The sequence below is a fragment of the Aminobacterium sp. genome, assembly GCF_034926885.1.
GTDB lineage: Bacteria > Synergistota > Synergistia > Synergistales > Aminobacteriaceae > Aminobacterium.
Genome location: NZ_JAYFQR010000012.1, coordinates 1 through 57,671, shown reverse-complemented (window position 1 = coordinate 57,671; position 57,671 = coordinate 1). Strand labels below are relative to the sequence as shown.

The following is a 57,671-nucleotide window of genomic DNA, read 5'->3' as shown; positions in this document are numbered from 1 at the left end:
AGCAGAAGAAATCCTGACGAAAATTACAAACTTTGATGTTGCAAGCCTGGGTTTCTTTAGATTTGTAGAGAATGTCAATGTAGCTGGTGTAAATGCACTTGTTTCACGAACTGGATACACAGGAGAAGATGGATTCGAAATCTATATTCCTTGGGATGAAGGCGCGAAGGTTTGGGATGCCATTATGGAAGCAGGCCAAGATTTTGGAATTTTACCTGCTGGTTTGGGATGCAGAGACAGTCTTAGATTCGAAGCGGGGCTTCCCCTCTACGGTCATGAATTAGCCGCCCATATTACCCCACTTGAAGCGGGGCTGGGATTCTTTGTAAAGCTGGATAAACAATTTATCGGTCGAAATGCTCTTGCCGCTCTTAAGGAAAATGGCGTACCTCGAAAAATTATTGGCCTTGAAATGATTGATAAAGGAATCCCGAGAGAGCAATACGAAGTGAAAGCTCAGGGTAGAACTGTGGGAAGAGTAACAACTGGAGGCTTCTCTCCAAGTCTTGATAAGAGCATTGCATCCGCTCTTGTAGAGGCTCCATTCGTCAACGAAGAGGAAATGATTATTGTTATTCACGGGAAAGAAAAGAAAGCTAAAAAAGTAAAAAGACCCTTCTATCAAAAACATTACAAACGTTAAAAAGAGAAAAGGAGGTAATTAATTATGGCAAAGGTATTGAAAGATATTAAGTACACAGAAAGTCACGAATGGGTGAAAGTAGAAAACGGAAAAGCTCGTATTGGTATAACCGACTATGCCCAGCATGCTATGGGCGATATTGTTTACGTTGAGCTTCCAGAAGAAGGCTCTGATTATTCTGCAGGTAGCGATCTTTGCGTTGTCGAGTCAGTAAAAGGAGCCAATGATGTCTACGCTCCCATAAGTGGTACTGTAACCGAAAACAATACAGAGCTGGAAGATTCTCCTGAACTCCTTAATGAAGATGCATACACCAACTGGATTACCATTATTGAAATGTCCGATACATCAGAACTTGATAATTTACTTGACTGGGAGGCTTATGAGAAGCTGTGTGACAGCCTCGAAACAAAAGAGGGGGCATAAACTCATGGCACGTTATATTCCGAACACTGAGAAACAGCAAAAGGAAATGCTCCAGACTATCGGTCTATCTTCAATTAAAGATCTTTTTGCCGATATTCCGGAGTCTATACTGTTGTCACGAGATTTGCACATTCCTGCTGCTCTTTCCGAGATGGAACTAAGCAAAGAAATTTCTTCCATGGCTGCCAGAAATGCCAGTGCTGATAAATATACCTTCTTCTTAGGGGCAGGCATATACGACCATTTTATTCCTACTGTCGTTAATCATCTTGCAAGCCGGCAGGAATTTGTAACAAGTTACACACCCTACCAGCCTGAAGTAAGCCAGGGAACCCTTCAGACTATTTTCGAATACCAGACAATGATATGTGAACTAACTGGTATGGACGTATCGAATGCTTCTATGTACGATGGGGCATCTGCTATGGCAGAAGCTGCATTCATGGCTGGCACTGCCACCAAAAGAAATGAAATTCTCGTTGCCCGTTCTGTTCACCCTGAAAGCAGAATCGTTCTCGAAAGCTATGCACCCTATCAACATTTAACTGTTAAAGAAATAGGTTTTAAAGACGGACGCCTCGACATAGACGAATTGAAACAAGAACTCTCATCAGAAACAGCGGCTGTCATCGTTCAAAATCCAAACTTCTTTGGAACACTAGAAGATCTTGAAACAATAGGAGAAATTACAAAAAATGCCGGAGCTCTTTTTGTTGTTGCTACAGACCTCATGGCTCTGGCCATTTTGGAACCTCCAGTAAAATATGGTGCAGATATAGTTATTGGTGACGGGCAACCTATGGGTAATACTATGAATTTTGGCGGCCCTGGATTTGGATTCTTCGCCGTAACCAAAAAATACATGCGAAAAATGCCGGGAAGAATTGTGGGACAAACTGTAGACAGAAATGGCAATACTGGTTACGTCCTCACACTTCAGGCACGAGAACAACATATTCGACGTGAGAAAGCAACATCAAATATCTGTTCTAACCAAAACCTTAATCTTGTTATGGCGACAATTTATATGACTCTCATGGGAAAAGAAGGATTGCGAGAGGTTGCCGAAACATCTCTTCAGAAAGCGTTCTACACGAAAAAACTTCTTACTGAGACGAGTAAATTCAAAGCTACCTTTGATACCCCCTTCTTCAGAGAATTTGTTGTCACATCAGAAGAAGACCCCACGTTATTAAATAAACGACTTTTCAAAGAGGGGATCATCGGCGGTTTCGATCTCTCCTGTCACTATCCAGATCTGAAAAATGGCTGGCTCGTTGCTGTTACAGAGAAACGTACGCAGGAAGAGATTCAACGTTTTGTCAAAATAGCAAGGGGGGATCAGGCATGATTCGACTTGTGCCTCCTATTTTTGAAACAAGCGTACCAGGAAGAAAAGGATACTCTCTTCCTGAAATAGATGTGCCTTGCGAGAAGCTGGAGAGTCTGATTCCTGAAGGCATGCTCAGAAAAGATAAAGCTGAATTGCCAGAAGTAAGTGAAGTAGATGTTGTTCGTCACTTTACTCGTCTCTCTCAACTGAACTTCGCTGTAGATGAAGGCCTCTATCCTCTCGGTTCATGCACGATGAAATATAACCCGAAATTAAACGAGGATATGGCAAAGCTGGCTGGATTTACAGGAATCCATCCATTGCAAGATCCGACAACAGTTCAAGGAGCTTTGGCTCTCATGTATGAACTCTCTGAAATGCTGGCGGAAATAACCGGAATGAAAGCAGTATCGCTTCAACCGGCAGCAGGAGCTCATGGAGAGCTCACCGGAATAATGATCATTAAGGCATATCATGAGAACAGAAGCGATACGAAACGAACTAAAATGATCGTGCCTGACACAGCCCACGGTACAAACCCAGCATCTTCATCTGTTGCTGGCTTTGAAGTTGTAGAAGTAAAATCCAATGAACGAGGCAATGTGGATCTTGAAGCTTTGAAGGCTCTCATGTCAGACGAAATTGCTGGCATTATGCTCACAAATCCAAACACCCTTGGCCTATTTGAGGAAGAGATTCTTGAAATAGCCAATGTCATTCATAACGCCGGCGGACTTTTGTACTACGATGGGGCTAACGCTAATGCCATTCTCGGAAAAACACGTCCCGGTGATATGGGATTTGATGTAATTCACCTTAATCTGCATAAATCCTTCAGTACTCCCCATGGAGGTGGCGGCCCTGGTGCAGGCCCTGTAGGAGTGTGCGAAAAACTCGTCCCCTTCCTGCCCGCTCCACTTATTATCAAGAAAGATGATACATACGAATTCGATTATGATCGTCCGCTATCTATCGGTAAAGTACGCTCTTTCTACGGAAACTTTGGCGTTCTCGTACGGGCATATACGTACATTCGCACCATGGGACCGGAAGGTCTTCGATCTGCGGCAGAAAATGCAGTTCTTAACGCAAACTATGTGCAGGCCCTGTTGAAAAAGCACTACATACTTGATTTTGATCGTATTTGCAAACACGAATTCGTACTCTCAGGCAAAAAACAGCATAACCAATACGGAGTCTCTACTTTAGATATAGCTAAACGTCTTATCGACTACGGATTCCATCCACCCACAGTCTACTTCCCTCTCATTGTCGAAGAAGCTCTTATGATAGAGCCTCCAGAGAGTGAAAGCAAAGAGGAGCTAGACGCTTTTACACAGGCTATGATTTCCGTAGCAAATGAAGCTGAAGAACATCCGGAAACCTTTAAAGATGCTCCTTATAAAACGGTGGTTTCTCGACTTGACGAAACACTAGCTGCTCGAAAACCCGTCTTACGTTGGACTCCAGAAGAGGAGTAACATTGGAGGTGGATGCATGTACGATGTTATCGTTTTAGGTGGAGGGCCCGGAGGAAACAAAGCCGCAGAATTAGCTGCTAAAAGTGGTCTGAAAGTTGTAATGATTGAAAAAAGCCGTCTTGGCGGTACCTGTCTGAATCGTGGTTGTATTCCTACGAAAACCTACTTTGCCAGAATAGTGGGCGGTCATGGTTCCATTGAAGAGATGTGGGATTACAAGGAACGTATTGTAGAAAAATTACACGATGGCATATCGACTCTCATGAAAATGTCAGGAGTCGAAATTATACGCGGAACAGGTGAAATCACCAGCACTGGCGAAACTAAAATTATTTCTATAGAAACTAAGGATGGCCTGCGGCAAATCGAAGGGAAAAATCTTATTATAGCAACAGGAGCACGTTCCCTTTCTATGGACTTTGAAGGATCGGCGCTTCCCGGCATCATTACCGGAGATTACGCTGTTACTTATCCCGAGCTGTGGAAATATCCCGAATGCAATGAAGTAGAATCCGTAGCCGTTGTAGGAGCCGGCGTCATAGCTGTTGAGCTTGCAGTTCTTCTGAAACGTATGGGGAAAAACGTTACGATTCTCAAACATTCCGACCAGGTTCTTCGTCGATCTGATAAGGACATAAAAAAGAAACTTATCCAATCTCTTAAAAAAATGAAGATTACGATGATCGACTATTTTACGCCGGAAAAGGCAACTCAGGAAGAAACATCCATTAAGCTTCATGGCTCTACACCTAAAGGTCCTGTTGATATCCAGTGTGATCGTCTTATTCTGGCGTCAAGCATGATTCCTATTCTCGATGGTTTCGGGCTAGAAAAAACCGCTATAGAATACTCTAGGAAAGGCATCAGGGTAGATAAAAATATGCAAACTAATATTCCTGGAATATACGCCATAGGAGATGTCACTGGTGGAATGATGCTTGCTCATCTTGCTGAATACCACGCGTTGAGCGCAGTGGAACATATTCTGGGTCGAGAGTATGTTATCAACCCCGATCATATTCCATGGTGTGTTTTTTGCGATCCCGAAATTGCTGTGGCCGGCATAACCGAAGATGAGGCTGAAGCTCGAAATATTCCCATAAAAGTCGCCAGAGCCTATTTCTTGGGTAACGGTATGGCACAAGCTCTGAATCATACTGACGGTTTTGTCAAGGTAATAGCATCTAAAGATGATGATCGCTTACTTGGAGTTCATATTATGGGCCCAGAAGCATCTTCTCTCATAGGTGAAGCAGCCCTTGCTGTAGCTCAAGGGATGAAGGCGAAAGAAGTCGCTAGAACAATTCACCCCCATCCCACTTTAACAGAATGCTTTAAAGATGCTCTCTTCCGCCTGGAAGAAGAATAAAAATTAGAGCAAAACACAATAAAAAGAGCCGGAGAATGTATCTTTACCTCCGGCTCTTTTCTTTCTTTTCTGCTATTTTTTAGCAGGAAGATGAAGAGCCCTGTTAAGAGCTGCTAAAGCTCCTTCTCCCAAAGCTTCTCCTACTGTGGGATGAGCATGAATCGTTGAAATAATTTCTTCTGCTGTTGCTTCCAGTCGAAGAGCTAATGCGCCTTCCACAATAAGATCCGTCGCTCTCGGACCTATAATATGAACCCCGAGTATTTCATTGTATTTTTCATCTATAACATACTTCACCAAGCCATCGATATCATTCATTATGACGCACTTTCCATTATTCACCAATGGGAAACGTCCTACTTTTATCTTGTACCCTTTCTCGATAGCTTGTTTTTCTGTAAGCCCAACAGATGCAATCTCAGGAGATGTGTAAATAGCACTTGGAACTGTTTTGTAGTTCATGATAACTGTTTCGCCCATTATATTTTCGGCGGCGACTAGACCTTCATGAGTTGCAACATGAGCAAGCATAATCGGAGAAGCACAATCTCCGATTGCATAAATGTGACTTACACTTGTGCAAAGGTGGCTATCTACTAAAATTCTACCTCGCTCAGTCTTTACCCCCGCTTTTTCAAGCTCAAGACTTCCCGTTACGGGGCGGCGACCCACAGAAACGAGGACTTTGGCTGCTTCAATCGTTAACGAGCCATCAATATTTTCTACACTAACAGAAAGGCTATCACTGCTTGACCATACTTTCGTTACCTTGGAAGATGTATAGAATTCCACACCTAAACGCCCTAAAACCCCTTTTATTATCGGAGCCAGCTCTTCATCAATATTTGGAAGAACGTCAGGTAACATTTCCACAACAGTCACTTTTGTACCTAAAGAGGCAAAAATAGAAGCGAATTCCATGCCAATAACTCCGCCCCCCACAATGACCATAGATGTTGGAATCTCATCGAGACTCAGCGCTTCATTGCTTGTAATAACACCAGGAAGATCAAAACCTGGTATTGGCGGAATAACAGGTTCGGAACCAGTCGCCACTATAAAATTATCACCCTCCACAACCATTTCCCCACCTGCATTTAACTGTACACGGACTGCACTTGGAGAAACAAAAGCAGCCTCGCCTTCCACTACATCTACTCCATTGGATTTCAGAAGTATGCCAACTCCGCCTGTCAATTGCTTCACTACATCTTCTTTTCGTTTCATCAAAGTATTCCAATCAACAGATACATTGTCAGCTATAAGTCCCAACGAAGCTCCTGCCTTAATGGCCGTATATAGCTCAACGGTGTGCAACAAAACTTTGGTGGGAATACACCCAATATTTAGGCATACTCCGCCAAGGCGTTTTTTTTCAATAACAGTAACATGAGCTCCCAATTGCGCAGCTCGTATAGCGGCTACATAGCCCCCCGGGCCACCCCCTATAACAACTATACGTTTTTTCCCGTCAGAAATTGTTCCTTCATTCATCGTTAAGCCCAGTTTCGGCATTGTTATTGTATGTGCCATAATCTGCTGCAAACCTCCTCTTGGTACCTACAAAAGCAGCAGGTAGGGATTTTCTATAAGTTCTTTAACTCTGACCAAAAATTTAGCTGCATCTGCACCATCTACGAGACGATGATCAGCTGTAAGACATAACATAGAAATAGGACGAACCTGAATTTCTCCGTCTATCACCATTGGTCGATCAACAATAGCATTCACAGCCAAAATGCATGCCTCTGGAGGATTTACAATTGGCGTAAAGCTATGCATTCCGAACATTCCCAAATTCGAAATAGTAAAGGTTCCACCTTGCATCTCTTCAAGTTCCAGCTGATTTTCTCGAGTTCGAGCTACCATATCATCTGTTTCGGAAGCAATTTGCAACAGAGACTTTGCCTGAACAGCCTTCACGTTGGGAACGACAAGACCGCCCTCTACAGCAACTGCCAAACCTATATTGACATTGCCATGTAGAATAATTTCCTGGCCATCAAGACTCGCATTCGCCATAGGATATTCGGTGAGGACCTGGGCACATATTTTCATTAAAATATGATTGTAGGAAATTTTTACATCTTGTTTTAAAGCTGCTTCTTTTATATTCTTTCTTAAAGAAATAAGAGCAGAAAAATCCACTTCCATGTTGTAGGTCACTGTAGGTATGGTTGTAGTAGAAAGAAGCATTCTCTCTCCAATAACCTTCCTCATATTTGTTAAAGGAATACGGCGATCTTCAGCGGGAAAAACATAGCGAGCAGGAGTAGAAGCTGCGGTTTTGCCTTGAGAAGCAAAAATAACATCTTCTTTCATAATACGTCCCTGCTTCTCTATGTCGATAAGGTTGACTCCCAAATCGGCAGCCATACGCTCTGCAACAGGAGATGCCTTTACTTTTGAAGAAACAGACACACTTTGAACAAAGGCAATAACGTCTTTTTTAACGATACGACCTTCCGGACCGGTTCCTTCTACAAGAGAAATATCCACTCCAAAATCTTTTGCCGTTTTTTTCGCCAGAGGAGATGCTTTGATAAAACCTTTTGTCTCGCTCTTTTTTTCCTGCTCAGCATGTACATCAAAAGAGGAAGAATTTTCTTGCCGAGTCTCCTGAGGCTTTTGTGACTCTACTTCACCGAGAAGAGACATATAATCTTCTCCCTCTTCGCCAATCACAGCCAAGGGCGCTCCCACTTTTACATCTTCATTTAGTGCCACAAGAGTTGCCAATAAAACGCCTTCTTCTGGAGCTTCTACATCAAATGTCAGTTTATCTGTTGCTGCTACAAACAGAATCTCACCTTTACCAACAGCGTCTCCTTCCTTCTTCTTCCATTCTGATACAGAGCCACTGTTCATAGTGAGTCCCAATTTAGGCATTGTAACCAATGTAGCCATAATAAACCTCCTTCCAACTTATTTAATAAAGATTAAAAGCCTTAGGTAAGAACGTAGAAAGTGACGGGAAAAGCATAATGACGATAAGGGCCAATATAGAGGCGAAGACAAGGGGCATAGCCGGCTTGCTTATTTCTTCTATAGTGAGATTACTTATATTAGCTCCCACGTACAGGTTAACGGCAACAGGAGGAGTAACCTGTCCAATAGCCAGATTGACAGTCATAACAACACCAAACCATATAGGGTCCCAGCCGAAGTGGCTCATAATAGGAATAAGTATGGGCAAAAAAACGTAGTAAATAGAAATAGCGTCAAGTACCATTCCGGCTAAAAGCAAAATAACGTTGATGAGAAGTAATATAACCAGTGGATTATCAGAAAGGGTCAAGAGAAAATTGGCAGCTTTATCTATAAGACCAACAGTGGCGCCAACCCATGAAAATAACCCTGCACATGTTACAACAATCATAACAACAGCTGTTGAAATTACACTTGAGACAAGAATATCGTACATAACCCGACGAGTTATGGTTTTATAAATGAACACTCCCACAAAAAGACCGTAAAAGACAGCCACTGCAGCAGCTTCTGTAGGAGTAAAGATACCCCCATAAATACCGCCGAGAATAATTACAGGAGTCAACAATCCCCATAGTGATTCTTTAAATGCTCTCACAAGAGCTTTTCTGCCTCCTCTTGCCTCACCACGATAGCCATGTTTTTTACTGATTAAGTAGACAAAAAGCATCATAAACAGAGCAACGACAATTCCCGGGAAAACTCCTGCGGCAAAAAGAGCACTTACAGATGTCTCTGTAACAACGCCATATACAATAAATGCTATGCTCGGTGGAATAACTATAGCTAAACCAGAAGAAACTGACACAACAGCAGCTGAAAATGCTTTATCATATCCGGCTGCAGCCATACCTGGGATAAGAATCAGACCAAGAGCTGCCACTGTTGCCGGACCAGAACCGCTTACCGCCCCCCAGAAAGTAGCAACGCCAACCGTTGCAATGGCGAGTCCGCCTGTAACAGAACCGACCAATTCCTTAATGAGATTAATTATTCGTCCGGCAATCCCTGCTTTCTCCATAATGACGCCTGCCAATATAAAGAAGGGAATAGCCAAAAGAGGGAACTTTGCAATACCTGCATAAAAATTGTAGGAAATCATTTGATGCCCTAATCCCCAGAACCATGAAACGAAGAGAGCTGCCCCTCCAAGAGCAACAGCTATAGGGAATCTCAATAAAAGAGGTATTATAAAAATGATAAGTGCCCATAATGCGGGGTCTTTAAATATTTCAGACATGATAAGCCCCCCTTAAACCTGATGATTTCTGAATGTTTGAATGGAATGCTGTAAAAGACGTACAATAATAAGCACAGAAAAAATTGGTGTAGCTATGGTATATATCCAGACTGGTATATCCAGTGATTCTGTGGTTACGTCCAGTGCAATCTCATCCAAAACTTCAATATATCCGTAATAAGCCAGAACTGCGAAAAACATAATGGTTGCTGCTGTGGAGCATATAAAACAAACTTTTCGCGCTTTTGGAGCCAACCTTTCGTATATGAAGGTCATGCTTAAATTGGCTCCTTGTTTAAAGGCCATAGACGTTCCCAACATAACAAGCCATACAAAGAGGTTGACTTCAATTTCCTCAGTAAAAGAGAGGGGGTATTTTATAAAATAGCGAGTGACAACATTGATAAAAGCTATGCTGACCATAATCATCAACATTGCCGCTCCAACGAGCTCTTCAAAGTGATTCCATACTTTTTTCAGCATAAGGCCAACAATCCCTTCCTTTTTCGAAAAAGAGGAGGAAAAGGGTCTTCCTCCTCCGCCATTTTCACTCTGAAACCGTAGCAGTTACTTTACAGTTGCCATATCCTGTTCAGCGGCTTCTACCAAATCTTTACCAATCTTATCTTTCCATGTATCGAAAACAGATTTTGTCTTCTCAACAAAGACATTAACCTGATCGGCACTTAACTTCGTTATGGTCATACCTTGCTCTTCAAGGTATTTATATGGTTCGGTAACCTCTGGAAGTTCACCCGTTTCTTTGAGATAAGCTATTGAAGAGCCATCGTCAAGACCAACCCGAGCAAGGGCCTTTTGATATTTGGAAGCCTCTTCAACACACTCCATAAGCATTTTCTGATCTTCGGGGCTAAAAGATGACCATATCTTATTGTTTACAGCGTACATAAGTGGGTCGACAACATAGTGCCAATCTGTAAGGTATTTATGAAATTCAAATACTTTATAAGGAAGGATAACTGAGTTAACGGGGTTCTCCTGACCATCGACAACGCCCTGCTGGAATGCTGTTACTGCTTCTCCCCAGTTCATATTGATGGGGTTAGCACCCAGAGCCTTGAAAATATCGAGATAGAGAGGGCTTCCTACTACGCGTATTTTCATTCCAGCCATATCATCAGGGGTTACGATAGGTTTAATGCCATTTGTAAGCTCCCGGAAACCATTTTCTCCCCATCCAAGAACAGTAACTCCTTTTTTCTGAAGAGCATCAGAAATTATCTTACCTGCTTTTCCCGCCTCTATTGCATCAAGAGCTTTATAGGGATCGGGCTGACTTGAAATAAAGAAAGGAAGAGCAAACAAGTTTAACTCTGTTGCCTGAGGCGACCAGTTAATTGTAGAAGAGAGAGCAAAATCAGCTGCTCCATTTCGAACAATCATAAACTCAGAAGTCTGTTTCCCAGCCATAAGCTGTGCAGAATAGTAAACCTTAACATTGATCTTTCCACCTGATTTCTCAGCAACGAGATCGGCAAATTTTCCTGCGCCCTTTCCCCAGGCACTCTGTGCTGCTACGTTAACACTCATTTTGTATTCGTCTTTATAAGCTGCAAGAGCAGGAATGGAAAGCCCACAAATCAAAACCACCAAGGTTACAACAGCAATCAGTTTACGCATTCTTTTCCCTCCTGTTAGAGATGTAATGGGTATTCCTCAATTCTGTAACCTGTACCGCTACCACATTTTTCCCCTTTTTCGGTTATTTCACCCCCTGCTAATATCTAGTTAGCCTTATTGTTTCTAGTACAACAATCACTTATTGTTCTTTGAAGTAACTTTAAAAAGAGTAAATCTCGTTTCCTCATCGAAAGAACGCAACATCTGTACATCGGAAAAAACATTGATCACAACTTCAACTGTAGCTAAAACCTTATTATGTCCAGAATCAACAATATGCCCCGCCAGGGGGTGCATATCTTCACCCGCCACTACTCCATGTAGATGAATAGACAATTCTCCCTCTTCGTTTTTCCCAATAATTCCCTGTGCACCTACAAATTCAAGAGGACCAATAATTTCTACCGGATCAAGGTAATGAGCCTGTCCCCCTGGGGAATCTTCTGTTACACAAACTAATGTGGCACTCTCAAGACTGCCAATCATGGTGCAAATACTTCCTGATTCGATATTCTTTTCACGGCAAAGGGCTTCCAAAGATTCAAAGATATCTTCCTCCGGACCAAAACGAGCCACTATCATTTGAGATAAACCTGTAGAAAGAGCTTGCACAATACTTCTCCTTACATCATTCTCTTAACAGCTTCGCATATTTTGTCTGCTGTAATTCGGTAAGCCTGTTCCAATGGACGAGCAAAAGCAATTGGCGTAAAGGGAGCACCAATACGAACTATTGGAGCATCAAGATAATCAATACCTTCCTCCGCGACAATAGCTGCAATTTCTCCCCCTACTCCTCCCTGCTTTACAGCCTCATGAGCTATGGCAAGACGACTGGTTTTTGCTACTGAATTCAAAATGGTATCTTTATCTATAGGTGAAATAGTTCTAAGATCAATCAACTCTACGCTTATTCCTTCCTTCTCAAGTTTCGAAGCCGCTTGAATAGCCAGATTCATTGTTAAGGAATATGAAACGAGAGTCACATCGGTCCCCTCTTTTACAACTTTAGCTTTCCCGATAGGAGTAAAATATTCCTCTTCAGGAACGTCTCCTTTCATACTGAAAAGAGCCTTATGCTCAAAATAAATAACAGGATTATCATCACGTATGGCAGACTTCAAAAGTCCCTTGGCGTCAGCTGGATTAGATGGAATAACAACCTTTAGTCCGGGAATATGCTGAAACCACGCCTCAACACTCTGCGAATGCTGAGCTGCCGCCTGGTTTATTAAGCCGTCTGGTGCACGAAGAACCATTGGAAGGGTCTTTTGGCCGCCAAACATATAGTGAACCTTGGCCATCTGATTAAAGACCTCATCCATACACACGCCAATAAAGTCTGCAAAGTGCATGTCTGCTATCGGTCTCATGCCGGCAAGAGCGGCTCCTACAGCAGCACCAACAATGGCTGTTTCGGTGATGGGAGTATCTCTTACACGATCCGCACCGAACTTGGCAGGGAGTCCTTTAAACTGACCAAAAATACCCCCTTGTCTGACAATATCTTCGCCCATGACAAAGACGGTTTCATCGCGGGTCATTTCCTCATCCATAGCTTCCAAAGTTGCTTGAGAAAAACTAATGTTTTTCATTGTCATCCACCGCCTTATACATATAGATCTTCGAAAAGTTCAGAAGCATCTGGCTCTGGGGATTTTCGAGCAAAATCAACTGCTTCCTCGATTGCCTGTTTAACAGCTTCTTCAAGAGAAATAAAATCTTCTTCGGACATGACACCAGCTTTAATTGCTTTTCCCTTAAAACAAGGGATGGGATCTGTTTCATCAAAAACTTTCTGAACCTCTTCTTTGGTTCTATACTTTTCAGGATCCCCAACAAAGTGACCTTTGATGCGATAAGTTTTTGCTTCAAGCAAGGCAGGCCCCTCTCCTTTGCGGGCTCTTTCTATAAGTTCTTTAGCTGCTTCATATACAGCAAAGACATCGTTGCCATCAACAATAATTCCAGGCATATCGTATCCTTGTGCACGATCAGCAATATCTTCAACTGAAGTAGTTGTTCTATAAGGTGTTGTCGAGGCCCATTGGTTATTTTCACAGACAAAAAGAACCGGGAGCTTCCAGACTGCCGCCATATTGGCTGCTTCGTGGAATGTCCCCCGGTTCGATGCTCCATCTCCAAAAAAGACAACTGAAACACCATCTGTTTTTTGCATTTTTTGAGCTAAAGCTGCACCTGTCGCAAGAGTAAAACCGCCACCTACAATGCCATTTGCGCCAAGCATACCCACACTGAAATCTGCAATATGCATAGAACCGCCCTTACCTTTGCAATAACCTGTTTTTTTACCAAAAATCTCAGCCATCATTCGATTCAGGTCGGCACCTTTGGCTATTGTATGTCCATGGCCTCTATGGGTGCTTTGAATGTAATCCGTTTTTCTAAGATTAGCCATAACCCCAGTAGCAACGGCCTCTTCTCCGATATACAAATGTACAAAACCTGGTATCTCTCCTGCAAAAAAGAACTCTTCAACTTTTTCCTCAAAGTGACGGATTTTTACCATCGTTTCGAAGAAAAAATGAAGGGTCTCTTTGTCAAAGTCACCGATGGGAATAGTAGGTTCTCTCCGAACCGCTTTTGCACACATACGGAACCCTCCTCTTAACTTTTACAAATTAAACTGATTATATTAATTTAGTTAAAACATACTGTCTTTTGTTTTTTATGTACATATCTTGAAATGTATACCTTATATTTGTATAAAGAGAGTGTGAGCTTCAGTAAAAAATAAAGGAACTAAAGATAAGGAGGTTATGACATCAAATTTTTTTTACCTGTAAGCATATGTAAATGCATTGCTTCTGCCGCCATTACCGGATCATTTTTGCGAAGGGCATCTACAATATCGCAATGTTGGCGAAATGAGCGTTCAACTGTTCCTGGACCTTTTAAAACATTTACACCTACAGAAAAAAACCGATCTTGCACTCGTTTTGAGGTAGAAATAATAAGTGAGTTGGAATAAACATGTAAGAAGTAATCATGGAAATCACGATCATAGTTAAGATATTCTGCCACGTCGTCTTTTTCCATTGCCAGTTTCTGATATGACAAATTTCGATCAATTTCCTTGAAATGTTCATCTGTTAAAAGAGGAAAAACATTTTTTATGACAAATTCTTCTATGGCCATACGCAAATCAAATATTTCGTTAGCTTCAAGAAGAGTCACATCTCGCAATACAATGCCCCTGTTAGGGAAAATTTCTATGAAACCTTCCATCTGAAGGCGTTGTAACGCTTCTCTGATAGGAGTACGACTCATGTTCAATTTTTCAGCAAGGGAGTTTTCAGAAATATCATAGGACTTCATATACTCTTTATCGAGAATCAACTTTTTTATTTCTTCATACGCTATATCCTTTTTTTTCATCCTTACCATGAGATTTCCCCCTCAATGGTTTTAAAAAGCTTGCATACAAGTTATATACAACCTGTACACCTAAAAGGATATAGAAAAGCTAATTTCGTGTCAAGACAAAACTTAGAAATATACAATATACTTAAAATTGGAATGCATTAAACTATTTTTTATAAATCATTTCATTCAATTTCAACCCTATTTCTAAAAACTCAAGTTCTGCCTTTTTAAAAACTTCAATATCTTCCTTGTAATCTTTCTGGGTGTAATCCTTATGACCAGTACTTCTTTGATAAAGCTTTTCAGCAATCTCTTTGACACAGACAACAGCTTTAAGCATTCCTGTTATATATGCTCTTTGAAGAATAAGAAAATTTCCATCTTCAGTTTTATTGTCTGGAGAAATATCCCGTATAGATGTTTTAATACACTCAAGTTCAGATATGATTTCTTCAAGTTTTTGACAGTTGCCGGAATAATCAATGGGTTTATAAATTCCTGGAAGGCGGATCATTTTCCGAAGGGAAGGTTTAAAGAGCTCATTTTGAATAGCCATATATTGTTTCAAAACTGCATTTGTCCTTTGAGCAATTTCAAGTATTTTTTGCTCCAAATCCAATACCTCCTTTTCAAAAGTCAACGAACAAGCGGTTCCAGTTCTGTTTCAAGAGCACCTACCTTTTCCTCTAATTTTTGAAGTATTTCATTGTTGGAATCTGGAGATATTTTTATGCGCACATCTAAAAGCTCCTGACGTTTTTTTTGCACTTCCTTAATTATTGATTGTACATCTTGGCGAGCTTCATCATCAAGAGAACTCAAGTTAGATTCCCCCGCTGATATGACTATATCCGCTAAGGTTAGAGCTTTATCTACACGAGACATCAGTATCTCAGATCCAGCAGGGCCGGAAGACAAAGAAAGAGTTTCTTCCTTCTTCTCTACAAAGTACATGAACGACAAAAAAATGCCTACAAAACAAACCAAAATAATGAGTACCTTTTTTTTCATTACTGACATCTTCCTTTGACTCAATATTTTTTTATTGTAACGAGTATCAAAAAAAGAAAAAGCCCCTTTTATAGGGGCTGAACAAACAAACTGGTATCTTTCTATTTCCGACTCCCAGGTTTCTTAAAAGGAATCTCTTTAGCACACATAGGACATTCGTCTGGTCTATATACAGGAAAAGAAACATTCCAAAGAGAGAGAGGTTCATGGGGAAGAATATGTTTTCCACCACTTCTATCAACAATACAAGCTGTTGCTACCCATTGAGATCCGTGTTCCTCCATAAGTTCTCCAACTTCTTTCACTGATCCACCTGTTGTTATAACATCTTCTACGACAACCACTTTTGCCTTTTCAGGAAAAGGAAAGCGCCTCAGGCTCATTTTCCCCTCTTCCCTCTCACAGAAAAGGAAGGGAACATCCAATGCCCTGGCCACTTCATGACCAATAATGAGTCCTCCAATAGCTGGTGAAATTACTACTGTCGGCTGAAATTTTTCCACCAATCGGGCTATCTCTTTACCTGCAAAAGCTGCATAGGCAGGAAAACGTAAAAGGAGAGCGCATTGCATATAGTTGGCACTATGTAACCCTGAAGTCAGGAGAAAATGTCCTTCTAGAAGAGCTCCACTATCTCTCATCATCTCTTGAATTCGTTCTTCTACTAATCCTCTTTCCATTGCAACCCCTCCTTTATTTCATTCACAATAGTATGCAGCGCCGCCAAACGATCAGGAGCTTTTAAAATTGGGCGGCCAACAACAAGAAAATCAGCCCCAGCCATAATGGCTCCTTTAGGATTTGCAGTACGAGCCTGATCATCCCCTCCTGCTGAAGGACGAATGCCAGGAACAACTTTTATTAAATTTTTGCCTTTCGTTTCATTTATGATGGGCAAGTCAAGGGGAGAACAGACGAGGCCATCAATCTCTGCATCAGCGCAAACTGTAGCTCGGGCCTTCAGAGCATCAGACATCGCGCAACCAGGGGTAACTTCCTCCCAAAGTTCGTTATTCATACTTGTCAAAACTGTAACTCCCAAAAGATTCATTTCACCGCCGACCTTGTCTCTACCAGCCTTAGCATCTTCCAGCATAGCTCTGCCACCTGCACCATGAAGAGTCAAAGCCCATATTCCCTCTCCGGCTAAAGCTTCAACAGCCATACGAACAGTATTAGGGATATCATGAAGTTTCAAGTCGAGAAAGACCTTATAGTCCATAGCCATTATCTCTTTTAAAAAAGGAATTCCGCCTTTTGCATAGAGCTGGTGACCGATTTTAACGTGTTTTAGCTCTCCCTGTAACTCGGAAAGCAGTTGACGGCATTCAGTTAGGTTCTCTACATCCAAAGCAAGTATCAACTTGTTTTGGGCTTCGTTTATCATCTAAAAAACTCCTTTCTGAGCGCGGGCTTGCCCCTTAAGGTCACGAAGATGTTTGACCTCATGTTCAATTAAATAGGTATTCAGCCCTTTACATATAAGGGACGGGATATCAGAGTGAACGAACATTGCCGTTCCAAGTTCTACAGCGCTCGCTCCTGCAAGAACCATAGATAAAGCGTCTTGCCACGTAGTAACACCACCACACCCAATAACAGGAATGGAAACGGCTTCACAAACCTGCCAAACCAAGCGCAGCGCAAGAGGAAAAACAGCCGGCCCGGAAAAACCGGCGAAGGTTCTGTTAAAGACAGGTTGCCGCCGATTAATATCTATAGCCATTCCAAGCCACGTATTCGCTACGACAAGGGCATCTGCCCCTGCATCTTCAGCAGCTCTCGCTACTTTTTGTGGATCGTGAGCCTGAGGCGTAAGTTTAACAAACAGCGAACCCGGCCAGACCGATCTGGCTGCAGCTACTGCTTCGGCAGTACTTTCAGGATGGACGCCCCAAGCCATACCATCGCCATCCACATTAGGACACGAGATATTTAATTCCACACCCTTTACAATGTCACTTCTTTCAGCAAGAGCTAATAACGTTTTTTGCGTATCCTCTATATTTTCCATAACGACGTTGACTAAAAAAGGCATACCGCCTTCGTGAATCATGGGAAGAGAATCATTCAGGAAAGAAGAAACTCCAGTATTTTGAAGACCTATGCTATTGAGCATACCGCACGATGTTTCCCATACCCGCATTCCTTTATTGCCACGACGGGCTTCATAACTTACAGCTTTTGTGCAAAGAGCTCCCACACCATCGAGATTTTTACGACTCCAGAGAGGGGGGTCATACGGCCAGACACCTGAGGCAATAATGATTGGAGTTTCTATATTTATGCCGGCCAGAGTATCTGCTAATCTATTCCACGTCATTCCAGTCAACCTCCCCCGCCAAGAAAAACGGACCATCTACACATACTCGTTTAGGTCCCTTTGCAGTGGTAATTACACACCCTAAACATCCCCCAATGCCACAAGCCATCTTCATATCAAGGCTTACTCTAACCTGATCGCCCTGGTCGTTATATTTTTGTGCAATGGCTTTCAACATGGGAAATGGACCACATGTCCATATTTCTTGATCTCTTTCGAGTCTATCTGGCAAAGCGACAAGGACATTTCCTTTGAGACCTATTGTTCCATCATCGGAACATACTTTCAGATTAGAGGTCTTTTCCTTTACATACCTTGCAAATCCCTCCCAGCCTTCGCCGGGAATTCCAAGTACAAACTCATGGCTTTTAAGTTCAGGAAAACACTGCAGTGCAAAAAGGAGAGGTGCAGCTCCTAATGTACCAGCTACAAAAAGAATCTTCTTTCCTGAAGGCTTCTCTAGATATCCATTCCCTATTGGTCCTCGCAATGTCGCTTTTGTTCCTGGAGGAAGAGTAGCTAGAAGATTCGTAAATTTTCCCACTATCTGAAAGAGTACCGTAATCGTATCAGCTTCAGTAGCGGCTATTGCAAAAGGACGGCCTAATAAGGGATCGAGAATTCCTGGCAAACGAACCATGACAAACTGCCCTGGTTTCGCTGAAGAAGCCACGGAAGAACAGTGAAAAACCACTTCTGCAACTTCGGAACTTACAGAACTGACTTTTAAAACCGTTGCATTATGATCTATTCGATCCATTATCTTCTCCTCTGTCAAAAATTTTTCCCTCAAGAATGGTCATAACTGGCCAGCCTGTTAAAACTTCTCCATTCCATGGAGTCATCCGTGCTTTACTTTTCCATGTAGAAACATCTACAACTTTCGATTCATCAAGATCGATAACAGTCAAATCTGCAATTAAACCTTCTGCTATATGTCCAAGTTTTTGCCATTCTTCTGGAAGTATGGCTGCCGGCCCAGAAGTAAAGAGTTCAAGAACCCTTGCTAAAGAAACTGGCTGCCCCATTTTCAACCATGTATCAAGAACAACGGCAACTGAACATTCAAGAGATGCTATGCCAAAAGGAGCTTCCTGAAAAGGAAGATCTTTCTCATTTTCGTGCCAGGGAGCGTGGTCGGTAACAATAGCGTCAATAGTTCCATCAGCTATGGCAGCCCAAGCGGCTTTCACGTCTTCCCGACTACGAAGAGGAGGATTGACTTTATACACAGCATGGTATCGGCTAACAATTACGTTGTTTTCATCAAGAGAAAGATGATGAGGTGTAACATCGCATGTAACAGGCAATCCTTCCTTTTTAGCCGCTGCGATAGCTTTAAAGGCAAGAGCCGTACTTACATGAGTGAAGTGAATGGGAGCGCCTGTTTCTCGGCACAGAGCTATTCCCCGTTCAATATCGATATATTCGGCAGAATGAGGAAATCCTTTTAGGCCGCTCAGGGCAGAGATTCTACCTTCGTTAACCTGGCCTTTTTCCGTTAAGGAAGCTTCTTCCGGATGCTCCATAATAATAGCACCAACATCCTGGCTATAGAGAAGGGCGGTTCGTAAAAGTTTGGATGTTTTGACGGGAGCCCCATCGTCTGTGAAAAGAACGGCTCCTGCCTCACGAAGCAATCCTAGCTCTGCCAAATACTCACCTTTTCTCTTGTGGCTTATACACGCTCCTGGCAAGACTCTTGCGCCTCCGGCACGACGACCCTTTTCAGCAATATATTCTACAAGGGATGGAATATCAATTACAGGATCAGTATTAGGCATGGTAACAACAGTCGTATAGCCTCCAGCTGCTGCGGCTTTAGAACCGCTTTCTATATCTTCCCGCCACTCGAAGCCTGGATCTCTAAAATGTACATGTAAATCTATGAATCCTGGAGCAAGAACTTTCCCCTCCAGGTCAATAACCTTCATATCATCAGTTACATCTATAGTCTCTGCTATTTTTTCTATCTTTTTCCCCGCTACTAAAACATCGGAGACCTCTTCTCGCAATTCTTTCCCATCGAAAATCCGGGCATTTTTAAACAGAATCAATTGCGTACACCTCCCAGGCAAAGGTAAAGCAAGGCCATTCGAACAGCCACACCGCTTCGTACCTGTTTCAAAATAATGCTCTTCTCTCCATCAGCAACGGAAGAAGCAATTTCAACTTCTCTGTTTATGGGGCCAGGATGCATTACTATAGCATCAGGTTTTGCTAAATCCATAAGTTTTTCTGTCGCTCCATATCGTCTGTGGTATTCGTCAATGGAAGGAATCAACCCTTCTTCCTGGCGTTCTTTTTGTATTCTAAGGAGGTAAACCATATCAGACCCTGATACGGCTTTTTTCGGATCAGCCTCGTAGGCAACACCGAGCTCTTCATGGCACAGGGGCATTAACGTTCTTGGTCCTGCAAGAACAACTTCAACTCCCATTTTGCGGAAAGCCTGAATGTCGCTTCGCGCAACTCGGCTATGGAGCACATCCCCAACTATAGCCATTTTCCTGCCTTCCAATTTTCCAAGATGCTGTCTGGCAGCGTGGAGATCGAGAAGGGCCTGAGTTGGATGTCCATTTGTTCCGTCTCCTGCATTAAAGACAGATGCCCTATGAAGTTTGCGTGCCAGATAATCTGCTGCTCCCACTGCCGAATGGCGCATAACTACAGCATCTGCTCCCATAGCTTCAAGCGTCCAGGCTGTATCTCTCATAGTCTCGCCTTTACTGACACTTGAACCAGAGGCCGACCAATTGACAACATCAGCCGAAAGCATCTTTTCTGCAAGTTCAAAAGATACGCGTGTTCGCGTCGAGTTTTCAAAAAAGAAATTGACAATCAGTTTTCCACGCAACGCCGGAACTTTTTTAATAGGACGATTCATGAGTTCTTCCATATAATCTGCCTGTTCAAGGAAAAACTCGAGCTCTTCTCTGGTCCAATCCTCCAGCGAGATAAGATGCCTATGTCTCCACTGCATCACTCTACTCCCCCATTTCGTTCACAAATCACTACTTTATCTTCGCCATCAAACTCTTTAACTCGAACTTCTACTGTCTCTGTTTTAGAGGTAGGAACAGTTCGACCTGTATAATCAGCCTGTATAGGAAGTTCACGATGTCCACGATCCACAAGAATAACCAATTGAACGCGATCCGGACGCCCTAAATCCATGAGAGCATCCAGAGCTGCACGTATGGTTCTTCCCGTATAAAGAACATCATCGACAAGAATGAGTTTCTTTCCTGCAATATCAATTGGTATAGATGTACTATGTACGATGGGTTGTTCTTGTAAAGTTGTAATGTCATCACGATAGAGCGTTATATCAAGTTCTCCTGTTGGGACCTTAACTCCCTCTGTTTCCTTAAGGATACTTCGAAGACGTGCCGCCAAATATACACCTCGTCGCTGAATCCCCAAAAGGACAACATCTTCAAGCCCTTTGTTTCGCTCAACAATTTCTACGGCAATTCGCCGAAGAATTCGCTCCATATCTCCCTCTGTCATGACAACCGCTTTCTCAATAAGATTCATCCCCATCCTCCTTTTCCTTACAGAGCAAAAAAACAAGGCCATAAGCCGTTTTCACGGCCCATGGCCTTGTTACGATTCTTTATTCTTCCCAAAATAACACCATCTCTTTTTACCATTTCTCAGAACCTCCCTGATGTTCTGAGAAAGTGTATCAGGAAAAAAGTCTTAATGCAAGCGGTTGCACAATTAATTTTTATTCAAATTCTTTAAGCATAACCTTAAATTCTTCTTCTTTCCCAGACAGTATGTGATAAACATGATCGTCTGTCGGGAATTTCTCCGTTTTCACATCTTCAACATATTCTTTAAAGGCTCTGATCTCCTCTGCCGCTACATTAGCATACTTCTTTACAAATTTTGGCGTGAATGCCTCAAACAACCCTAACATATCGCCGCAAATCAAAAGTTGACCATCGCAAGGCAATCCAGCTCCAATAGAATAGACGGGAATGGTAAGTTTCTTCGCTATAAAGGCCGTCAGCTCTGGGGGAACAGCCTCAAGTAAGAGAGCGTAAGCTCCAGCTTCTTGTATAGCCAATGCATCTTTGATAAGCTCCCGAGCACTTTCAGGATCTCGTCCCTGTGCCTTAAACCCACCAAGCTGTCCAGAACTTTGTGGAGTTAATCCAATGTGCCCCATTACTAAAATACCAGCATCAGCTATAGCTTTTATTCGGCTCAAAACTCGTCGTCCGCCCTCAAGTTTTACAGCATCCATATCCGCTTCTTTTAAGAAGCGTCCAGCATTCCTAACAGCATCCTCATCGGAAATCTGATACGACAAAAAAGGCATGTCTCCGATACAAAAAGTATTTGGAGCTCCACGACGAACAGCCTGACAATGACGAATACAATCATCCATGGTCACAGGAATAGTTCCTTCATATCCAAGAACAACCATACCAAGAGAATCGCCCACAAGAATCATATCCATTCCTGCCTGTTCAACAAAAGATGCTGTCGGAAAATCATAGGCTGTAACCCAAGCCACTTTTTCTCCACTGGCTTTCATTTTTACAAAATCCAGTCGCCCTTTCTTCTTTGCCACTATCAACCGCCTCCTCTAGCTATTTATATACTTTATTCTCGATAACCAAGTCGTTTTGAAACATCTAAAGAAGCTATACGCAGCCCCTCAACTAGTCTTTTTTTTGCTTCAGAAGTGAAAGCTCCCTCCACCCCTGAGGAACTCATTGCTGCCACAATTTTTCCCAGATGATCTTTTACAGGAACCGCCACACAGCACAATCCCAGTTCAAGCTCTTGATTATCCTCGGCCCACCCTCTTTTTCTTACGTTATCAATCTCTTGAAGAAACTTTTCTTTTGTTTTTATCGTATATGGCGTAAGGGAAATTAGAGGGAAGGCAATGATTTCTAAGATTTTAGAATCAGGCAACTCAGAAAGAAGAACTTTTCCGGCTGCAGTGCAATATAGAGGTATCCTTTTGCCAATATGTGAATAATGAATATGTTGACCTTCAGGTTCTACTTTTTCAACATATACACCTTCATCCCGATCTCGAATAACTAAATGAACCGTTATATGCACCTTTTTCGCAAGAGCAGCCATTATAGGTTGCGCACAGAGACGAATATCCAAACCATGATGGACAATGCTTCCAAGCTCTAAAAGTTTTAAGCCAGGCGCAAAGTAGCCAGGAGATGTTGTTTCCTTCAAGAAACCATGCTCTACAAAAACTTTAAGAAAGCGATGAACTGTCGATTTGGGGATAGAAGTACATAAAGCAATTTCCGACGCTGTTCGTTGTGGATGAGAAAAAGAAAATGAGGAAAGAATAGCAAGAGCCCGATCAAGACTTTTAAAAGAAGGGGAAGCTTTTCCTTTCATTAAATCTTCCACCTCGTCTCATATAATAAGAATTATTTCCCATAATATGAGATTGTATCATATTTTGAATATCTTTTCTATTGAATATTTTTATATACAAACAAAAGAGACACTTAAAAGTATCTCTTTTGTTTGTTAGTATCCCTAATATTCCAAAGATTCGAGCCAGTCAAGAATATGTCGAGCTAATGCAACACGACTATCTGAGTAAGCATGATCAGTATCCATAATTATTTCCTTTAGACCTTGCGGAGTAGTTCGTTTCAAGGCTTCTACAAAAGGAAGATGATTTGTTCTCAAAGGGGTAATATTATCCTTTTTTGCTCCTATCACAAGAATATTACGCTTCTTAAAATGAGGAGCAGAGTTGACAATATCCCATTCATGCAAATGATTACGCAACTCTTTCAATAACATATCTTCGTTTGTCCCCTGAAGAGGTGGGGTACATACTTGAAGCAATAGATCCAATTTCTTCTGACTTTCAGGATCATTTAGACTGTTTCTAGCATCTAACCCTGGATTCCAGCCTGAAATAAAGCAAAAATCACGAATATCAGAAATAAAATCAGCAACTTTTGCCATAGCAAAGCCGCCCATACTATGACCGAAAACAATAATCCGTTCGGGGTCTACACCATAGTTCTTCTGTGCGAAATCACTCTGCAAAAAACGAACGGCATGAACCGAATCGGCAACAACATGAGAAAAAGAATAGGTACCCTGACTTCCCCAACAGCCTCTATAAGAGAAGACCATCGTATTGAATCCTGCTCGTCTTAAAATTTGTGCAAGGTCAAGGTTTTTTTCCGTTCCAGGAAAACCGTGAAGAAGCAAAATCGTAGGGTGAGGCGGCACACCCTGGGCAATATAGATGACACCATAAAGATGACATCCTTCCGAAATAAAATCGATAGCCTCTACGGAAGGAGGAAAACGCCAATCTACAGTTTCAGGATCGATACCGATGCAGGGACGATACATAAAGAGATCACCTCTCGTTTTCTTCGTTTATATATCGAAAACACTTACAACAGGCGTATGATCTGATGGTTTTTCCCAACCTCGTGGCTCTCGGTCTACATAACAATCTGTAGAGCAATCAGCGAGGGAGGATGTAGCAAGAATATGATCTATTCTCCATCCGATATTTCGTTCAAGGGCATTTTTTACCCGATAATCAAAAAATGAAAATTCCCCTTCTTCAGGCCTATATTTTCTAAAGATATCGACGAAACCCCAATCTTTTACTTCTTCAAACTTTTTCTTAATATCCTCATGAAAGCAAACGTGGTCTCTCTTCCGCTCCGGACTTGTCACATCAATATCTGTAGGGGCAACATTCATATCACCAAGCCAAACTACTTTCTCATCAGTAGAATATTCTCTCTCGAAGAGAGCTTTCAGGCGATCAAAAAAACGCATCTTATAGAGATAATCAGGGTGATCTATAGCTTTGCCCTGCGGTACATACGTATTGATAATATGGACACCGCAAATCGTTCCTCGAACTATACGACTTTCAGGATCGGGAGATTCGCCGTCTTCAAAACCAAAGTGGGCATTTTCTATCGGATGGGTGCTCAAAAGAGCAACGCCGTTATAGGCTTTTTCTCCTCTGAAAGAGGCGTTATATCCTATACTCTCAAAATCTGAAGCGGGGAAAAACTGATCCTCAGTTTTAGTTTCTTGCAGACATAGCACATCCACTCTGTTATCATGAAGCCACTTAGTCAATACATGCATTCTGCTTCGAACTGAATTAACGTTAAAAGTTGCAACCTTCAATAAGGCCATAATATCCACCGCCTTCTCGTAATATGCTTCTATTTTACACAATCTCGGGAATGAGGAGTGTTGGATAACAATGAAGAAGAATTTCTGGTCGGATTCTTTAGGGAAAAAGGTTTTTACGATGCTCCTTATTACTAGTTTTATCATCGTATTTGGCATTATAGGTATGCACTTTATAGTAAACCTTTCGTGGATAGATTCTCTCTATTACACCATAATTACACTTTCTACAGTCGGATACGGCGCTCCTGAAAGTCTCTCTGGAGCAGAAAAAATATTTATTGTCACTTTAATTTTACTTGGCATGGGAATTGTAGGATATGTACTTGGGAATATGGCACAGCTTTTAGTGAGCGAAAAAATCGTAGCTCTTTTAGGTAAGGGAGGGGACAGACGAGTGGCTCGACTTTCAGATCACTGGATTATTTGCGGATTAGGACGTTATGGCTCAGAAGTTGCTCATTTTCTTTCAGCTGACAACATTACCTTTGTTGCGCTGGAGATAGAAGAAGAAAAAGTATCGGCTGGACGCGAACAGGGATGGCTTGTTCTTCACGGCGATGCAAGAAATGAAGAGTGTTTGAACAAAGCCGGAATCGCCGTTTCCAAAGGAATGATTGTTGCCCTCGGAGACGATGCCGATAGTGTCTACACCGTTCTTACGGCTCGTTCATTAGCCTCAAATATACGAATTGTAGTGCGAGCAAATGACGCCGGATCAGTAAATGTCCTCTATAGATCCGGCGCCGACAAAGTTATTAACCCTGTTTTGGCTGGCGCCGCTTCAATGGTACGAGCTTCTCTCCAGCCATCTGTAGAAGATTTTCTCGAACTGGTCAATATTTCAAGAAAGCTTGATCTTGATTTTGGAACAGTGCATATCACTTCAGGAAGTTTCATGACTGGAATGACTCTCTCTGAAGCACCTTTGCGTTCAATTTACGAAGCAAATGTTATCGCCGTTATTAGAGAAGGCGGAAAAATCATATATAATCCAAGCGGCAATCTTCAACTTGAGACCAATGATCACCTTATAGTCTTTGGGCAACGAAAACAAATTGCGAAGCTTCGGCATGATATTACTCTTCCAGAACAGTCACATTCTCAGGAAGAGCTCTTTGTTTCTCATCCGATTCAAGAACAAAAGTAGTAAGAAGCTCAGAAATTGATTCGGCACCACAGCTTACACCTTCGGCTTCCCTTGCAACACTTTCTGAAGCAGAAACTGTCTCTTCCGAAGCCTGACGAATGGTTGAAATCATTTCTCTGATACGAAGAGCCGAGGAAAGAACCTGCTCAACAGACTCTTTCATTTCTTCTCCTGAAACCGCCTGATTTTCAGCCAAAGAGGCCAGAGACTGAATTATAGTATTAATTTTTGAAGTTTCTCCCAAGGCTTCTGTGAGACCCTCTCTTGCATGTCGAGCTCTTTTTACCGTTTCTGCCATTATTTCTCCTGTCTCTTGAATAGATTGAACTGATAAAGATGCATCCTTTTGAAGGTGCTTAATCTGACTCTCAACATTCCGTGCAGCAGTTGCCGATTCCTCTGCCAATTTTCTAACTTCATCTGCGACAACGGCAAAACCTCGCCCCGCCTCTCCTGCACGTGCAGCTTCAATAGCCGCATTTAAAGAAAGAAGATTCGTCTGATCTGCAATTCCTGTTATCACACCAACAAAATTTGATATTCCCTCAATGGAAACACCAAGTTTTGCTATTTGCTGCTCTGTGCTTTTCATATTTTCCCCTACAGATTGAATAGAAAGAATAACTTCTTCCACTTTGCTTGCAGCTTCAGAGGAAAGAGTTGACGCGACTTCCGACGTTTTAGCAGCTTCCAAAGAAGAACGAGCTGACTCTTCAGCGCTACTTGCTACGCTCTTCACAGCCTGCTCCGCCTGTGATAAAGCAACACCGCTCTCTTCAGAAAGAGAGGTAAGCTCTTCTATAGTACTTTTAATTTCTTCCATTGATGCTGTGCTCTCTTGAGAAAGGGCAGCTAAATTTTCTGCTCTTTGAGTAGCGTTATCTGTATTTTCCCAAATTTCGGTTAAAGCCTGACGAAGAGAATCCACCATCGCTGATAGCGCATCTGCCATCTGTCCAAATTCATCACGGCTTTTTATTGCAAAATCCTCCCTGGAAAAGGAAAAGTTTTTATTGGCCCCTAACTCAGCCAGAGAAACAACATTTTTTAAAGGTGATGTTATTGACGAAGAAAGCTTCCAACCAGCGAAAAGACTTCCTATAACCATACATAAAGATGTTATGAGAATAAAACGAAGTGCAGAACTGTTCTTTACTGCAATAAGAGGACCAAGCTCATTTTGTAAACTCTCAATACGTGCTCGAAGAGAAGAAATTGCTCCATTCATTTCAGAACTAATACTTTCCATTTTTTCTGAACGGATTGACCGCCTTTCCTCATCTACTTTGACAAGAGGCGAAATCGATTCTTCAAGTAATTTTTGTGCTTCCACAAAATTTTCGAAATGGCTTCGAGACTCCTCGTCAAGGGCCATCATATCGAAAAGGGGAAGGTATCCAGATAAATTGACCATTTCTTTTTTGAGATTATAAATATAGGAAAGATCGCCCGTCTGAAGAAAACGAACTCCTTCCGACTTGGCAAGCAATAAGCTGCGAATCCCCAGCCCTGCATAATAAGAAAGACTTGCGTTCTGATTTTTTTCTGCAGCCACCATCATTGCTGTCAACTCTTGTTCCATTGTTTCACTGGGGCTGATAAAACCTGTCTGAGAAAGTATGTCAAGATCATCGTTGAGTTGTACGGCGGTTTGAAACGCTTCATCGTAAGAAGAAAGATAGGATAAAAGTTGTGATGTTTTCTGTTTTAACTCCTCCGACTGGAGTTTATCTTTTAACAATGGAAGGGAAGTTTGCAGTTCAGACTGAATATTTCTATACTGAATTTGATCGTCAATGCGTCTAAACTCTATATATCGATTCGCAGTTGTGGCCATAACCATCAAATCTCGTTGTATGCGCGCACTTTCATCGCTAATAGTCGCTAAATACTGATATTGGTACAGTCCATCTGACGACTGATTGAGTGATCGGAAACTAAGCCATCCAACAAGTACCATCAGAAAAATCAACAGCATGAAAGTTATCGCAATCTTGCGCGATATACTTCCATATTTCATAGGCTATCCCTCCAAATAATATTAGACTTATTTTTTACGTGACAATAAAGCTAATCCAATAAAAATGAGGAAAATACCAAAAAAAGAAAGCATTGAAAGCCGCTCTCCTAAAAGAAAAACTCCCAATAAACATGCTGTCAAAGGTTCTGTTAGCGAAAGTGTGTAAACTTTCGCTACTGGTATCCAGGCAATACCAATAGAGAAAAGAACATATGGCAAAGCTGTAGCAACTATTCCAAGATGAAGAGCTACCCCCACCCCCTTCCATTCGGAAAGCCATGAAATATTAAAAAGGAAAAGAAGAGGTATAAGAAAAAGAGCTCCGCCACAAAGAGTAATTGCAGCACTTTCAACAGGCCCGTGAGAAAGCCTCAGACCTTTGAGCCCAATACCACACACGGCATAAGAAAAAGCTGCGCCTAAGGCCATAAAAATGCCTAAAAAACTGGCTTCGGCCTGAAAAGACACCCCTTCCATACTTAAAAAGAAGCATCCGACAACCGCTAATATAGTTGAGAAATACCACATCTTTTCCGGTGGTTCTTTATAGACAAAATAGCCGAGTAAACCTGCCCATAAAGGGGCACTCCCAATAGCAACCATCGTTCCTACGGAAACTCCGGTGAGTTTCACTGCAGCGAAGAAAAAAAACTGGAAACCAGCCATACCTAAAGCAGCAGGTAAAATATGCTTCGGAAGCCACGGTCCTTTAATCCAAGAAATTCCTCTTCTCAGCAACAAAAGCAAAAAAAGGATTCCGCCTCCCACAGCAATTCGTATTGTTCCTACTGTGAAAGGGGAAGCTCCGAGAGGTGCAAAGGCCTGAGCAGTTCCCGAAGTTCCCCAGAAAACACCAGCCAGAAGAACCAGAACGGAACCAATAATATTCTGGCTGCTGACTATTTTTCTCACGAAATCGCCTCTTTCTACATATCGGTCAACGACTCCATATCAACGTAATCTGCGCGGTTAATTTGACCATGCCACAATTCCCCCTTGAGGAAAAGAGCTACATTCTCAGCCGCAACCTGGCATGCATCGGCCATAGCACCAATAACATTATTTGAATTATGAGGAGACCCTAGAAAATTAGGAAGGTCGAAAAAAGGATAGTTTATCTCAAATGTACCTCTCCCCCATGTAGGTTCGTTCCACCAGACATCAAGTCCGGCCTGAAACTCTGGGAAAAGCTTCAAATGTTCATACAAATCCTTTTCAACTACGAGAGGAGCTCTTGCTACATTAATAAGGATAGCATCTTTTTTCATTATTAACAGTTGCTCACGACCTATTAAATTTTTCGTCTGTTTCGTAAGAGGGAGGGTCAAGACAACAACATCGGCATTCTCTAATACATGAGGAAGAGAATGTAATGTACCAACATAATCAACAGAATCTGTCGTCTTCCCACTCGTGTTAATAGCCATAATTTTCATTCCTAACGCTTTAAATAAATGAGCCGTATGCCTGCCTATGCCGCCATATCCGATAATTCCTGCTGTAAGTCCCTTTAGATTTCTCAAAAACAATGATCGTTGATCAAATTCTCCAGAAGCAAGCTTCATATGTAAAGGAACCAGATGTCGAGCCAAAGCCATGGTCATAGACAAAACGTGCTCAGCAATTTGATATGCCCATCCGCCTGCATTGCATGCAATAGCAACATGCCGAGGAATATCAGTAAAAGGAAGATAATCAACACCTGTTGAGATCGTCTGCAAAAGTCGAAGATTTTCTAAAAGCGAATACTCTCCTTTCTCAATCTCTTTATTAAAAAAGAAAGAAAGAAGTACATCTGCATCTCTCAAAATGACGCGCCGACTCTCTCTATCTGAATCTTCAAGGTAAACAACCTCAGCTACATCTTGAAGGGGAGCTTCAATCCGCTTACGAATTCCCGCTTCTATAGAACTAGTCACGACAACAGAACTCAACTCTTTTTTCATAGTGCAACCTCCCTTTACACATATACTTGATACAGGTATTTGTATCATACACTATTGTCGACTCTTTCTCTTATATTGTAGAACCTATGCGATAAGTGTATAATTTACTTAAATTATAATATTTCGATTGTGTCAGGAGGGATATAGATGTCATCTGAATGTTTTGAAATGAAAGATGCCCTCAAATATGGAATTCACGCCGAAATCGAAGCGAAAAACTTTTACTCTCTTTGGGCCGATAATGTCACAGAAGAGCATTTAAAAAAGGAATTATTAGAACTTGCAGAATGGGAAAATAGCCACGAGGAAGATTTAAAGAAACTTTACTTTAAGATGTATGGGGAAGAATGTCCTATTGATCCAGAAATGGTCGTTTCCCCAGAACTAAAAGTTCAAACAAAAGATTTTGGTGAGGTAACATCTCTTCTCAGAATTGCTGGAGCTGCATATCTGTCAGAAATGAGAGCGATGGAATTTTATGAACGCCTCGCCAAAGAGAGCAGCGGAGAGTCCGCTGTTATGTTTAACAAGCTTAAAGATATGGAAAAAGGACATATGGATATTACCAAAAAACGCTATATGAAGATTCGTGAAGATGTTGTAGGATTCAGAGCTTTTTAAAGAACATCACAGACACAAAAGTAAACGACATAAAAGGGAAAAGGGAAACTTTCTTGTTGAAAGTTTCCCTTTTCTTCTTTATTCAATGTAAACGTATTTGCACCTGCTTATACGTTAGATGCTGCCTCTTTTTTTAACATACGACGCAAAACTTTCCCTGTACTTGACAGAGGGAAAGCATCTATAAACTCTACACTTCGCGGAACTTTGTAATGAGCTAGATGTTTTTTACAAAAATCTATAACTTCACGAGGGGTCAAGGATTCTCCCTGTTTTTTCTTCACATAGGCCTTAGGAACCTCTCCGTTCACTTGGTGAGGAATTCCTACAACAATCGCCTGTTCTATAGCTGGATGGGTCTGCAAAATAGCTTCTACTTCCTGAGGATACACATTAAAACCACCAACAATAATAATATCTGTTACGCGGTCAAGAATCTGAACATACCCATCAGAATCAACACGTACATAATCTCCCGTGTTAAACCACCCCTCTTGGAAGCGATCTGCAGACTTGTCAGGATCTCTGAAATATTGAGAAGTTACAGAATTTCCCTTAACCCAAAGCACACCTTCACCGGCAGAAGTTACGTCTTCTCCTGATTCATTTATCAGGCGCCATTGATAACCAGAAATGAAGGGACCAACCGTTCCTAACTTTCGTTCTTCATAAGAGCGATTTACACAAACAACTGGCGAACATTCAGTAAGACCGTACCCTTCAAGAACCTCAACTCCCAAGTATTCTTTCACTCGTGAATCTAGTTGCATATTCAATCTATCTCCACCACTTATAACAACTTTTAAACCTTCAGGTTTGGGAGCACCATGATCGATAGAAGAAAGAAGAAATGTAAGCATGGTCGGAACAACTAAGAGGACATTTGTTTTTGAATGGCTAATGGCCTCAAGCGTCCTATGGGGCGGTAGAAAAGAAGGTAATATCGTCTGTAGCATTCCGCACAAAAGAGGCATAAGACCAGCGACGGTAAAACCAAAAGAGTGAAAATTAGGCAAAACATTAAGAAAAATATCCCCTTCCCTCAACTCTGTTAACTCCTTGAAAACCGTAAGGGCATTGTGAAGAAGGTTTTTATGAGAGAGAGGAACTGCTTTAGGAAGACCTGTCGTTCCAGAAGTAGCAAATATAACGGCTAATTCTTCATCTCCTCTTTGAGAAGGTCGACCTTCCAAAGAACCCAAAGATGAGTCGAGAGGAGATATATACCAAGGGAAACCATTATCAGTAAGAGCTTGTTGCAAATCATCCATCTCGGTGCCAAGAATGACAGCAAAGGGATCTACAAGTTTGAGAATTCCCATAGATGTAGGAACCCCAGCTCTTGTATTTATCGGAACAATAGCTCCGCCTAAAGACCACACAGCTAGCGATAAGGCTAAAACCATCGGTGAATTTGGCATCATTACCGCCAATCTATGCCCTTTACCAAATCCACCCTTTTCGAGATTATCTTTACAAACAGCTGCGAGATCAGCTAATTTCCGTCCAGTCCACCATTCATCATTCCACCAGAGAACAGGCTGATTCCAATCTTTTTGAAGCCTGTTCATAATCCTATTTTCGAGCCGAAACACCATTTCCGTCATACAAGCCTCCAGATAAAGAGTGTCCAGTTTACAAAATATCACTGGCCGGTGACAATTTTACTGTGAAATAGGGAGAAGATCAAAAGGAGAATATAGAGCAAATATGTGATAGGATTTCGTTACAATAAAAAGGAGGTTTTCTTTTGAAAAACTACACTGATTATCTCAATCTCATCGACACCACAATAGATAAATACATCGACTCTATCTGGGAGCTAAACCTCTATATGGCCTCTCATCCAGAGTTGGGAGAACAAGAATTAGAAGCCAGTAAAAGAATGCACGATTTTCTTCAAGGAAGTGGATACAAAACAACGCTTCCCTACTGCGATATTCCCACTTCCTTCTGTGCGGAAAAAGGAGATACTGGCCCCTCAGTAGCTCTTTTAGCTGAATATGATGCTTTGCCGGAAATAGGTCATGCGTGTGGACATTGCCTTCATGGAAGTATGTCATTACTTGCCGGACTTGCCCTTTCTCCTGTTCTTGACCATGTGCCAGGAAAAGTTTTTGTTATTGGTACACCTGCAGAAGAAACAAACGGAGCAAAGGTAACGTTGGCAAAAGAAGGAGTTTTTGACTCTATTGACTTGGCTATGATGATTCACTGCAACGATGTTACTAGTTACGTAGATTACCGATCATTAGCAATGGATGCCATCGAATTCACCTTTGACGGCCAAACTGCTCATGCAGCAGGAGCTCCATGGGAGGGACGCAATGCTCTTAATGGAGTGCAACTGTTTTTCCATGCTATCGATATGCTCAGACAACATGTCAAACCAAGTGTAAGAATGCATGGAATCGTTTCTCACGGCGGAGATGCTCCTAATATTGTTCCAGACAAAGCCAGTGCCAAATTTTATTTTAGAGCTCCTGAAAGGAAGTATCTCAATGTTGTTTTAGAAAAGATCTTTAATTGTGCCAAGGGAGCTGCTTTGGCAACAGAAACGACTGTACACTGGCGAAATGTAGAGTTCAGCTTTGACGAGATGCGCCCCAATAAAGCAGCAGAAAAAATGCTGGGAGAGATTTTTACAGAGTGCGGTGTCGCCACGATAAACTCACCTGGCCCAGGCGGATCCAGCGATATGGGTAATGTAAGCCAACACTGTGCGGCTCTTCAACCACTCCTTGCAATTACAGATGTATCGACACCACATCATACGAGATCTTTTGCTAAAGCTGTCACAACACCACAAGCCAAACAAGCATTAAAAACCGGAGCTGAAATTCTTGCAAAGGGAACTTTGCGTTTCATCCTTAATACTACACTTCAAGAAGAAATCAAAAAAGAATTTAATTCATATCGTTAACACATTAAGGGGCATTCGTATTTATGCGAACTGCCCCTCTTTTCCCTATCATGAGAATAATGTATTTTTTATACCAAATATGCCCTAGGTCCCATTGACAGCCATTTTTGCTAGTGATAAGCTCTTTTTCAAGAGATAGTGATTGAGATAACATTCTCAAGGAGGCGCTACCATGTGGGATCATAAAATATCAATTAATGAGATTAGAGAGATTAGAACAAAAACAACTGCCTATTTTGGCGTTGGAGCTATTAGAAAAATTGATGACATTATGGGAATTCTTTCTGCTCAGGGAATAAAAAAGGTTCTCTGCGTTACAGGACGCGGATCATATAAAAAAACAGGTGCCTGGAATTATGTCAGCGACGCTTTTAATAAGCATGGCATCGAACATGTACTTTACGATAAGATAACACCGAACCCAACAGCAGATGCTGTAGACGAAGCAACACAGATAGCACGCGATTTTGGAGCACAGGCAGTTATAGCTATAGGCGGTGGAAGCCCCATAGATGCAGGTAAAAGCGCAGCTATACTTCTGGAATATCCCCAAGAAAATGCTCGTTCTTTATATGAGTTGAAATTTGCGCCAACAAAAGCCGCTCCTGTTATTGCTATAAACCTCACCCACGGAACAGGTACAGAAGTTGACCGATTTGCCGTAGTGAGTATTCCTGAAAAAGAATATAAGCCAGCGATTGCTTACGATTGCATCTATCCGTTGTATGCTATTGATGATCCAGCTCTCATGACTGGTCTATCTCCAGACCAGACTCGTTACGTCTCTATCGATGCAGTCAACCACGTTGTGGAAGCAGCGACATCGGCAGCAGCAAGCCCCTACTCCATACTTTTAGCTCAAGAAACAGTACGTCTTGTTGCAACATATCTTCCTCAGGCATTACAACATCCTGAAGACTTAACTGCCCGCTATTTCCTGCTCTACGCATCTCTAATTGCAGGTGTAAGTTTTGATAATGGGCTTCTTCATTTCACTCATGCTCTTGAGCATCCTCTTTCTGCTGTAAAACCAGATTTAGCTCACGGCTTGGGGTTAGCTATGCTTCTTCCAGCCGTTTTAAAACAAATCTATCCGGCACAGCCAGAAGTACTTGCCGCTCTTTTTGCCCCTGTTGTCGATGGATTAAAAGGAATTCCGGCAGAGGGTGAAAAGGTAGCCCTCTCCGTAGAAAAATGGCTCTACTCTCTGGGAGTAACATCTAAACTTGCCGATGAAGGATATACAGAGAACGACCTTGATCGTCTCACCGAATTGGCCATGACAACACCGTCCCTTGATGGGTTGCTCGCGATTGCACCTGTACCAGCATCAAAAGAAGTTATTCGAACCATTTATAAAGACTCAATGAAGCCTTACTCCACCAAGTAAGATATTACGCATAGAGAGGGCGGCATCCCCAACCGTCCTCCAACAACGAAACCGGGGAGACCACCCTCTCCCCGGTTCCCCCTGTTTTAAAACATTTTATTTCTTACTGTATCCATCGACTTCAAAAGGAAGATCTATAACTTCATTTCCTTTTACCGAAAAAACTTTTTGCCAATTTGGCGAGTATCTTATTGGACAAGAAGGATTACCCTCTCCATCTTGCCATTGAAGAGGGAGGTCATACTCATCGTATAATACTGTTATCTCCCGTTTTTCCTTCATAAAAATTTTAAAAAGATTAAGTTCGTCAAGTCCAAAAAATTCATCGCAATACCCCTTGGCAAGCGAAAGAACGTTTCTGGGGATATGATCATAATCATCAAGTAAAATGGAATAAGGAGCAACTCGTATTCGTTCAGCTCGAAGAGGAACCCAAACTACCATCAGGTCTTTTTTGCCATTATGTTCCGGAAAAAAAGAAAAGGCACGATATACCTTCTCTGACATATAATACGCCTCCTTGTTTTATCCTCTATTGATAAAGTACAATTTCTACATCCTAACAGAAAGTTTTGGTGATTAATATGAATGACGGAGATCTTAGAAACCTTACACGTCAACTCATGGATGGAGCCATAGATCAGAATCTATTTATTCAAAGAATAAAAAGCCTTCCCTTTCAAGATCTAGGAGAAGTTAAACTTGATACACACAGAGCCCTGCGTAAAGGCTTTGCTGAGATCGTCTACTGTCCCGGCAAAAGTGACGAACAACTTCAACAAATAGCTAAGGCTCTTTCGGAAACACAAGAAAACGTTCTTTTTTCACGAGCAACAACACATCAATTCGACATTGTAAAATCTCTTCTTGAGGATGCTCAATATCATGAAAAAGCTCGTATGATTGGAATAAGACGTCGAGATATGGGAAAAAAGCCAGGGCTTGTAGTCGTAACTGCCGGTAGTAGTGATGTTCCTGTTGCTGAAGAAGCAGCAGTTACGGCTGAATATATGGGATGTGTTCCGAAACGACTCTACGATGTGGGAATAGCAGGTCTTCACAGACTTCTTGCCCATGTAGAAACCCTCCAGTCAGCAAAAGCTATTGTTGCTGTAGCCGGTATGGAAGGTGCTCTCCCTAGTGTTCTCGCAGGTCTTGTATCATGTCCTGTCGTCGGAGTTCCCACAAGCACAGGGTATGGAGCTAATTTAGCAGGCATGGCCCCTCTTCTAACAATGTTAAATTCATGCGCTTCCGGCGTTGCCGTTATGAATATTGATAACGGTCTTGGCGCCGGATTCTTTGCTGGGAAGATAGTCTTACAATCAGCCTAAAATAAAGATGAGGGCAAAAATAATTTTTTCTGCCCTCATCTTTATTTACTCTTTTGAATAAACTTCTCTTCCCTCTATAAACGTTCTAAGTACATGAGACCGTACATCAAGGGGATCTCCATCCCATAAAACGATATCTGCATCTTTGCCTTTTTCGAGGGTACCTACTTTGTCTGCAATACCTAAATGTTCTGCTGCAAAAATAGTAATAGCCTTCAAGGCAATATCTCGAGGTAACCCTGCTTTAAAAGCGAGAGCTGCACATACATAGAACTGATCAATAGGAATTACAGGATGGTCTGTTATGATGCAAAAATGGACTCCAGCATTATATAAAGTTGTCAAAGTCTGCCATGATGCATTCTTTAACTCAAGCTTGGGTTTACCGGTAAGAGTGGGGCCAATTGCTGCCATAATATTTTTTTCAGCTAAATAAGATGCTATAAGATGCCCCTCTGTACAATGTTCGATTGTGTAAAGAATATTAAATTCCTCTGCAATTCGAATTGCAGTAGCAATATCATCAGAACGATGGCAATGTATGCGCAGAGGCAATTCTCTGTTAATTACTGGGAGTAATGCTTCCATACCAAGATTCTTTTCAAAAAATTCTCCCTTTTTTTCAGCTTGCTCTTTTTTCCCCTGATAATTATGAGCATCGTTAAGTGCCTGACGCATTAAAGAAGCGTTAGCCATACGTGTCATAGGCATATTCGTTTTTCCGCCATACACACGCACTGGGTTTTCACCAAGAGCAGCCTTCATCCCAGAAGGAGCGCGAACAACCATTCTATCAACAACATCTGCACATGTTTTGACAATTGCTCCTTCTCCCCCAATAACATTGGCGCTTCCAGGTAAAATTTGAACACATGTTACTCCTCCAGAGAGAGCCTCGCTGAAACCAGGATCATCCTGATAAATGGCATCAAGAATCCGCAATTGAGGCGTAAGAGGATTTGTCATTTCGTTCCCATCTGACATACTCTCCGGATAACCTTGTATAAAAGCACCAAGATGGGTATGTGCATCAATAAGCCCAGGAGTTACGTACATTCCTGTTCCATCAATAATTTCAACGTCTGAAGGAAGAGTCAAACTTTCTCCTACGCTTACAATTTCTGATTCATTAAAAAGAACAGTTCCATTTTCAATGGGCTTACCAGTCATAGTTTCAATAGTGGCATGAATTATTGCTTTCATAAAAGTCCCTCCTGTATAAAAACTCGTGCATACAACAGAATTGTACCTTTGCTCTAAGCTTCTCTCAAGAGGTGTTATAATTCTTAATAGTATGCCAATCATGATTTAGACGGGAGGAATAAGATTAGGCATGATTAGTCGTTCATTAATCGAAAAAGTTTTTTCCGCAGCAAGTATCGAAAGATGGAATGACCATCCAAGGCCGGTGCAGTTTACAGAGTTGGCCAAACAAGCACATAAAATGATCATTGCCTATGTTATTGCCCGAGAAGAGGAAGATCACGGAACATCTATAGACTGGCATACTTTGATTGAAGGAGGTATTTTTGAATTTCTACATCGTGTTATTCTTACGGATATTAAACCTCCTGTTTTTCATAAACTCATGGCCCATAGAAGTGAAAGATATAAGCTGAATTCATGGGTGGTAGAACGTCTACGAAGTGACATAGAAGCCCTCTCTACGGACTTTTTTAACCGTTTTCAACACTATCTTTTAGATAATCCTGAATCAAACAAAGAGCGCAAGATTCTTCGCGCTGCTCACTATCTCGCAACAAAGTGGGAATTCGATTACATTTATGAATGGAGCAAACCACTATACGGCATAGATGCAACAAGAGATGAAATAAACAGACAGATAGAAGAACATAACGATCTCAGGGCCGTACAGACAATGCTAATGAATAGAGAGCTTCCGGACACACAAAAAGGGATATACGGTTTCACCGCTCTTGTGGGACAACTCCGCTTTCAAAAGAGATGGGCTCAAACTCCCAGAATTCCTCAAACATCCGTTCTGGGGCATCTTCTCATTGTTGCCATACTTTCATATTTTATCGCTATTGAAATAGGTGCATGCCCCCGTAGACAATATAACAACTTTTACGGAGGCCTTTTTCACGATCTTCCGGAAGTACTTACACGAGACATTATTTCTCCTGTAAAAAACTCCGTTGAAGGTTTAGATGATCTCATTAAAGAATATGAGCAGCAAGCTATGGAAGAAAAAATTTACCCGCTGCTTCCCTCTGGGTGGAGACGAGAAATTCGTTATTTTACTGAAAACGAATTCTCCAATCGCATCTGGCCTAACGACCAACCTTCACCTCAAATATTTCTGTCAGAGGAGATGGAAAACTCTCTAAACAAAAATGAATTTAATCCTGTCGATGGAAAGATTATCGAGGTATGTGATAAATTGTCTGCTTTTGTGGAAGCCTCTCTTTCTATGCGGACAGGAATAACATCACAAGCTTTGGATGAAGCTAAACGAAAATTATATAGCAGATATGCCAATAAGAAACTCTATGGATTCCCTATCGGCATGCTCTTTGATTTCTTTTGGTGACAACTATAGTCGCTCCTCTATTTTTAGTTAAGGAATTGAAGAGCGACTGCAGCCAAAATGGCAGCACCTATTGGAAGACATTTTTCATCGACATCAAAGTATGGGCTATGAAGCGGATGAGTAAACCCTTTCTCTTTATTTCCCGTTCCTAAAAGGAAGTAGGCTCCTGGTGCTTTTTGAAGAAAATATGCAAAATCGTCGACACCCATTTCAGGTTCTTTCATAACCTGGACATTTGCCGCACCAAGTAGCTGACGACCACACTCTGCCACGAGGTTTGTCATCTCTTCATCATTGATAAGACTCGGATAACCTTCAGTAAAGTTAATTTCACCTATTGCTCCCAAAGCATCTGGAATATTCTGTACAATACGTCGAACCAAGGCTCTGGTAAATATGCGTGTGTCAGGATCCATTGTGCGAATAATACCCCGCATTTCAGCTCTATCGGCAATAATATTACCTGCTGTACCTGCATGAAAAGAACCAACGGTAATAACGACTGGATCAAAAGGAGAAGAACGTCTGCTCACAACTTGCTGAAGAGACGCAACCATCTCGGAACCAATGGCCACTGCATCTATTCCACGATGAGGTTGAGCACCATGACTACCCGTTCCATGAATGATAATATGAAACATATCAGAAGCAGCCCTGAATTTTCCATACCCAACGCCAACAGTTCCAGCTTCTAATTGGGGATCACAATGAAGTCCGAATACGGCATCAACCTTCGGTGAGTCCATTACATTTTCTTCAATCATGGGCAAAGCTCCGCCATCTGTCTCTTCAGCAGGTTGAAAAAAGAATTTTACAGTTCCCGACAAATTATCACGAAAATCTGTCAATAAAGACGCCGCCCCAAGAAGAGAAGCTGTATGTACGTCATGTCCACATGCATGCATACACCCTTCAATTTCAGAAACATAAGAAGCCTCATTTTTTTCAGAAACAGGTAAGGCATCCATATCAGCGCGGAAGGCAATAGTTTTACCCTTTTTTTGCCCTCGGAGAATTCCAACAACACCTGTTTTCGCAGCTCTATAGTGTTCGATTCCAAGAGCATCAAGTTCTTTTTCCACGAGCTGGGCCGTATTTTCACAGTTAAAATCCAATTCTGGATGCTTGTGGATATTTCGTCTCAAGGCAACAAGATGTTCTTTCCTCTCTTGAGCTAAAAGATAGAGATTTTCTGAATTCATAGTTAGGCCTCCATGCGTTACAAAAAAATTTTCTAAAGTATCATACCAAATTTTACACGCTTCCGTTTCTTTTATTCTGCGAACATACTCTTGACGGGTACCCAAAGTCCCGTATAATCGACATCATAAAAGGAGGTGTTATTTTCTATGTTACGTAAGATAACAATCATTACCTTACTTCTTCTAGCAATAGCAGGAATATTTTATTTACGCGGAACAAAGGTGGAGAAAGTGCAGACTGAGACTATAGCAAAAGTACCTGCTACTCTTCCTTTAATTATAGATATAAGTGCAGCAGGGTGACCAGCCTGTGTTCAGATGTCCAAGGTTTTGGACGATTTCACACTGCAATACGGAGAATACGTTCAGGTCAAGAAGATTAATGTTATGCAAAATACGGAATTGGCAAAAAAATATGAAGTACGATACGTCCCCACTCTCGTTTTTGAAGATGGACAAGGTAATATTTTAGGAAAAGAAGTGGGTTTTATGCCTTTAGAGGATATTCTTAAGAAGTTAGAAGAATATGGTATCCAAATAAAGAAGAAGTAACAAGAAGGAGAATAAAATGCTGCATCTATTTGAATCAATTTACAGCACCCTCCATGCATCAAGCGGGCTTGCTTTAATGGCCGCCTTTATTTGGGGCATTTTCAGCATTTTGCTGAGCCCTTGCAATCTTGTTACTATACCTCTTGTTGTGGGGTATATCGAAAGCACACGAACTGCAAAAAGAGCGAGTGCTTTTGCTATTTCTTTAGCTTTTTCAGCAGGGATTTTTGTTAATTTGGCGCTTATCGGAATGGTACTCACATCTACCGGAATTTTAATGACAGACATTAGTTTGTATACGAATTACTTTGTTGCTGGAGTTTTCTTTCTCATAGGGCTCCATCTTTTAAATGTTATTACCCTTCCATGGTTCGGGCAAAAAGAGATCAAAGCGAACAAAAACAAGGGACTTCTGGGGGCACTTATACTTGGAGTCCTTTCCGGACTGGCCCTTGGGCCGTGTAGTTTTGCATACGTTGCTCCGCTTTTGGCCCTAACAATAAAAACAGCAACAACAAATCTGCCATTTGCTCTTCTACTTGTCTCCTTTTACGCTATTGGACACTGCTCAGTTATTGTCATAGCCGGAACATCAACAGACTTTGTTTCTAAGTTTTTAAAATGGGACGAAAAATCCAAGGCATTGACACGAGTCAATTATATTTGCGGTGTTCTTATTCTTATTGCAGGTCTTTACTTTATCTATACAGCTCCACTCTAAAATACAAAAAATGTAAGAGGGACATACCTTTTCGCTATGCCCCTCTTCATTTTCTTTTGTTCCGGATTGCTCGCCGGACTCTTTTCCCTAGTGGGATTATTACAGGAATTTCTTCCTGTGATTTATTGCTATTCAGTTGTTCGTGCGTAGAAGGTTCCATTACACTTATTTTCCCATCCCCTCCTTCGACGACCTTTTATTACATTTATATTCTATATTCGTTTTTAGCAAAGCGCAAAAGCCTCACAGTCCCATCTCAGGCACTGGAAGGTTCTGAAGAACTATTTAAGGGCAAAACAAGTCATTTTCTACTGTTATTGCATATTTTTGAAAAATCCCGCTTGTTCTACATGTCTATTTATCTTCATCATTAAAATCTAGCTTTTTTTGGACAGCAGTGGGAACAAATGAACGTAATCCAAGCACACGTTGCATCTCCAAAGCATTTTGCACAGCGTAATCTTTATAACAATTATTAAACATTATAAAAGTTACAGCTACATCTTGCGATATATTTTCTATAGATCCCTTCCATTCTGTTAACTCTTCGTTTGTATAAAGATAACTAAAACGTTCTTGTACTGATGCTCCCTTCTTCTGCCACATTTCTGCATTTCTGCCATGAAAACGTATGACGCTTCCCCACGTCGCAGTAACAAGCCTTTCAGCGGGAACCGTCCATGAAAGCTGCGGCTCATCTACGATAACATAAGCCATATTACTATCTCTCAAAAGGATTTCTAAATCATTTCGCCCCTTATTAAACCAACTTCGGTGACGAACCTCTATTGCTACTTTGAAAGGAGGAGTTATCTCCGCCAAACGCTCAAAATATTTTAAAGCTGGGCGAGAATATTTAAACCATGGTGGAAGTTGAAAAAGGATGTACCCCAACCTTCCCATCTGATGAAGTGGCGTTACAAGAGTAACAAATTGTTTCCATAAAGCACGACGAAGGGGGAAAGGAACATTTTGATGCTGTATTCGCTGACCATGCACAGGTTGGGGTAATTCGTTACGAATCCATTGGGGCAAACTATTGTATGAAACCTTGTGATATGTAAAAAGGCCATACGCCTTTATGTTAAAAATAAAACCTGGCGGTGTTTGTACAACCCATCGATATACAGATGATTCATGAGGAAGAGCATAAAAAGTACTATCTACTTCAACAGTTGAAAACCTTTCCGAATAAAAACGGAGACGATTTTCTGAATTTGAAACAAAATGAGGGTACCAACCACTCTCTAAAAGAGAACGATCACTCCACGAGCATGTTCCTACGTGCAGTTTTTCCATTGACAATCCCCCGCAACAAACAATTTTATCTTTTTTGTATATATTTACTTTTTATAGATACAAATATATTTTATATATTATAATAATAAAATTAACACACTTAAATATACAATTCAAAAAAGGAGGTTGCATAATGCCAGAAATATCGGAACGAGAACAATGGGGTAGCAAGCTGGGTTTTATCTTAGCAGCAGCTGGTTCTGCCATTGGTCTCGGAAGTATTTGGCGTTTCCCCTACATAACGGGGCAATACGGTGGAGCCGCATTTGTGCTAGTCTATACTCTCCTTGTCTTTTCTATCGGAATTTCTCTCATGATGGCAGAAATAGTTATAGGCCGCCGCGGGAAACTCAACGCTGTAGGATCATTTAAGGCCTTAGGAGGAGGAGCATGGTCTATTGTTGGCTGGCTCGGCGTTATAGCCGCATTTATTATACTTTCGTATTATGGTGTAATCGGCGGCTGGACTATAGCTTACTTCATAAAATCTTTCACCGGTTTAACATCTCACAGTAGCAGTGGCCAAATCGCTAAGACATTCGAAATTTTTGTATCAAATGCTGGGTCTGTCATTTTTTATCAGGTACTTTTTATGGCGGCAACGATTTTTGTCGTGTATAACGGCGTTGGCGGTGGTATTGAACGTCTTTGTAAAATCTGCATGCCTGCACTTTTCATTCTTATGTTAATTCTTATTCTACGATCTGTCACCCTTCCAGGAGCCTCAAAGGGACTTTCTTTTTTCCTCAAGCCCGACTTTACAAAAATAACAGGAGAAGTTCTTCTTGCTGCTCTTGGGCAGGCATTCTTCTCTTTATCTCTGGGGATAGGAGCAATGATCATATACGGAAGTTATCTACCAGAAGATTCGAATATTCCTTCATCAAGTGCTCAAATATGCTTTCTCACTCTTCTTATTTCAATTATGGCCGGCCTTATTATTTTCCCTTCTCTATTTGCTTTTAACATGGAACCTGCGGCGGGAGCAGGTTTAACCTTTATAACTTTACCTGTTGTTTTTGCAAAAATGCCAGCTGGATTTTTATGGTCTGCTTTATTCTTTATTCTCTTCTTTTTTGCGGCCCTCACCTCTTCCGTATCTCTTTTAGAAGTAGTTGCATCTTATTTTATAGACAACTTTGGCTGGAAAAGGTCGCGCGCCACTCTTGTTCTCGGAATTATCATTACTATTGCAGGCATTCCTTCAGCCCTTTCACAAGGAGCGGTCCCCATTAATCTCTTCGGAAAATCTTTTCTTGACGCCGCAGATTTTTTTGCCTCAAATCTTCTCATGCCTTTAGGTGGGTTCTTCATCTCTCTTTTCCTAGGCTGGAAAATACATAATATTGCAAAAGAGGAAATCAATAATCTGTCAGAAAACTCTTTTCCACTTACCAAAACATGGCTTTTTATTCTCCAGTACATTGCACCTATCTGTATCGCCATAATATTTATTTCAGGACTAAGAAGTTAATTTGATAAGGGGGTGTTCGACATGAGAAAAAGATTTTTAAGTTTTCCACTCGTCTTTTTAGTTCTTTTGATGAGTTCTCTGGCATGGGGGAGCACACAAATGGACCAAATTATGCAACGGGAAAAAATTATTATCGCTATTCCCGATTTCGACTACTACCCCTTCTCCTTTGAAGAGGATGGAGAATTTAAAGGGTTTGACATTGATCTGGGAAAACGTATAGCAAATGAATTAGGAGTAAAAGTGCAATTTATCAGAGCTTCTTGGGATGGTCTTATCGCCCTTTCCTGGTACTCTGATTATCCATGGACAAAATTTGATATTGCGATTGCATCAATAACAGTAAAGGAAACCCGCGCACAAGTATGTAATTTTTCTGAGTGGTACTTCTACACAGGAGAAAGACTTCTCGTTCGAAAAGAGGACAACTACAGTCATATTTTGGATCTCACTGGACAAAAGATAGGAGTTGTAGCTGGCTCTACAAGCTACGACACAGCAAAAAAAGAACTTGCAGCCCACACCATTTCTTACCCCACTCCAGATAAAGCAGTACTAGCACTTCTTAACAGAGAGGTTGATGCTGTTTTAACAGATGGCGTCATTGTTCTTAATGCAATAAAAGAGAATAACATGCTTACGCTATTGGGAGATATGCTAACTACAGAAAAATATGCTATAGCTTTACCCCAAGGGGCACAAGATTTAAAGATCGTTCTTGATAAAGTTGTTGTTGAAAATCGAAAAGAACTTTATGAAAAATGGTTTAAAAATTAAGAAAGACTAAGAAAGGGATGGGGAAAATTTTCCCCATCCCTTTCTTAGTCTATATATAATATTATTTTTTATAGACGTCTCGCGGATTCCATTTCTCCCAAACCTTAGAAACAAGATCAATTCCAGGCTCAAGAACTTTTCCACCAGGCTGCCACCCAGAAGGTGTAACCTGAGATCCACCAGTTTTTCTCACCAATTGAAAAGCCTTAATCTGTCGTATTGTTTCATCAACATTACGTCCTACAGGCGGAGTAAGCACTTCCATCGCCTGAATGACACCGTCTGGATCTATAATAAAACGGCCTCGTACATTTACTCCAGCATCTGGATCATACACCCCATAAGCTCTTCCTATATTTCCTCCACCATCTGAAGCCATATGGAACGGAACTCCGCCATCTACCATTTTTGAAAGCTCCGTATCATTCCATACTTTATGTACAAATTGACTGTCCACACTAATCGAAATAACTTCAACACCCAACTCTTTAAATTCCTCATATCTGTCAGCAACTGCTGACACTTCTGTAGCTCACACAAAGGTAAAATCTCCAGGATAGAAACAAAGCAAAACCCATTTCCCGGCAAAATCCGACAATTTAACGGATGTAAATGTTCCATTATGATACGCTGGAGCAGTAAAATCAGGAGCTTTTCTGCCAACCATAATTGTCATTGAGCTCTCCTCCTTTGCAATGGCTAAATCTTTGCCTGCATCTTTTTCGTGTTCATGTTCCTCAGTTACAGCAGCAGGAACAACACAACCACTCTTTTTCTCCACCATTCACTCTTCACCTCCTAAGAGTTAATAGTTGATCATACCACAAAAAAGCCATGGCTGTTTGATTTATAAAACTTATAACGGAGAAGAGAGCACCGGCTCTACAATTTGTCTTACATTCTTAAGCCAAAAGCTAAAATCTGTAGCTTTTACCAAGGAAGCTATAGTAAAAAATTCGTCTTGAGAACTTCCAGCAGAATCATGACCCAGGGCCTTTTCAAAGTTGCTCAAACTCACTTTATACATACGCTCTTCTTTATGACGTGCTGTTGCCATTAATGGTTTGAGACAAAAGGCAATTAAATCATCTTCAACATTTTCACATATTGTCACCGTGTAAGGGACGTCTCCTAACGCCTTTTGGGGAAAATCAACTCTTCTCTTTCGCTTATACCCCTGCTTCAAAAGGAAATCAACGCTATCGTAATTTTCCTCTCTGGTTATATTTTGAACAACCTCCCAATGACGAGTAAAAGCTTTTATTTTCTGTTGAAAAGACAAAAGGGGCAAACTCATCTCTTTTGCTATAAGCGCAGGCTGACGAAGACTTCCCCAAACATCGCCATCTGTAGTTGTTGGTCTCTGCCAAAGGTGGTCTGAAAGTTCTGACGCTACTTCTTCTGAAAGAGAGAAACCTAAAAGCAACGCAACTGCTGAAAAATAAAGATGGCGATACCAGCGTTCAGGATTGCAAGAAGCTAACTGTCTCGTTATTCCCTTTGCCCGAAGAGCCACAACGGAGCGATCATCACCTATATGTATACCTTCTATTTTTTCTTCAAGATGCGCCTCTTCTTTCGCAAGAGGAAAAGAGGGAGAAAAAATTTGTTCCTCCATATCAGCAAGCCAGAGACTTTGACGTTTTTCTTCAGATAAAAGGGCACGATCTTCTCGAGATATGAGCACTTTGGGTTCATGAAGATAATCAGAGAAAAGGAGAGCTGTTTTCCAAACTAACATTTTAAAAGGAACTATTGCTGCTTCAGTAGAGAGAAGCTCTTGAATAACTGGCAAGAGCTGGGCAAGGGAATATTTTTCGATTTTCCCGTCTTTTCTTTTGAGAGATATAGATTTATTCTCTCCTTCCAGCCAAGAGAAACGCACTGTCTTGCCACTATCTTTCCCTTTATTATATATAACAAGACGAGGGACTGCTCCTCGGGACCAAAGTTGCAAGCCTAAATGATCATCGACGTCTATAGATTGAAGAATTGCCTGTTCCTTCATTTACGACCTTCCTTTTCATACATTTTGCCCTCTATCACATTTATAATCAAAGTGATATGATGTAATAAATGTACAGAGAGGGGGTATTTAAATGGTTAAAACCTTAAAAATCATAATACAGCAAAGGCGATTTGCCGTGGGTTGTTGTGGCGGAACACCTTACGGTGAAGATGAAAAAGCTACATCGCCACAAGAACGACAATATGAAACCTTAGGGCCTCTTCTTACACGAATTAAAGAACACTATAGAGCTGAAATAGAAATAACGATGGTCGATCCACGTAACATCTTATCTCTTATCGACAATGTCCGCTATAATATTAAAGGAAATGTTCCCGCATGGATACTCGAAGGAGAAAAAATTTATGAAGGAATTCCTACGTGGGAACAAATTCATTCAATTCTTGAATCAAAGTTAAAAAATAACCGTTAAGTTTTCTAAATTCACTCCGTAGTTCTATCTACAGGTATTTTTATAACCTTCTTTTGCTGTTAACCAAAAGAGAACATAGAGCTTGGACTTGCTACTCTTTGGAAATTAGAGTATTATGTTCGTTTGTCTCAAGCTATTTTTAGGAAACTGCATATTCCAGGGAGTTGTTATGAATGGTTCAAGCAGAAAAGATTAGAAATCTCGCTATTATCGCACATATCGATCATGGCAAAACGACACTTATCGACTCTATATTTAAATCCGCTCAAGTATTCCGAAAAGGGGCACACGTAGAAGAAAGAGTAATGGATAGCAATGAAATAGAGAGGGAACGAGGCATTACCATAAGGGCCAAACACTGCACCGTAGAATGGAAAGATTACCTTATAAATATTATCGACACCCCAGGCCACGCCGATTTCTCAGGAGAAGTGGAACGTATTCTTTCAACGGTTGACTCTGTCCTTTTATTAGTAGATGCCAATGAAGGCCCAATGCCGCAAACACGTTATGTTCTTATGAGGGCTCTGGCTATGGGACTTCGCCCCATAGTTTTCATAAACAAAATAGATCGGCCTAATGCGAATCCAACAGTTGTATTAAATCAGACATTTGATCTGTTTATTGAACTCGGAGCGACAGAAGAACAGGTTGATTTCCCTATTCTTTACGGTTCCGGCCTTGATGGCTGGGCAGTAAGAGATCTTGAAAAAGATCCTCACGAAGGGATGAATGCTCTCTTCGAAACAATAATTGACTATGTACCTGCACCGCATGTCGATCCTCATTCCCCTTTTCTGATGCAGGTTAGCACCTTAGCATGGAATGAATATACAGGCCGTATTGGGTGTGGAAAAGTTCTTCAAGGAACGCTTCGAAAGGGAGAAGACTTCATTCGTTACTCAACAAAATGGAAAGATGTCGCCAATAAAAGTGGCGAATGGGAAGTCTGCGGGAAAGAAGAGACTCGATCCGTCAAAATGTGGATTACTCGCGGTCTTGACCGCCAAGAAGTTGAAGAGATATCTGCTGGTGACATTGTCTGGATATCTGGTCCACAGGAAATCAACATTGGAGATACGTTCTGTTCGCCAGAGATTGAAGGCAAAACTCTTCAGCCATTGGCTATAGAAGAACCAACTGTTTCTATGTTTTTCCTTATAAATAACGGACCCTTTTCAGGACGAGAAGGACAACCCATTACACTCAGACAATTAAAAGCAAGACTTGAAAGAGAGATGCATGTCAATGTAGCTCTCCGCGTAGAGGATATAGGACGTCCTGACGGTCTTAAGGTTTCTGGACGAGGTGAGCTACATCTTTCTATTCTCATAGAGGAAATGAGACGGGAAGGAATGGAATTCTGTGTATCGAAACCAGAAGTAATTACACGAAATGAAAATGATCGCCTGTTGGAACCTATGGAAGAACTTACTATTGACGTTCCTGAAGAGTATCAGGGAGTTGTTTTTGAAAAACTCTCTAGAAGAAAAGCCAGACTTCTTTCTATGGAAAATACGCGAACAGGTCTTATACGTCTCGTATTCCAAATTCCTACTCGAGGTCTTATCGGATACCGAGGAGAATTTTTGACGGATACAAGAGGGCTGGGAATCATGAATACCATTTTTACTGGATATGGCGAATGGGCTGGAGAAATTTCACCACGCAATCGTGGAAGTATGGTCAGTCTTGATACAGGAGAAGCTACAAGTTACCAGCTTGAAAACCTTCAAGAACGAGGGACTCTCTTTATAGAACCTGGCGATCCTGTATATGAGGGAATGATCGTCGGGGAAAACTCAAGACCAGGGGATCTTCCGTGTAATCCGACTAAAAAGAAACAAGCGACAAACCATCGCTCGGCTACAAAAGATATGACAATTAAGCTTGATGTACCGCGTAAAATGTCTCTTGAAAAAGCCATGGAATGGATTGCTGATGAAGAACTTGTTGAAGTAACACCTAAATCAATCAGAATACGAAAAGCTATTCTTGATTCTCAAGAGCGAAAAAAAGCTTCAAAAAAAGCTAGCTAAAATTATATGCCTCGCTGATATTAACGTAAAATAAAACCCCGTTTGGGAAAATATCCCAAACGGGGTTTTTTCTTTACTATTTCTCTGAAAAAATTGAAAGGGGAACACTTAAATGGATAGCCGTTCCGCGACCAGGTTCACTTTCAATTCTTAAATTTCCTCCGATCATCATTGCCCTTTCTTCCATGCTAATAAGACCATATGAACCTCTTTCAGCAGCTTGCATTCGTTCTTTTTTTACATCAAAGCCTCTACCATCATCTGAAATACGAACCCTCATAACATCATTTAATATATCGATTCGAACAGAAACCTCTCTGGCTTTTCCGTGAAGAAACGCATTAGCAACAGCTTGATGGATAATTTTGAAAATAGGTCTTCTAAATGAAAGGGGAACGTTACGTTGATCTCCCTCAATACGAACACAAACCTCTGGTCCTCCGGAACTCCAAACCTGTTTTGCCAAACGATCAAGAGCTGAATCCAGGCCTTCTGAAAGCCCTGTCGGGTTAAGTTGAAAAAGAAGAGCGCGAATATCACCTAAAGCTTCCTGAATCTGATTTCTTGTTTTTTCCAACTCAGAAACAGCCTCGTTAATATCCCCACCCTTAATATACTCTTGGGCTGTCTCTAGTTGTAATACGGCACTTGAAAACCGTTGTACTGGACCATCATGCAAATCTCGTGCCAAGGCCCGACTCTCTCTTTCAGCTAACTGACATGCCATCTTCATACTATTCAAATCGTAATTTTCACTTGCCCCCAACGCTTCGTCAATATTAGATGAAATAAATTCCAAAGCTACCCTGAAGCGGTTAGCAACATGTTCACTACGTTCAAGGAAATTCTCAGTTCTTCGTTCTTCTCTATCAAGATCGTCTCGCATCCGACAAAGGCTTTTTTCTCTTTCTTCAAAAGCCCCTCTAATTTTCATAAGATGAGCTGCTCTATTATAAGCATCCTGCTCACACTGCTTATTGTTGGACCTGGAAGCTTCCATCAGCTCCATTCTTGATTTTCTATATTCTTCTTCAGCATTTTGAGAGGCAATAATGACATCCTCTAACTCTTTCTGCAAGCTGGCACGTTTCATCCTCACTTCATGCAGGTGCTCTAATTCATCTTCACGAAGTGAAGCTATGAAATCAAGACTCTCCGTAAGGGTTTCACTTACCTTCTCTTGTACTTTTTGTAATTTCACTGGTAAACGTCCATTTTCCATAAATGTTTCATTCTTCCTTTCGGTCTGTCTTCAGACGTCTTCGCTCTTCCTTGCTTTCATACATTCTGTTATCAGCAATCTTCAACGCTTCATGAAGAGAGAAAGAGTCTTCCGGAACAGTTGCTATACCAAAATCAGCAGAAATCTCACTCTCAACACCTTTTATACTAAGTAGTGTAAGATTACGTTGCAAACGTTTTATAAGATAGATTGCCTGTTCTTTGCTGGTTCCTGGTAATATCAAGAGGAACTCATCTCCACCAAATCTACCAGCTATATCACCAGCTCGAATAGAATCACCCAAGAGAGAAGCAAAAACTTTTAAAACTTTATCTCCAGCAATATGACCATACGTATCGTTGATCTTCTTAAAATCAACCATATCAACCATAACCACACTAACCACTTCACCATTTCGTTCGTACCGAGATTGCTCTTCTGCAAGGCGCATCGAAAGGAAACGACGATTCCAAAGTTGAGTTAAATCATCAACAAGTGCCTTTCTTTTCATATCTTCGAAAATTTTCTGCAAAGCTAAAAGAGCTCCCAAATGACGAGAAAGAATCATAAAAAAGTCTTCATCGCTTTTTTCAAAGGGGCTATTCCTCTCTATTGAAATAACAGCGTAGACTTCCCCTCCGAATATAATAGGAACGTCAAGTTGGGATGTCGTATTTTTAGAAGAAAGATTAACGTAATAAGGAGACTTTTTAAGATCCGGTGTATTAATAATCTGCTCTAGCTCTACACATCGAGCAACCTGACCACCTCCAATATCATGAAGCCTTTCTGAAAAATGGTCTAGATCAGACATGCCCACAAAATTAGAGGCTAAAGCCCTAAGGAACGGAGGCTCTACCTCTTTCTTTTCTACAGCAAAAATTGTTACTTTCTCATAACTAAAAACAGAAGTCAACATTCTCATGACATGATTAGAAACTTGTTTAAAACTCGCCTTTTCATTGGAAAGAGACTGAACTATATCAAGAAGAGCCTTTAAACGATTAACTTCAAGATTAAGACATCTGAAAGATTCTATATTTTCCAACTCAAGTGCTAAATGAGTAGCTATAACACCTAAAAACTCCTGGTCTTGATGGGTAATTCCACCAATTTTGTCATCATCGACAGCAATTGCTCCCCAGGTTCCATTGCTAGAAAGCACAGGGATAATAAGTTCTGAGCGAACATCATTATCGAGATTAACGTAAAGAGCGTCTTTAGAAACATCTGTCGCCAGATAAGGTTTCCCTGTTTCTAAAACGTAAGTTAAAATACCCCGTTTAAGACCTTTTATATTTTTACATTCTTCAGGAAGTTTCCCAACCCACGACTGAAGGGACATTTCTTTAGAAAAGCTTCGACGAGAAAATACATATACATTTTTATATCCCAATCTCTGCGAAAGTTGCTGTGAGACAAAAGGAAATAATTCTTCAACGGAGTGACAATATGACATCCCTTGTACTATATCGAAAAGATCCCGAAATTTCTTAATCAAAAGCTCTAGATTCGTCTTCTGCTCACGTGTTACATCAAGAGCGCAAGATAAAGCTTTCTGCGCAGAAAGATATGCTCTATTCGTTTGCTCGAGCTCTTTAATGTTATTCTCCAGTTTCTGCTCCGCCATTAAATGCGAGAAAATTTCTCCTAAAATGGCTGCAAAAAATTGTAAGTTATTTACATCGCTAGAAGAAAACCGCCCTAACTTTCGTGATTCCACATTAATAACGCCATTTTTTTCACCTCGCCAAACAATAGGTACAGTCAATTCTGAACGAGCACCAGGTAATCCTTCCTTATAAAGTGGATTTACCCTTACATCATCTACAACTATCGGTTTACTTGACAAAAACACTCTGGAACAAATATTGTCTCCAAGGGGAAGAGTTCCATTGGGATCAACCCCTTCTCCTGTGTACTCATCATGCCCACTCATTAATCGAAAAAACTTATTTTTTTCATCGTAAAGAGCAATAGCAGGAGCACAATCAGGCAGAAGACGGCGAACTAGTTGCAGGGCAGGAACACACGCCTCTTCTACAGATGAAGTGGAACCAACCTGCTTTATGCAATCAAGAAAGACAGAAGCTTTTCTCGATAATTTCCGTTTCAGATATTCTGTAATGCCGTACATAGAAAAAATCATGGCATATAATGGAAGAGCTGCTTGTAAAGGGAAAACGTCTAAAACAACATAAGCAGGGAGTGATATAGAAGCAAACAGAAACATTATCCCAGCTGCTCTTTTTGTCCCGTATATAGAAACAGCAGGGAATAAAAGAAGGAGGACTGCTGGGAAAAGACATAAAGAATACAAAGTTCCTTTCCCTAAAAAAAGACCTGCAGCTGAAGCTAGAAGAAAAAGGATTCCGCCCCACCAATCTTGCAAAAGACTACCTCCAAGGTGGTTATTTTATTTCAGTTTATACTTTATATTCTAACATTACTACAGAAAAGATCGTTAAGTAAAATTTAAATTTTAGTAAGGAGGAATGCAGCGTGGCAACTCTATCTCTTTTCGGCGCTGGGAGCTGGGGAACAGCCCTCGCCAATGTCTTGGCCAACAATGGACATGACATTTGTTTATGGTGTCGACGACGGGAGCAAGCTGAATATATCAATACAAATAAAATGAACCCCGACTATCTAAAAGATATACCTTTGGCTCAGAATATTCATGCTACATGGGATATGGAAGAAGCCGCCACACGATCATCTTTTTGGATCATGGCCATTCCGACACAATCAGTACGGGAAATACTTTCATCCCTAAAAAATTTTAACACTCCATATTCAGTATGTAATGTAGCAAAAGGGATAGAAATAAAAACTCTTAAACCTATTAGTGAGATCGTAAAAGAATTCTATCCAGATGCACTTTACGCTGTACTCTCCGGTCCAAGTCACGCAGAAGAAGTTATCAAAGGACTCCCTACTGCAACAATTGTAGCCTCTTCTTCTTTTGAAACAGCACAATCTTGGCAAAATTTATTTAATGCCCCTTGCTTTAGAGTGTATACTGGCAATGATGTAGCAGGAGTAGAAATCGGAGGAGCTGTAAAAAATGTAATAGCAATTGCATCAGGAATAGGAAAAGCAATGAATCTTGGAGATAATGCCACAGCGGCACTTGTCAGTCGAGGGCTCGCGGAAATAATGAGACTCGGAGCAAAATTGGGAGCCCACCCACTTACATTGGCCGGACTTGCCGGTATCGGTGACTTGGTAGTTACGTGCTATAGCTTCCATTCTCGAAATTTCAGACTCGGCAAGCTGTTAGGAGAGGGCAAATCCCTTGATGAAGCTAAACAAATCCTCGGTCAAGTCGCAGAAGGAGCTTTTACTGTCCGGGCCGTTATTGATTTGGCCAAAGAGCATCATGTTGAACTCCCTATTGCTGAAGCAATATACCGTTTACTCTATGAAGGAACCTCTCCACGAGACGAACTTGAAAATCTTCTCACTCGTGATCCTAAGCCAGAGTATCCACCAGCTATTTTCTGGTCATAAAATGGGCACAAGTTGCCTTGTCAATTAAAGTATTATATAATCCGCCTTGTGAGGTTTATCTCAATACAGAGGGGGTATACATGATGGCAAAAGCAGTCGTAGATAAAGATGCATGCGTTGGTTGCGAAACATGTGTAGGGACTTGCCCTGTAGAAGCTATTTCTATGGTTGATGGTAAAGCTGAAGTCGATGCAGATACATGCATTGAGTGTGGCAGCTGTGTTTCGGTTTGCCCGGTTAATGCCATTTCCCAGTAAAGAAGGAACCTGCGGTATCGTATTTATAATGTTGCAGGATACAGGAGAATCCTTGGGGTTCTCCTTTTTTTATTGGTCTATGATATAATGATTAATTGTGTACTTAATTTATTTTGGAGGGAAAAGGCATGTCTACCGGTCACCAATCTTTCTTTTCGCGATTCTGGAAAACCGAAACAGCTGGCAACTCCCTTCCGGCCCTCAAATCTTCTTCACATCAAGAGAGGGACCGAAAAGACCTCTTAGAAGAATTTATACAAAGAGCTAGGGACGAAATAGCCAGTCTCGATGTTATTGCAGAGGACATGAATCTTCTTATTACAGATAACGCAGCTTCAATGGATGTCATATCTGAAAATGCTAATGGACTCGCCCAAGGAGCTAAAGAACTGGGAGCGCTAGCTCAGGAATCTGACCAACAACTGAAAGAAATGACAGAAGCATCTCGTCAAACAGCAACCCTTATAACTGATATGGCAACCCAGGGGGAAACGATACGCCATCTCGCTGAAGAAAATAGAACGCTCACCTCTCGATCAGAAACAACAATACTCGCCGTAGTTGATGCAACTGCCTCTGTAGCTGAAGCTATAAAACAAATGCTCTCCGTTAGCGAAAACATTGGTAATATTGTCAAAGCTATCTCAGGAGTTGCAGATCAAACCAATCTATTGGCCCTCAACGCAGCTATAGAAGCAGCAAGAGCTGGGGAAGCCGGCCGAGGTTTTGCCGTTGTTGCAGATGAAGTAAGAAAATTAGCAGAAGAATCTGCAAAAGCAGCTACACAAATAGGGAAATTAGCTCAGGCCATTCAAAATTCCGCACAAGACGGATACAGCAAAATCAACACGGCAGAAAGTGCTGTTCAGGATGCTCAAACGCAGTCGCAAAAAAGTCGAGATGGTCTTGATCATATGCTTAACGAAGTAACAGAAATTTTACAAAAACTGTCAAGTGCCAGTTGTTTTGTTCAAGAACAAGTAGCATCAATAGAAAACGTTTCTGACGCTATTGGACAGACGACAGAGCTAGTAATTGATCAGTCGAATAAACTTTTTTCAATTAACACATCAATTCAAGAGCAAACAACAACTGTCGCTGCGAGCACAGAACACCTTGCAGTTCTTGAAAAAAAAGCATCATCCCTTCAAAAACATTCCTTAGTTGCTTTCAGCAGTACAACAAATACCCGTATCGATAGAATCAGAGAAACAGGATACCTCTCTGTAGGAATAGATCATTCAGATTGGGGACGTTTCCATTTTTGGAATGGTGAAACTGTTAGAGGACTCGACGTAGATTTGGCGCACGCCATTGCAACAAAACTCGGAGTAAACCTTAAAATTGTTCCGTTAGAATGGGGAAATGGTGAGGAGCAAACCATCACAGGCATTTGGAAAGATAGACCTTGGCCCAATTGTGATTTAATCATTTCGCCTGTTACGAAAACTCCTGAACGAGCAGCTTTTGTTACTTTCTCCGTGTGGTATGTCGCAAGTGGGCAACTGGCAGCGTCATTAGAAGAAAAACATCTTTCTGGACTTTCCGATTTGAAAGGACGATCCGTAGGTGTACTAAAAGGGAAAACCGGAGAAGTCGTAGGTCGAAAGACCTTAACAGAAAGCAGAATATTAAGTCTTCCTACATGGGATGAAATAATTAACCAGCTTACACATAAAAAAATAGATGCATGTATCTTAGAGACACCAGTTTACCTTGAATATGCATCAAAAATACCATCGTTGATTCAAATCGGCACTCAACTTGCAAGAGAACATTTTGGTGTAATGATGCCTAAAGATGTCTCACCTGGTGTTAAATCACTTGTCGATGGAGTTATACAAAAAGAAAGAAACGCTCTTTTTACAACGTGGTTCAAAAAGAAATAGAAGAAGCCAAAGAGGAGGCTCGCTTGTGAAAACCTTCTCTTTGGCTTCTATTGTTTGTTTTCCCTATTTAACGATTATGGCCAAAAACACCAAAGGATCTTTATCCACATTTACAAGGCTATGTTTTTCACCTCTAAATGTCAGAGTTACGTCTCCAGCTTTTACTTCATGAAAAGAACCATCGTTATCTTCATAGCGTCCCTTGCCTTTTAAAATTACATAACACTCTTCATCATCTTCGTGAAAATGTGTTCCTATAGAGGCCCCAGCCTCCAAAGTCATTGTACCTATCATGTAAAAAGAGCTACCAGAAAACCCCGTCCCTTTGGGAATGGCATAGAGACAATGTAATATCCCCTCTCCATCAGAAGCGTTACATTTTTGTTGCACCTGCTGCTTGTCTTTATAAATAATCATGCCTTCCTCCCCTTTTCGCTGCTTTCAGAAATATGAGAAATCAGAATAGCCAATTGTCCTTTTTGAGGAACAAAATAGCTCAGAGTCATCGTGCAATTTAAAAGCATACTATTAAAACTTAAAGTTTGCGGTTCTCCTGTCTCAATAACATTTTTCATCGCATTTTTAAAAACTAAATCTTCTACGGAAAACACATCCAAAAGGGAACGCCCCACTATATCACCATACCCTTTTTTCTCCAAAAAAAGTCTGGCCTGTTCATTGATTTCTATAAAACGCACATCTGCTAACTGCCCTAATTTGTCATACAAGACATCAAAAAGCATAAAAGGTTCTTGAAGCTGTAAAAAAAGTCGTTGATACTTCTCTCTATCTTGATGAAGCATTTCATAGGCAGCATCCCTATCTTTAAGGCTTGAAAGCATCTCAGCAAAAAGGTTGAACAGGGATAATTCATCTTTAGACCAATTAAAATAATTTTCTATTCTCTCGAAAAGGATAAATCCGTTCACCTCTCCACGAAAACGATAGGGAATGACAAGAAGAGACTCTACGTTATGTCGTTTCATGAAGTTTAAGGTATGTATGGCCTCCCGAGGCAAAATAATCTTATTTTCTATGGAAAAAGCTTCTCCCCGATCAAGATTGGCACAAAACCATGAGTCCGAATTAAGGAGAAAAACATCCTCATCTCCATCATAAAACGCCTTCATTGGGGGGATATCTCTTCTGCGCCATTCCGAGGAAAAAGAAATTTTTCCATGTGTAAGGGGCCATAGTTTGCTTCCTGATAACGTGATAAAGTGAATGGCGGGAATCCCAGTCCGTATGATTGGCTCCCGCCAATTCAAAGATAAATGGGCTCACCCTGTCCAATAGTAGTGGCGGAATGGAAGTTGCGGC

General features: G+C 41.2%; 57 protein-coding genes and 1 pseudogene (1 of these 58 running past the window's edge). 21 read left to right on the top strand and 37 right to left on the bottom strand.

The features are described 5' to 3' along the window. The 5 genes in view from gcvT to VB083_RS05825 are tightly spaced (at most 24 nt apart) and all read left to right on the top strand, a layout consistent with a single transcriptional unit that may run on beyond the window. A protein-coding gene (gcvT, locus tag VB083_RS05845) for a glycine cleavage system aminomethyltransferase GcvT (protein ID WP_213691667.1) crosses the window boundary here: on the top strand, positions 1-643 show its 3' portion. Its footprint begins 449 nt before the window's first position; 643 of the gene's 1,092 nt are visible here — the last part of the coding sequence; its start codon lies off the left edge, out of view; the stop codon is at positions 641-643. A gap of 24 nt (positions 644-667) precedes the next feature. Further along, complete coding sequence (gcvH, locus tag VB083_RS05840) at positions 668-1,069, top strand: glycine cleavage system protein GcvH (RefSeq protein WP_213691666.1); 402 nt, start codon at positions 668-670, stop codon at positions 1,067-1,069. A gap of 4 nt (positions 1,070-1,073) precedes the next feature. After that, complete coding sequence (gene gcvPA, locus VB083_RS05835; RefSeq protein ID WP_213691665.1) at positions 1,074-2,420, top strand: aminomethyl-transferring glycine dehydrogenase subunit GcvPA; 1,347 nt, start codon at positions 1,074-1,076, stop codon at positions 2,418-2,420. Beyond that, a complete protein-coding gene (gene gcvPB / locus VB083_RS05830; protein ID WP_213691664.1) occupies positions 2,417-3,883 on the top strand; it encodes an aminomethyl-transferring glycine dehydrogenase subunit GcvPB in 1,467 nt (488 codons plus the stop codon). The genes gcvPA and gcvPB overlap by 4 nt, the downstream gene beginning before the upstream one ends. Positions 3,884-3,899: 16 nt before the next feature. Beyond that, positions 3,900-5,252, top strand: a complete 1,353-nt coding sequence (locus tag VB083_RS05825; protein ID WP_323401856.1) for an NAD(P)/FAD-dependent oxidoreductase — start codon at positions 3,900-3,902, stop codon at positions 5,250-5,252. Between the two features lie 72 nt (positions 5,253-5,324). Here the strand turns inward: VB083_RS05825 and lpdA are convergent, their stop codons facing one another. The 22 genes from lpdA to xth form a co-directional block, all read right to left on the bottom strand. Beyond that, complete coding sequence (gene lpdA, locus VB083_RS05820; protein WP_213691662.1) at positions 5,325-6,785, bottom strand: dihydrolipoyl dehydrogenase; 1,461 nt, start codon at positions 6,783-6,785, stop codon at positions 5,325-5,327. A gap of 27 nt (positions 6,786-6,812) precedes the next feature. After that, entirely contained in the window at positions 6,813-8,159 is a 1,347-nt protein-coding gene (locus VB083_RS05815; protein ID WP_213699852.1) for a dihydrolipoamide acetyltransferase family protein, read from the bottom strand. A 22-nt stretch (positions 8,160-8,181) separates the two neighbouring features. Continuing rightward, positions 8,182-9,480 carry a TRAP transporter large permease gene (locus VB083_RS05810; RefSeq protein ID WP_213691660.1) on the bottom strand — a complete coding sequence of 433 codons (1,299 nt, stop codon included), beginning with the start codon at positions 9,478-9,480 and terminating at the stop codon, positions 8,182-8,184. 12 nt (positions 9,481-9,492) lie between these two features. Next, entirely contained in the window at positions 9,493-9,963 is a 471-nt protein-coding gene (locus VB083_RS05805) for a TRAP transporter small permease (RefSeq protein ID WP_213691659.1), read from the bottom strand. Between the two features lie 84 nt (positions 9,964-10,047). Further along, positions 10,048-11,121: a DctP family TRAP transporter solute-binding subunit gene (locus VB083_RS05800; RefSeq protein ID WP_213691658.1), complete on the bottom strand. Its 1,074-nt coding sequence runs from the start codon at positions 11,119-11,121 to the stop codon at positions 10,048-10,050. A gap of 135 nt (positions 11,122-11,256) precedes the next feature. Then, complete coding sequence (locus VB083_RS05795) at positions 11,257-11,733, bottom strand: PPC domain-containing DNA-binding protein (protein ID WP_213691657.1); 477 nt, start codon at positions 11,731-11,733, stop codon at positions 11,257-11,259. Between the two features lie 11 nt (positions 11,734-11,744). Beyond that, positions 11,745-12,722 (bottom strand): alpha-ketoacid dehydrogenase subunit beta, encoded by a 978-nt coding sequence (locus VB083_RS05790; RefSeq protein ID WP_213691656.1) that lies wholly within the window; start codon positions 12,720-12,722, stop codon positions 11,745-11,747. 8 nt (positions 12,723-12,730) lie between these two features. After that, positions 12,731-13,735, bottom strand: a complete 1,005-nt coding sequence (gene pdhA, locus VB083_RS05785) for a pyruvate dehydrogenase (acetyl-transferring) E1 component subunit alpha (RefSeq protein ID WP_213691655.1) — start codon at positions 13,733-13,735, stop codon at positions 12,731-12,733. A 164-nt stretch (positions 13,736-13,899) separates the two neighbouring features. Beyond that, on the bottom strand, positions 13,900-14,529 hold the full coding sequence (locus VB083_RS05780) for a GntR family transcriptional regulator (RefSeq protein WP_213691654.1): 630 nt from the start codon (positions 14,527-14,529) through the stop codon (positions 13,900-13,902). A 142-nt stretch (positions 14,530-14,671) separates the two neighbouring features. Next, positions 14,672-15,121 carry a hypothetical protein gene (locus VB083_RS05775; RefSeq protein ID WP_213691653.1) on the bottom strand — a complete coding sequence of 150 codons (450 nt, stop codon included), beginning with the start codon at positions 15,119-15,121 and terminating at the stop codon, positions 14,672-14,674. Between the two features lie 23 nt (positions 15,122-15,144). Continuing rightward, a complete protein-coding gene (locus tag VB083_RS05770) occupies positions 15,145-15,519 on the bottom strand; it encodes a hypothetical protein (RefSeq protein WP_213695853.1) in 375 nt (124 codons plus the stop codon). Between the two features lie 101 nt (positions 15,520-15,620). Further along, on the bottom strand, positions 15,621-16,199 hold the full coding sequence (pyrE, locus tag VB083_RS05765; RefSeq protein WP_213691651.1) for an orotate phosphoribosyltransferase: 579 nt from the start codon (positions 16,197-16,199) through the stop codon (positions 15,621-15,623). Continuing rightward, positions 16,184-16,906, bottom strand: coding sequence for an orotidine-5'-phosphate decarboxylase (gene pyrF, locus VB083_RS05760; RefSeq protein WP_323401855.1), 723 nt, complete (start codon positions 16,904-16,906; stop codon positions 16,184-16,186). The genes pyrE and pyrF overlap by 16 nt, the downstream gene beginning before the upstream one ends. Then, on the bottom strand, positions 16,907-17,842 hold the full coding sequence (locus VB083_RS05755; RefSeq protein ID WP_213691649.1) for a dihydroorotate dehydrogenase: 936 nt from the start codon (positions 17,840-17,842) through the stop codon (positions 16,907-16,909). Further along, positions 17,829-18,602 carry an FAD-binding oxidoreductase gene (locus VB083_RS05750; protein ID WP_213691648.1) on the bottom strand — a complete coding sequence of 258 codons (774 nt, stop codon included), beginning with the start codon at positions 18,600-18,602 and terminating at the stop codon, positions 17,829-17,831. The genes VB083_RS05755 and VB083_RS05750 overlap by 14 nt, the downstream gene beginning before the upstream one ends. Further along, positions 18,583-19,899, bottom strand: coding sequence for a dihydroorotase (locus tag VB083_RS05745; RefSeq protein ID WP_213695854.1), 1,317 nt, complete (start codon positions 19,897-19,899; stop codon positions 18,583-18,585). Before VB083_RS05745 ends, VB083_RS05750 begins: the two co-directional genes overlap by 20 nt. Next, positions 19,896-20,825 carry an aspartate carbamoyltransferase catalytic subunit gene (locus tag VB083_RS05740; protein WP_213691675.1) on the bottom strand — a complete coding sequence of 310 codons (930 nt, stop codon included), beginning with the start codon at positions 20,823-20,825 and terminating at the stop codon, positions 19,896-19,898. The genes VB083_RS05745 and VB083_RS05740 overlap by 4 nt, the downstream gene beginning before the upstream one ends. Continuing rightward, positions 20,825-21,382 (bottom strand): bifunctional pyr operon transcriptional regulator/uracil phosphoribosyltransferase PyrR, encoded by a 558-nt coding sequence (gene pyrR, locus VB083_RS05735; protein ID WP_213691646.1) that lies wholly within the window; start codon positions 21,380-21,382, stop codon positions 20,825-20,827. Before pyrR ends, VB083_RS05740 begins: the two co-directional genes overlap by 1 nt. A gap of 193 nt (positions 21,383-21,575) precedes the next feature. Beyond that, positions 21,576-22,430 (bottom strand): 3-methyl-2-oxobutanoate hydroxymethyltransferase, encoded by an 855-nt coding sequence (panB, locus tag VB083_RS05730; RefSeq protein ID WP_213691645.1) that lies wholly within the window; start codon positions 22,428-22,430, stop codon positions 21,576-21,578. A 32-nt stretch (positions 22,431-22,462) separates the two neighbouring features. After that, positions 22,463-23,233, bottom strand: a complete 771-nt coding sequence (locus VB083_RS05725; protein WP_323401854.1) for an IclR family transcriptional regulator — start codon at positions 23,231-23,233, stop codon at positions 22,463-22,465. A gap of 144 nt (positions 23,234-23,377) precedes the next feature. Beyond that, entirely contained in the window at positions 23,378-24,217 is an 840-nt protein-coding gene (locus VB083_RS05720; protein ID WP_213690002.1) for an alpha/beta hydrolase family protein, read from the bottom strand. Positions 24,218-24,244: 27 nt separating this feature from the next. Beyond that, positions 24,245-25,030, bottom strand: a complete 786-nt coding sequence (gene xth, locus VB083_RS05715) for an exodeoxyribonuclease III (RefSeq protein WP_213690003.1) — start codon at positions 25,028-25,030, stop codon at positions 24,245-24,247. Between the two features lie 70 nt (positions 25,031-25,100). Between xth and VB083_RS05710 the strand changes: the two genes are divergently transcribed. Continuing rightward, positions 25,101-26,177, top strand: a complete 1,077-nt coding sequence (locus VB083_RS05710) for a potassium channel family protein (RefSeq protein WP_307879802.1) — start codon at positions 25,101-25,103, stop codon at positions 26,175-26,177. On the opposite strand, the gene VB083_RS05705 is transcribed toward VB083_RS05710, so the two are convergent. From VB083_RS05705 to VB083_RS05695, 3 genes are read right to left on the bottom strand one after another with little or no spacing between them, the layout of a single operon-like run. Then, positions 26,107-28,197, bottom strand: coding sequence for a HAMP domain-containing methyl-accepting chemotaxis protein (locus tag VB083_RS05705; RefSeq protein WP_323401853.1), 2,091 nt, complete (start codon positions 28,195-28,197; stop codon positions 26,107-26,109). The genes VB083_RS05710 and VB083_RS05705 overlap by 71 nt on opposite strands. Before the next feature lie 27 nt (positions 28,198-28,224). Further along, entirely contained in the window at positions 28,225-29,109 is an 885-nt protein-coding gene (locus tag VB083_RS05700) for a DMT family transporter (protein ID WP_213690005.1), read from the bottom strand. Between the two features lie 14 nt (positions 29,110-29,123). Next, on the bottom strand, positions 29,124-30,143 hold the full coding sequence (locus tag VB083_RS05695) for a 2-hydroxyacid dehydrogenase (protein WP_213699855.1): 1,020 nt from the start codon (positions 30,141-30,143) through the stop codon (positions 29,124-29,126). A 147-nt stretch (positions 30,144-30,290) separates the two neighbouring features. Here VB083_RS05695 and VB083_RS05690 point away from each other — a divergent pair, with 147 nt between their 5' ends. Next, positions 30,291-30,764, top strand: a complete 474-nt coding sequence (locus VB083_RS05690; protein ID WP_213690007.1) for a ferritin family protein — start codon at positions 30,291-30,293, stop codon at positions 30,762-30,764. 107 nt (positions 30,765-30,871) lie between these two features. Here the strand turns inward: VB083_RS05690 and VB083_RS05685 are convergent, their stop codons facing one another. Further along, the gene (locus tag VB083_RS05685) at positions 30,872-32,371 is read right to left on the bottom strand and encodes an AMP-binding protein (protein WP_323401852.1); all 1,500 of its coding nucleotides are present in this window, start codon (positions 32,369-32,371) and stop codon (positions 30,872-30,874) included. Positions 32,372-32,514: 143 nt separating this feature from the next. On the opposite strand from VB083_RS05685, the gene VB083_RS05680 reads away from it, so the two are divergent. Both VB083_RS05680 and VB083_RS05675 read left to right on the top strand, forming a co-directional pair. Then, positions 32,515-33,687, top strand: a complete 1,173-nt coding sequence (locus VB083_RS05680) for a M20 family metallopeptidase (RefSeq protein WP_323401851.1) — start codon at positions 32,515-32,517, stop codon at positions 33,685-33,687. Between the two features lie 172 nt (positions 33,688-33,859). Further along, positions 33,860-35,077, top strand: a complete 1,218-nt coding sequence (locus tag VB083_RS05675) for an iron-containing alcohol dehydrogenase (RefSeq protein ID WP_213691743.1) — start codon at positions 33,860-33,862, stop codon at positions 35,075-35,077. A gap of 96 nt (positions 35,078-35,173) precedes the next feature. On the opposite strand, the gene VB083_RS05670 is transcribed toward VB083_RS05675, so the two are convergent. Next, positions 35,174-35,584: a hypothetical protein gene (locus VB083_RS05670; RefSeq protein WP_213691744.1), complete on the bottom strand. Its 411-nt coding sequence runs from the start codon at positions 35,582-35,584 to the stop codon at positions 35,174-35,176. 77 nt (positions 35,585-35,661) lie between these two features. Between VB083_RS05670 and larB the strand changes: the two genes are divergently transcribed. Further along, positions 35,662-36,411 carry a nickel pincer cofactor biosynthesis protein LarB gene (gene larB / locus VB083_RS05665; RefSeq protein ID WP_213691756.1) on the top strand — a complete coding sequence of 250 codons (750 nt, stop codon included), beginning with the start codon at positions 35,662-35,664 and terminating at the stop codon, positions 36,409-36,411. A gap of 45 nt (positions 36,412-36,456) precedes the next feature. Here larB and VB083_RS05660 read toward each other — a convergent pair whose 3' ends face one another. Next, positions 36,457-37,614, bottom strand: coding sequence for an amidohydrolase (locus tag VB083_RS05660; RefSeq protein ID WP_213691745.1), 1,158 nt, complete (start codon positions 37,612-37,614; stop codon positions 36,457-36,459). 130 nt (positions 37,615-37,744) lie between these two features. Here VB083_RS05660 and VB083_RS05655 point away from each other — a divergent pair, with 130 nt between their 5' ends. After that, on the top strand, positions 37,745-38,965 hold the full coding sequence (locus VB083_RS05655) for an HD domain-containing protein (protein ID WP_213691746.1): 1,221 nt from the start codon (positions 37,745-37,747) through the stop codon (positions 38,963-38,965). Positions 38,966-38,988: 23 nt separating this feature from the next. Here VB083_RS05655 and VB083_RS05650 read toward each other — a convergent pair whose 3' ends face one another. Beyond that, positions 38,989-40,167: a M20 metallopeptidase family protein gene (locus VB083_RS05650; protein ID WP_213691747.1), complete on the bottom strand. Its 1,179-nt coding sequence runs from the start codon at positions 40,165-40,167 to the stop codon at positions 38,989-38,991. A 147-nt stretch (positions 40,168-40,314) separates the two neighbouring features. Between VB083_RS05650 and VB083_RS05645 the strand changes: the two genes are divergently transcribed. The 3 genes from VB083_RS05645 to VB083_RS05635 are packed head-to-tail and all read left to right on the top strand — an operon-like array spanning position 40,315 to position 41,440. After that, the gene (locus tag VB083_RS05645) at positions 40,315-40,470 is read left to right on the top strand and encodes a hypothetical protein (protein ID WP_213691748.1); all 156 of its coding nucleotides are present in this window, start codon (positions 40,315-40,317) and stop codon (positions 40,468-40,470) included. A gap of 15 nt (positions 40,471-40,485) precedes the next feature. Beyond that, positions 40,486-40,719 carry a thioredoxin family protein gene (locus tag VB083_RS05640; protein ID WP_213695870.1) on the top strand — a complete coding sequence of 78 codons (234 nt, stop codon included), beginning with the start codon at positions 40,486-40,488 and terminating at the stop codon, positions 40,717-40,719. 16 nt (positions 40,720-40,735) lie between these two features. After that, the gene (locus VB083_RS05635) at positions 40,736-41,440 is read left to right on the top strand and encodes a cytochrome c biogenesis CcdA family protein (RefSeq protein ID WP_213691750.1); all 705 of its coding nucleotides are present in this window, start codon (positions 40,736-40,738) and stop codon (positions 41,438-41,440) included. Positions 41,441-41,794: 354 nt separating this feature from the next. On the opposite strand, the gene VB083_RS05630 is transcribed toward VB083_RS05635, so the two are convergent. After that, the gene (locus VB083_RS05630) at positions 41,795-42,739 is read right to left on the bottom strand and encodes a DUF72 domain-containing protein (RefSeq protein ID WP_213691751.1); all 945 of its coding nucleotides are present in this window, start codon (positions 42,737-42,739) and stop codon (positions 41,795-41,797) included. Positions 42,740-42,872: 133 nt separating this feature from the next. Between VB083_RS05630 and VB083_RS05625 the strand changes: the two genes are divergently transcribed. Next, positions 42,873-44,213 carry a sodium-dependent transporter gene (locus tag VB083_RS05625; protein WP_213699811.1) on the top strand — a complete coding sequence of 447 codons (1,341 nt, stop codon included), beginning with the start codon at positions 42,873-42,875 and terminating at the stop codon, positions 44,211-44,213. Between the two features lie 21 nt (positions 44,214-44,234). Further along, positions 44,235-44,990: an ABC transporter substrate-binding protein gene (locus VB083_RS05620; RefSeq protein WP_213691752.1), complete on the top strand. Its 756-nt coding sequence runs from the start codon at positions 44,235-44,237 to the stop codon at positions 44,988-44,990. 61 nt (positions 44,991-45,051) lie between these two features. On the opposite strand, the gene prxU is transcribed toward VB083_RS05620, so the two are convergent. After that, entirely contained in the window at positions 45,052-45,774 is a 723-nt protein-coding gene (gene prxU, locus VB083_RS05615) for a thioredoxin-dependent peroxiredoxin (protein ID WP_307879798.1), read from the bottom strand. 72 nt (positions 45,775-45,846) lie between these two features. After that, positions 45,847-46,998: a hypothetical protein gene (locus VB083_RS05610; protein ID WP_213699812.1), complete on the bottom strand. Its 1,152-nt coding sequence runs from the start codon at positions 46,996-46,998 to the stop codon at positions 45,847-45,849. Positions 46,999-47,089: 91 nt separating this feature from the next. On the opposite strand from VB083_RS05610, the gene VB083_RS05605 reads away from it, so the two are divergent. After that, complete coding sequence (locus tag VB083_RS05605) at positions 47,090-47,431, top strand: hypothetical protein (RefSeq protein ID WP_213691826.1); 342 nt, start codon at positions 47,090-47,092, stop codon at positions 47,429-47,431. Positions 47,432-47,604: 173 nt separating this feature from the next. After that, positions 47,605-49,470, top strand: a complete 1,866-nt coding sequence (gene typA, locus VB083_RS05600; protein ID WP_213691825.1) for a translational GTPase TypA — start codon at positions 47,605-47,607, stop codon at positions 49,468-49,470. Between the two features lie 76 nt (positions 49,471-49,546). Here the strand turns inward: typA and VB083_RS05595 are convergent, their stop codons facing one another. Then, positions 49,547-50,692 carry a sensor histidine kinase gene (locus tag VB083_RS05595; protein WP_323401850.1) on the bottom strand — a complete coding sequence of 382 codons (1,146 nt, stop codon included), beginning with the start codon at positions 50,690-50,692 and terminating at the stop codon, positions 49,547-49,549. A gap of 7 nt (positions 50,693-50,699) precedes the next feature. Further along, positions 50,700-53,084: a diguanylate cyclase gene (locus tag VB083_RS05590; protein ID WP_213699884.1), complete on the bottom strand. Its 2,385-nt coding sequence runs from the start codon at positions 53,082-53,084 to the stop codon at positions 50,700-50,702. 110 nt (positions 53,085-53,194) lie between these two features. On the opposite strand from VB083_RS05590, the gene VB083_RS05585 reads away from it, so the two are divergent. The 3 genes from VB083_RS05585 to VB083_RS05575 all read left to right on the top strand — a co-directional run bounded on the left by VB083_RS05585 (position 53,195) and on the right by VB083_RS05575 (position 56,351). Further along, a complete protein-coding gene (locus VB083_RS05585) occupies positions 53,195-54,205 on the top strand; it encodes an NAD(P)H-dependent glycerol-3-phosphate dehydrogenase (RefSeq protein ID WP_213695863.1) in 1,011 nt (336 codons plus the stop codon). An 83-nt stretch (positions 54,206-54,288) separates the two neighbouring features. Continuing rightward, positions 54,289-54,462, top strand: coding sequence for a DUF362 domain-containing protein (locus VB083_RS05580; protein ID WP_213691112.1), 174 nt, complete (start codon positions 54,289-54,291; stop codon positions 54,460-54,462). Positions 54,463-54,590: 128 nt separating this feature from the next. Further along, positions 54,591-56,351: a methyl-accepting chemotaxis protein gene (locus VB083_RS05575; RefSeq protein WP_213691113.1), complete on the top strand. Its 1,761-nt coding sequence runs from the start codon at positions 54,591-54,593 to the stop codon at positions 56,349-56,351. Positions 56,352-56,414: 63 nt separating this feature from the next. Here VB083_RS05575 and VB083_RS05570 read toward each other — a convergent pair whose 3' ends face one another. The 3 genes and pseudogenes from VB083_RS05570 to VB083_RS05560 all read right to left on the bottom strand — a co-directional run. Continuing rightward, complete coding sequence (locus tag VB083_RS05570) at positions 56,415-56,768, bottom strand: cupin domain-containing protein (protein WP_213691114.1); 354 nt, start codon at positions 56,766-56,768, stop codon at positions 56,415-56,417. After that, a complete protein-coding gene (locus VB083_RS05565; protein WP_323401849.1) occupies positions 56,765-57,481 on the bottom strand; it encodes a GAF domain-containing protein in 717 nt (238 codons plus the stop codon). The genes VB083_RS05570 and VB083_RS05565 overlap by 4 nt, the downstream gene beginning before the upstream one ends. Beyond that, positions 57,465-57,671: pseudogene (locus tag VB083_RS05560) on the bottom strand (hypothetical protein); the annotation flags it as partial. The gene VB083_RS05565 and the pseudogene VB083_RS05560, both read right to left, overlap by 17 nt.

Coding starts and splice junctions, on each gene's coding strand:
- gcvH (WP_213691666.1), top strand. CDS start 668: ATGGCAAAGGTATTGAAAGATATTAAGTACACAGAAAGTCACGAATGG.
- gcvPA (WP_213691665.1), top strand. CDS start 1,074: ATGGCACGTTATATTCCGAACACTGAGAAACAGCAAAAGGAAATGCTC.
- gcvPB (WP_213691664.1), top strand. CDS start 2,417: ATGATTCGACTTGTGCCTCCTATTTTTGAAACAAGCGTACCAGGAAGA.
- VB083_RS05825 (WP_323401856.1), top strand. CDS start 3,900: ATGTACGATGTTATCGTTTTAGGTGGAGGGCCCGGAGGAAACAAAGCC.
- lpdA (WP_213691662.1), bottom strand. CDS start 6,785: ATGGCACATACAATAACAATGCCGAAACTGGGCTTAACGATGAATGAA.
- VB083_RS05815 (WP_213699852.1), bottom strand. CDS start 8,159: ATGGCTACATTGGTTACAATGCCTAAATTGGGACTCACTATGAACAGT.
- VB083_RS05810 (WP_213691660.1), bottom strand. CDS start 9,480: ATGTCTGAAATATTTAAAGACCCCGCATTATGGGCACTTATCATTTTT.
- VB083_RS05805 (WP_213691659.1), bottom strand. CDS start 9,963: ATGCTGAAAAAAGTATGGAATCACTTTGAAGAGCTCGTTGGAGCGGCA.
- VB083_RS05800 (WP_213691658.1), bottom strand. CDS start 11,121: ATGCGTAAACTGATTGCTGTTGTAACCTTGGTGGTTTTGATTTGTGGG.
- VB083_RS05790 (WP_213691656.1), bottom strand. CDS start 12,722: ATGACAATGAAAAACATTAGTTTTTCTCAAGCAACTTTGGAAGCTATG.
- pdhA (WP_213691655.1), bottom strand. CDS start 13,735: ATGTGTGCAAAAGCGGTTCGGAGAGAACCTACTATTCCCATCGGTGAC.
- VB083_RS05780 (WP_213691654.1), bottom strand. CDS start 14,529: ATGGTAAGGATGAAAAAAAAGGATATAGCGTATGAAGAAATAAAAAAG.
- VB083_RS05770 (WP_213695853.1), bottom strand. CDS start 15,519: ATGAAAAAAAAGGTACTCATTATTTTGGTTTGTTTTGTAGGCATTTTT.
- pyrE (WP_213691651.1), bottom strand. CDS start 16,199: ATGGAAAGAGGATTAGTAGAAGAACGAATTCAAGAGATGATGAGAGAT.
- pyrF (WP_323401855.1), bottom strand. CDS start 16,906: ATGATAAACGAAGCCCAAAACAAGTTGATACTTGCTTTGGATGTAGAG.
- VB083_RS05755 (WP_213691649.1), bottom strand. CDS start 17,842: ATGACGTGGAATAGATTAGCAGATACTCTGGCCGGCATAAATATAGAA.
- VB083_RS05750 (WP_213691648.1), bottom strand. CDS start 18,602: ATGGATCGAATAGATCATAATGCAACGGTTTTAAAAGTCAGTTCTGTA.
- VB083_RS05740 (WP_213691675.1), bottom strand. CDS start 20,825: ATGCAGTGGAGACATAGGCATCTTATCTCGCTGGAGGATTGGACCAGA.
- pyrR (WP_213691646.1), bottom strand. CDS start 21,382: ATGAATCTTATTGAGAAAGCGGTTGTCATGACAGAGGGAGATATGGAG.
- VB083_RS05725 (WP_323401854.1), bottom strand. CDS start 23,233: ATGAAAGGAAAAGCTTCCCCTTCTTTTAAAAGTCTTGATCGGGCTCTT.
- VB083_RS05720 (WP_213690002.1), bottom strand. CDS start 24,217: ATGTATCGTCCCTGCATCGGTATCGATCCTGAAACTGTAGATTGGCGT.
- xth (WP_213690003.1), bottom strand. CDS start 25,030: ATGGCCTTATTGAAGGTTGCAACTTTTAACGTTAATTCAGTTCGAAGC.
- VB083_RS05710 (WP_307879802.1), top strand. CDS start 25,101: ATGAAGAAGAATTTCTGGTCGGATTCTTTAGGGAAAAAGGTTTTTACG.
- VB083_RS05705 (WP_323401853.1), bottom strand. CDS start 28,197: ATGAAATATGGAAGTATATCGCGCAAGATTGCGATAACTTTCATGCTG.
- VB083_RS05695 (WP_213699855.1), bottom strand. CDS start 30,143: ATGAAAAAAGAGTTGAGTTCTGTTGTCGTGACTAGTTCTATAGAAGCG.
- VB083_RS05690 (WP_213690007.1), top strand. CDS start 30,291: ATGTCATCTGAATGTTTTGAAATGAAAGATGCCCTCAAATATGGAATT.
- VB083_RS05685 (WP_323401852.1), bottom strand. CDS start 32,371: ATGACGGAAATGGTGTTTCGGCTCGAAAATAGGATTATGAACAGGCTT.
- VB083_RS05675 (WP_213691743.1), top strand. CDS start 33,860: ATGTGGGATCATAAAATATCAATTAATGAGATTAGAGAGATTAGAACA.
- VB083_RS05670 (WP_213691744.1), bottom strand. CDS start 35,584: ATGTCAGAGAAGGTATATCGTGCCTTTTCTTTTTTTCCGGAACATAAT.
- larB (WP_213691756.1), top strand. CDS start 35,662: ATGAATGACGGAGATCTTAGAAACCTTACACGTCAACTCATGGATGGA.
- VB083_RS05660 (WP_213691745.1), bottom strand. CDS start 37,614: ATGAAAGCAATAATTCATGCCACTATTGAAACTATGACTGGTAAGCCC.
- VB083_RS05655 (WP_213691746.1), top strand. CDS start 37,745: ATGATTAGTCGTTCATTAATCGAAAAAGTTTTTTCCGCAGCAAGTATC.
- VB083_RS05650 (WP_213691747.1), bottom strand. CDS start 40,167: ATGAATTCAGAAAATCTCTATCTTTTAGCTCAAGAGAGGAAAGAACAT.
- VB083_RS05645 (WP_213691748.1), top strand. CDS start 40,315: ATGTTACGTAAGATAACAATCATTACCTTACTTCTTCTAGCAATAGCA.
- VB083_RS05640 (WP_213695870.1), top strand. CDS start 40,486: ATGTCCAAGGTTTTGGACGATTTCACACTGCAATACGGAGAATACGTT.
- VB083_RS05635 (WP_213691750.1), top strand. CDS start 40,736: ATGCTGCATCTATTTGAATCAATTTACAGCACCCTCCATGCATCAAGC.
- VB083_RS05630 (WP_213691751.1), bottom strand. CDS start 42,739: ATGGAAAAACTGCACGTAGGAACATGCTCGTGGAGTGATCGTTCTCTT.
- VB083_RS05625 (WP_213699811.1), top strand. CDS start 42,873: ATGCCAGAAATATCGGAACGAGAACAATGGGGTAGCAAGCTGGGTTTT.
- VB083_RS05620 (WP_213691752.1), top strand. CDS start 44,235: ATGAGAAAAAGATTTTTAAGTTTTCCACTCGTCTTTTTAGTTCTTTTG.
- VB083_RS05610 (WP_213699812.1), bottom strand. CDS start 46,998: ATGAAGGAACAGGCAATTCTTCAATCTATAGACGTCGATGATCATTTA.
- VB083_RS05605 (WP_213691826.1), top strand. CDS start 47,090: ATGGTTAAAACCTTAAAAATCATAATACAGCAAAGGCGATTTGCCGTG.
- typA (WP_213691825.1), top strand. CDS start 47,605: ATGGTTCAAGCAGAAAAGATTAGAAATCTCGCTATTATCGCACATATC.
- VB083_RS05595 (WP_323401850.1), bottom strand. CDS start 50,692: ATGGAAAATGGACGTTTACCAGTGAAATTACAAAAAGTACAAGAGAAG.
- VB083_RS05580 (WP_213691112.1), top strand. CDS start 54,289: ATGGCAAAAGCAGTCGTAGATAAAGATGCATGCGTTGGTTGCGAAACA.
- VB083_RS05575 (WP_213691113.1), top strand. CDS start 54,591: ATGTCTACCGGTCACCAATCTTTCTTTTCGCGATTCTGGAAAACCGAA.
- VB083_RS05570 (WP_213691114.1), bottom strand. CDS start 56,768: ATGATTATTTATAAAGACAAGCAGCAGGTGCAACAAAAATGTAACGCT.
- VB083_RS05565 (WP_323401849.1), bottom strand. CDS start 57,481: ATGAAGGCGTTTTATGATGGAGATGAGGATGTTTTTCTCCTTAATTCG.